This window comes from Modestobacter marinus (genome assembly GCF_011758655.1).
Lineage (GTDB): Bacteria > Actinomycetota > Actinomycetes > Mycobacteriales > Geodermatophilaceae > Modestobacter > Modestobacter marinus.
This window is the reverse complement of record NZ_JAAMPA010000001.1, coordinates 2,215,712-2,273,382: the sequence shown is the minus strand read 5'-3', so window position 1 is coordinate 2,273,382 and position 57,671 is coordinate 2,215,712. Positions and strand designations below refer to the sequence as shown.

The 57,671-nt window shown below is 73.8% G+C and carries 49 protein-coding genes (2 of these 49 running past the window's edge); 22 read left to right on the top strand and 27 right to left on the bottom strand.

Annotated features, from left to right (window positions below):
• Nucleotides 1-939 carry the 3' portion of a hypothetical protein gene (locus tag FB380_RS10810; protein WP_166755052.1) on the top strand. It extends 696 nt beyond the left edge of the window, so the window shows 939 of its 1,635 coding nt (coding positions 697-1,635); its start codon lies beyond the left edge, outside the window; it ends in the stop codon at nucleotides 937-939.
• A 32-nt stretch (nucleotides 940-971) separates the two neighbouring features.
• On the opposite strand, the gene FB380_RS10805 is transcribed toward FB380_RS10810, so the two are convergent.
• On the bottom strand, nucleotides 972-3,461 hold the full coding sequence (locus tag FB380_RS10805; RefSeq protein WP_166755051.1) for an N-acetylmuramoyl-L-alanine amidase: 2,490 nt from the start codon (nucleotides 3,459-3,461) through the stop codon (nucleotides 972-974).
• Between the two features lie 332 nt (nucleotides 3,462-3,793).
• Between FB380_RS10805 and FB380_RS10800 the strand changes: the two genes are divergently transcribed.
• The gene (locus tag FB380_RS10800; protein WP_166755050.1) at nucleotides 3,794-5,338 is read left to right on the top strand and encodes an LCP family protein; all 1,545 of its coding nucleotides are present in this window, start codon (nucleotides 3,794-3,796) and stop codon (nucleotides 5,336-5,338) included.
• Nucleotides 5,339-5,421: 83 nt separating this feature from the next.
• Here the strand turns inward: FB380_RS10800 and dprE2 are convergent, their stop codons facing one another.
• Genes dprE2 through FB380_RS10780 form a run of 4 tightly spaced genes read right to left on the bottom strand, consistent with a single transcriptional unit; the run spans nucleotide 5,422 to nucleotide 9,062 of the window.
• On the bottom strand, nucleotides 5,422-6,177 hold the full coding sequence (dprE2, locus tag FB380_RS10795; protein ID WP_166755049.1) for a decaprenylphospho-beta-D-erythro-pentofuranosid-2-ulose 2-reductase: 756 nt from the start codon (nucleotides 6,175-6,177) through the stop codon (nucleotides 5,422-5,424).
• On the bottom strand, nucleotides 6,174-7,532 hold the full coding sequence (dprE1, locus tag FB380_RS10790) for a decaprenylphosphoryl-beta-D-ribose oxidase (protein WP_166755048.1): 1,359 nt from the start codon (nucleotides 7,530-7,532) through the stop codon (nucleotides 6,174-6,176). Before dprE1 ends, dprE2 begins: the two co-directional genes overlap by 4 nt.
• The gene (locus FB380_RS10785; protein WP_229682126.1) at nucleotides 7,525-8,523 is read right to left on the bottom strand and encodes a decaprenyl-phosphate phosphoribosyltransferase; all 999 of its coding nucleotides are present in this window, start codon (nucleotides 8,521-8,523) and stop codon (nucleotides 7,525-7,527) included. Before FB380_RS10785 ends, dprE1 begins: the two co-directional genes overlap by 8 nt.
• Before the next feature lie 2 nt (nucleotides 8,524-8,525).
• A complete protein-coding gene (locus FB380_RS10780; protein ID WP_166755047.1) occupies nucleotides 8,526-9,062 on the bottom strand; it encodes a phosphatase PAP2 family protein in 537 nt (178 codons plus the stop codon).
• A gap of 82 nt (nucleotides 9,063-9,144) precedes the next feature.
• Between FB380_RS10780 and FB380_RS10775 the strand changes: the two genes are divergently transcribed.
• Genes FB380_RS10775 through FB380_RS10760 form a run of 4 tightly spaced genes read left to right on the top strand, consistent with a single transcriptional unit; the run spans nucleotide 9,145 to nucleotide 12,295 of the window.
• Nucleotides 9,145-9,948, top strand: coding sequence for a TIGR03089 family protein (locus tag FB380_RS10775; protein ID WP_166755046.1), 804 nt, complete (start codon nucleotides 9,145-9,147; stop codon nucleotides 9,946-9,948).
• A 41-nt stretch (nucleotides 9,949-9,989) separates the two neighbouring features.
• On the top strand, nucleotides 9,990-10,787 hold the full coding sequence (locus FB380_RS10770; RefSeq protein ID WP_166755045.1) for a CoA transferase subunit A: 798 nt from the start codon (nucleotides 9,990-9,992) through the stop codon (nucleotides 10,785-10,787).
• Between the two features lies 1 nt (nucleotide 10,788).
• Entirely contained in the window at nucleotides 10,789-11,457 is a 669-nt protein-coding gene (locus tag FB380_RS10765) for a CoA transferase subunit B (protein ID WP_166755044.1), read from the top strand.
• A 16-nt stretch (nucleotides 11,458-11,473) separates the two neighbouring features.
• Nucleotides 11,474-12,295 (top strand): DUF1028 domain-containing protein, encoded by an 822-nt coding sequence (locus tag FB380_RS10760; RefSeq protein WP_166755043.1) that lies wholly within the window; start codon nucleotides 11,474-11,476, stop codon nucleotides 12,293-12,295.
• 16 nt (nucleotides 12,296-12,311) lie between these two features.
• Here the strand turns inward: FB380_RS10760 and FB380_RS10755 are convergent, their stop codons facing one another.
• From FB380_RS10755 to FB380_RS10740, 4 genes are all read right to left on the bottom strand, one after another.
• Nucleotides 12,312-12,977 (bottom strand): SGNH/GDSL hydrolase family protein, encoded by a 666-nt coding sequence (locus FB380_RS10755; RefSeq protein WP_166755042.1) that lies wholly within the window; start codon nucleotides 12,975-12,977, stop codon nucleotides 12,312-12,314.
• 35 nt (nucleotides 12,978-13,012) lie between these two features.
• The gene (locus tag FB380_RS10750) at nucleotides 13,013-14,167 is read right to left on the bottom strand and encodes an acyl-CoA dehydrogenase family protein (protein ID WP_166755041.1); all 1,155 of its coding nucleotides are present in this window, start codon (nucleotides 14,165-14,167) and stop codon (nucleotides 13,013-13,015) included.
• A 64-nt stretch (nucleotides 14,168-14,231) separates the two neighbouring features.
• A complete protein-coding gene (gene purE / locus FB380_RS10745) occupies nucleotides 14,232-14,732 on the bottom strand; it encodes a 5-(carboxyamino)imidazole ribonucleotide mutase (protein WP_166755040.1) in 501 nt (166 codons plus the stop codon).
• Nucleotides 14,733-14,743: 11 nt separating this feature from the next.
• Complete coding sequence (locus FB380_RS10740; protein WP_229682127.1) at nucleotides 14,744-15,967, bottom strand: 5-(carboxyamino)imidazole ribonucleotide synthase; 1,224 nt, start codon at nucleotides 15,965-15,967, stop codon at nucleotides 14,744-14,746.
• 225 nt (nucleotides 15,968-16,192) lie between these two features.
• Between FB380_RS10740 and FB380_RS10735 the strand changes: the two genes are divergently transcribed.
• From FB380_RS10735 to FB380_RS10725, 3 genes are read left to right on the top strand one after another with little or no spacing between them, the layout of a single operon-like run.
• Nucleotides 16,193-16,780 carry a hypothetical protein gene (locus FB380_RS10735; RefSeq protein WP_166755039.1) on the top strand — a complete coding sequence of 196 codons (588 nt, stop codon included), beginning with the start codon at nucleotides 16,193-16,195 and terminating at the stop codon, nucleotides 16,778-16,780.
• Nucleotides 16,777-18,879, top strand: a complete 2,103-nt coding sequence (locus FB380_RS10730; RefSeq protein ID WP_166755038.1) for an LGFP repeat-containing protein — start codon at nucleotides 16,777-16,779, stop codon at nucleotides 18,877-18,879. The genes FB380_RS10735 and FB380_RS10730 overlap by 4 nt, the downstream gene beginning before the upstream one ends.
• Nucleotides 18,880-18,938: 59 nt before the next feature.
• Nucleotides 18,939-19,454 carry a GtrA family protein gene (locus tag FB380_RS10725; RefSeq protein ID WP_166755037.1) on the top strand — a complete coding sequence of 172 codons (516 nt, stop codon included), beginning with the start codon at nucleotides 18,939-18,941 and terminating at the stop codon, nucleotides 19,452-19,454.
• Nucleotides 19,455-19,547: 93 nt separating this feature from the next.
• Here the strand turns inward: FB380_RS10725 and FB380_RS25975 are convergent, their stop codons facing one another.
• The 5 genes from FB380_RS25975 to FB380_RS10700 form a co-directional block, all read right to left on the bottom strand.
• On the bottom strand, nucleotides 19,548-22,508 hold the full coding sequence (locus FB380_RS25975; protein WP_166755036.1) for an AAA family ATPase: 2,961 nt from the start codon (nucleotides 22,506-22,508) through the stop codon (nucleotides 19,548-19,550).
• Nucleotides 22,505-23,650: an exonuclease SbcCD subunit D gene (locus tag FB380_RS10715; protein WP_166755035.1), complete on the bottom strand. Its 1,146-nt coding sequence runs from the start codon at nucleotides 23,648-23,650 to the stop codon at nucleotides 22,505-22,507. Before FB380_RS10715 ends, FB380_RS25975 begins: the two co-directional genes overlap by 4 nt.
• Before the next feature lie 9 nt (nucleotides 23,651-23,659).
• Nucleotides 23,660-25,114 carry an acyltransferase family protein gene (locus tag FB380_RS10710; RefSeq protein ID WP_268237748.1) on the bottom strand — a complete coding sequence of 485 codons (1,455 nt, stop codon included), beginning with the start codon at nucleotides 25,112-25,114 and terminating at the stop codon, nucleotides 23,660-23,662.
• A gap of 152 nt (nucleotides 25,115-25,266) precedes the next feature.
• A complete protein-coding gene (locus tag FB380_RS10705) occupies nucleotides 25,267-25,818 on the bottom strand; it encodes a PH domain-containing protein (protein ID WP_166755033.1) in 552 nt (183 codons plus the stop codon).
• Between the two features lie 31 nt (nucleotides 25,819-25,849).
• Nucleotides 25,850-26,680, bottom strand: coding sequence for a biotin--[acetyl-CoA-carboxylase] ligase (locus FB380_RS10700; RefSeq protein WP_166755032.1), 831 nt, complete (start codon nucleotides 26,678-26,680; stop codon nucleotides 25,850-25,852).
• Nucleotides 26,681-26,700: 20 nt separating this feature from the next.
• Here FB380_RS10700 and FB380_RS10695 point away from each other — a divergent pair, with 20 nt between their 5' ends.
• Genes FB380_RS10695 through FB380_RS10680 form a run of 4 tightly spaced genes read left to right on the top strand, consistent with a single transcriptional unit; the run spans nucleotide 26,701 to nucleotide 30,945 of the window.
• Nucleotides 26,701-28,329: an acyl-CoA carboxylase subunit beta gene (locus tag FB380_RS10695; RefSeq protein WP_166755031.1), complete on the top strand. Its 1,629-nt coding sequence runs from the start codon at nucleotides 26,701-26,703 to the stop codon at nucleotides 28,327-28,329.
• Nucleotides 28,329-28,547, top strand: a complete 219-nt coding sequence (locus tag FB380_RS10690) for an acyl-CoA carboxylase subunit epsilon (RefSeq protein WP_166755030.1) — start codon at nucleotides 28,329-28,331, stop codon at nucleotides 28,545-28,547. The genes FB380_RS10695 and FB380_RS10690 overlap by 1 nt, the downstream gene beginning before the upstream one ends.
• Nucleotides 28,544-29,146 (top strand): Maf family protein, encoded by a 603-nt coding sequence (locus FB380_RS10685; RefSeq protein ID WP_166755029.1) that lies wholly within the window; start codon nucleotides 28,544-28,546, stop codon nucleotides 29,144-29,146. The genes FB380_RS10690 and FB380_RS10685 overlap by 4 nt, the downstream gene beginning before the upstream one ends.
• 47 nt (nucleotides 29,147-29,193) lie before the next feature.
• Nucleotides 29,194-30,945: an acetyl/propionyl/methylcrotonyl-CoA carboxylase subunit alpha gene (locus FB380_RS10680; RefSeq protein WP_188959609.1), complete on the top strand. Its 1,752-nt coding sequence runs from the start codon at nucleotides 29,194-29,196 to the stop codon at nucleotides 30,943-30,945.
• 67 nt (nucleotides 30,946-31,012) lie between these two features.
• Here FB380_RS10680 and FB380_RS25970 read toward each other — a convergent pair whose 3' ends face one another.
• Nucleotides 31,013-33,571, bottom strand: a complete 2,559-nt coding sequence (locus FB380_RS25970; protein WP_166755028.1) for a hypothetical protein — start codon at nucleotides 33,569-33,571, stop codon at nucleotides 31,013-31,015.
• A 103-nt stretch (nucleotides 33,572-33,674) separates the two neighbouring features.
• Nucleotides 33,675-35,084, bottom strand: a complete 1,410-nt coding sequence (locus FB380_RS10670; protein ID WP_166755027.1) for an NAD(P)H-quinone dehydrogenase — start codon at nucleotides 35,082-35,084, stop codon at nucleotides 33,675-33,677.
• Between the two features lie 167 nt (nucleotides 35,085-35,251).
• Between FB380_RS10670 and FB380_RS10665 the strand changes: the two genes are divergently transcribed.
• Nucleotides 35,252-35,656 carry a GtrA family protein gene (locus FB380_RS10665; RefSeq protein ID WP_166755026.1) on the top strand — a complete coding sequence of 135 codons (405 nt, stop codon included), beginning with the start codon at nucleotides 35,252-35,254 and terminating at the stop codon, nucleotides 35,654-35,656.
• 3 nt (nucleotides 35,657-35,659) lie between these two features.
• Here FB380_RS10665 and meaB read toward each other — a convergent pair whose 3' ends face one another.
• Genes meaB through FB380_RS10640 form a run of 5 tightly spaced genes read right to left on the bottom strand, consistent with a single transcriptional unit; the run spans nucleotide 35,660 to nucleotide 43,194 of the window.
• Nucleotides 35,660-36,637: a methylmalonyl Co-A mutase-associated GTPase MeaB gene (gene meaB / locus FB380_RS10660; RefSeq protein ID WP_166755025.1), complete on the bottom strand. Its 978-nt coding sequence runs from the start codon at nucleotides 36,635-36,637 to the stop codon at nucleotides 35,660-35,662.
• Nucleotides 36,637-38,844, bottom strand: coding sequence for a methylmalonyl-CoA mutase (gene scpA, locus FB380_RS10655; RefSeq protein WP_166755024.1), 2,208 nt, complete (start codon nucleotides 38,842-38,844; stop codon nucleotides 36,637-36,639). Before scpA ends, meaB begins: the two co-directional genes overlap by 1 nt.
• Nucleotides 38,841-40,754 carry a methylmalonyl-CoA mutase subunit beta gene (locus tag FB380_RS10650; protein ID WP_166755023.1) on the bottom strand — a complete coding sequence of 638 codons (1,914 nt, stop codon included), beginning with the start codon at nucleotides 40,752-40,754 and terminating at the stop codon, nucleotides 38,841-38,843. Before FB380_RS10650 ends, scpA begins: the two co-directional genes overlap by 4 nt.
• Before the next feature lie 50 nt (nucleotides 40,755-40,804).
• Nucleotides 40,805-42,049: an amidohydrolase gene (locus tag FB380_RS10645; RefSeq protein ID WP_229682129.1), complete on the bottom strand. Its 1,245-nt coding sequence runs from the start codon at nucleotides 42,047-42,049 to the stop codon at nucleotides 40,805-40,807.
• Complete coding sequence (locus FB380_RS10640; RefSeq protein WP_166755022.1) at nucleotides 42,046-43,194, bottom strand: glutamate--cysteine ligase; 1,149 nt, start codon at nucleotides 43,192-43,194, stop codon at nucleotides 42,046-42,048. The genes FB380_RS10645 and FB380_RS10640 overlap by 4 nt, the downstream gene beginning before the upstream one ends.
• A 79-nt stretch (nucleotides 43,195-43,273) precedes the next feature.
• Between FB380_RS10640 and FB380_RS10635 the strand changes: the two genes are divergently transcribed.
• From FB380_RS10635 to FB380_RS10620, 4 genes are all read left to right on the top strand, one after another.
• On the top strand, nucleotides 43,274-44,650 hold the full coding sequence (locus FB380_RS10635; RefSeq protein WP_166755021.1) for an FAD-dependent oxidoreductase: 1,377 nt from the start codon (nucleotides 43,274-43,276) through the stop codon (nucleotides 44,648-44,650).
• Nucleotides 44,651-44,734: 84 nt separating this feature from the next.
• Nucleotides 44,735-45,553 (top strand): purine-nucleoside phosphorylase, encoded by an 819-nt coding sequence (locus FB380_RS10630; RefSeq protein WP_229682130.1) that lies wholly within the window; start codon nucleotides 44,735-44,737, stop codon nucleotides 45,551-45,553.
• A 77-nt stretch (nucleotides 45,554-45,630) separates the two neighbouring features.
• Nucleotides 45,631-46,485: an NAD-dependent epimerase/dehydratase family protein gene (locus tag FB380_RS10625; RefSeq protein WP_166755020.1), complete on the top strand. Its 855-nt coding sequence runs from the start codon at nucleotides 45,631-45,633 to the stop codon at nucleotides 46,483-46,485.
• Nucleotides 46,482-48,110, top strand: coding sequence for a phospho-sugar mutase (locus tag FB380_RS10620; RefSeq protein ID WP_166755019.1), 1,629 nt, complete (start codon nucleotides 46,482-46,484; stop codon nucleotides 48,108-48,110). Before FB380_RS10625 ends, FB380_RS10620 begins: the two co-directional genes overlap by 4 nt.
• A gap of 10 nt (nucleotides 48,111-48,120) precedes the next feature.
• Here the strand turns inward: FB380_RS10620 and FB380_RS10615 are convergent, their stop codons facing one another.
• The 6 genes from FB380_RS10615 to FB380_RS10590 all read right to left on the bottom strand — a co-directional run bounded on the left by FB380_RS10615 (nucleotide 48,121) and on the right by FB380_RS10590 (nucleotide 52,731).
• Nucleotides 48,121-48,561, bottom strand: a complete 441-nt coding sequence (locus tag FB380_RS10615; protein WP_166755018.1) for a DUF805 domain-containing protein — start codon at nucleotides 48,559-48,561, stop codon at nucleotides 48,121-48,123.
• 28 nt (nucleotides 48,562-48,589) lie between these two features.
• Nucleotides 48,590-49,018: a DUF805 domain-containing protein gene (locus tag FB380_RS10610; RefSeq protein ID WP_166755017.1), complete on the bottom strand. Its 429-nt coding sequence runs from the start codon at nucleotides 49,016-49,018 to the stop codon at nucleotides 48,590-48,592.
• Nucleotides 49,015-49,902 (bottom strand): Gfo/Idh/MocA family protein, encoded by an 888-nt coding sequence (locus FB380_RS10605; protein WP_166755016.1) that lies wholly within the window; start codon nucleotides 49,900-49,902, stop codon nucleotides 49,015-49,017. The genes FB380_RS10610 and FB380_RS10605 overlap by 4 nt, the downstream gene beginning before the upstream one ends.
• A 62-nt stretch (nucleotides 49,903-49,964) precedes the next feature.
• A complete protein-coding gene (upp, locus tag FB380_RS10600) occupies nucleotides 49,965-50,588 on the bottom strand; it encodes a uracil phosphoribosyltransferase (protein ID WP_166755015.1) in 624 nt (207 codons plus the stop codon).
• A gap of 31 nt (nucleotides 50,589-50,619) precedes the next feature.
• Nucleotides 50,620-51,264 (bottom strand): maleylpyruvate isomerase family mycothiol-dependent enzyme, encoded by a 645-nt coding sequence (locus tag FB380_RS10595; RefSeq protein ID WP_229682131.1) that lies wholly within the window; start codon nucleotides 51,262-51,264, stop codon nucleotides 50,620-50,622.
• 264 nt (nucleotides 51,265-51,528) lie between these two features.
• Nucleotides 51,529-52,731, bottom strand: a complete 1,203-nt coding sequence (locus FB380_RS10590; protein WP_166755014.1) for an HNH endonuclease signature motif containing protein — start codon at nucleotides 52,729-52,731, stop codon at nucleotides 51,529-51,531.
• Between the two features lie 194 nt (nucleotides 52,732-52,925).
• Between FB380_RS10590 and deoC the strand changes: the two genes are divergently transcribed.
• The 4 genes from deoC to FB380_RS10570 form a co-directional block, all read left to right on the top strand.
• Nucleotides 52,926-53,921, top strand: coding sequence for a deoxyribose-phosphate aldolase (gene deoC / locus FB380_RS10585; RefSeq protein ID WP_188959611.1), 996 nt, complete (start codon nucleotides 52,926-52,928; stop codon nucleotides 53,919-53,921).
• A 1-nt stretch (nucleotide 53,922) separates the two neighbouring features.
• On the top strand, nucleotides 53,923-55,365 hold the full coding sequence (locus tag FB380_RS10580) for an aldehyde dehydrogenase family protein (protein WP_166755013.1): 1,443 nt from the start codon (nucleotides 53,923-53,925) through the stop codon (nucleotides 55,363-55,365).
• Nucleotides 55,365-56,231: an aldehyde dehydrogenase family protein gene (locus tag FB380_RS10575; protein WP_166755012.1), complete on the top strand. Its 867-nt coding sequence runs from the start codon at nucleotides 55,365-55,367 to the stop codon at nucleotides 56,229-56,231. Before FB380_RS10580 ends, FB380_RS10575 begins: the two co-directional genes overlap by 1 nt.
• A gap of 155 nt (nucleotides 56,232-56,386) precedes the next feature.
• A protein-coding gene (locus tag FB380_RS10570; protein ID WP_166755011.1) for a hypothetical protein crosses the window boundary here: on the top strand, nucleotides 56,387-57,671 show its 5' portion. It continues 155 nt past the right edge of the window; 1,285 of the gene's 1,440 nt are visible here — the first part of the coding sequence; it begins with the start codon at nucleotides 56,387-56,389; its stop codon lies off the right edge, out of view.

Below are 57,671 nucleotides of genomic sequence, written 5' to 3'. Positions count from 1 at the left end.
GTCCTGGTCGCACTGGCCGGGCTGGTGCCGGTGGTCGGCTACGGCGGCCTCTACCTGCTCGCGCCGACGGAGACCCGTTTCGGACTCTGGGGCTACCACCAGCTGACCGTCGAGTCCGGTGGCCTGCGCGCCCGGGTCGAGGAGCTGTTCGTCACCCGACTGCCGGACGTGGTGGCCACGTACACGATCCCGCTGGTCCTCGCCTGTGTCGCCGTGGCAGCCGCCGTGTCCACCGCCGACACGCGGTCGATGCTCCGCAGACGCCCCGGGTTGGTCGTCGCTGCGGCCGGTACTGCGGCCTTCATGGCGGGGAACTTCGCCGCCGGCGAGTGGCACAGCGACTACCTGCTCCCTGCGGTACCCGCGACGATGATGCTGTCGGTCGTCGCGGTCGGCCTGGCCTCGGCCAGCGCCGCACCGGCCCCCCCGTCCCCGACACTGCCGGTCGCTGCCGTGCTGGTCGGCGCGATGCTCGTCCTGCTCCCCGGCTGGGGCATCGGTGTCGACACCTTCCCCAGCGAGCGCACGGCACTGCAGCGGGCGAGCGACCTCGCCGCTCCACTGGAGGCCGTGACCGGACCTGACGACACCGTGCTGGCCCTGCACGGCGCAGCCGTGGCGGTCGAGGCCGGGCGGGAGACCGTCGAGGGCGACTCGCTGGGCCAGTTCAGCTACGTCGACACCCCCACCGAGAACGCCCGTCGCCTCGACGTGCTCAACGCCGAGCTGCTGGTCGCCCTGGTCCGGGACGCCGAGCCCGCAGCCGTGCTGCTGTCCGACTGGGACCGCGAGCTGCTCGATCGGCGTGGGACCGTCAGCACCGAGCCCGGCGACGCCGGCCCCTTCCTCGCGGCTCTGGAGGCGAACTACGTCGAGGTCGCCGTCCAGAGCGGGTTCAGTCAGACGGGCAGCGAGCTCAGCCTCTACGTCCGCCGGTGAGCGAACGGCCGGCCCCGTCCCGCCCGCCCCGGTCAGCGCCGGGCCACCACCATGCGGCCGGTGGCCAGGACGACCGTGACGGTGCCGCCCTGGAAGGCCTGCCGGATCCCGCCCTTGACGCGGTACTCGTCCGAGGTGGGCAGCCCGAGCCACGACGCCTCGGCACCCCGGCGCAGGTACTCGGCCCCGATCGCACCGAACACGGCCCGGGTGCCGGTCTTCGACGAGCGGTACACCCGCCCACCGGTGAACGCGGTGACGCGTGCGCCGGACACCGCCGACGCGGTCTCGCCGGTGGTCGGGTACCCAAGGACGCCACGCTCCCAGCCCAACGCCCCCCACACGTCCCGCACGGACCCACCGACGACGTGTGCGCCGGTGGCCGGGGTGAAGTAGATCGAGGCGCCCTTGGCGAGGTGGTTGTAGTAGCCGACCCCGTCCGGTGCCCGGAGTTCGTCGCTGATCGGGACACCCAGCGCCTTGTCGCCCCCCGCGGCCAGGTACGCCTGCCCGATGACGCCGTGCACCTCGTGGGCACCCGTGACCGGGGTCCAGTAGACGCCGCCGCCGTCGAACTGCTGCTGGGTCCCGTCACCTGCCGCCGTCAGGGCCTCGTCCGTCCGGGGGTACCCGAGCGGGCCGGACTCCCACCGGAGCCGCGCCCACACCTCCCGCACGCCTCCCCAGACGACGCGGACACCGGTGCTCGGGGCGTAGTAGATCGACGCCCCGTTGGCGAAGTGGTTGTACCGGCCCTGTCCGTCCGGGGTCTCCATCTCCCCGCTGGTCGGCAGGCCCAGCGGGGAGTCGACGCCTCCCCGGCTGCGCCACACCGCGGCGATCGACCCGTGCACCTCGTGCGCTCCCGTCGCCGGCGACCAGTACACGGTCCCCCGTTCGAACTGCTGGTACGTCCCACGCCGTCGGGAGATCACTTCCTCCCCGCCTGTCGGGTACCCCAGCGGGCCGGTCTCCCACCCGGTGCGCTGCCACTCCTCGCGCACCCCGCCCCAGACCACCTGGGCACCGTGCTGCGGCGTCCAGTAGACGGAAGCCGCCTTGGCGAAGAGGTTGTAGCGCCCGACGCCGTCCGGCGTGCCCAACTCGTCGCTCGTCGGCGCGCCCAGGGCGGGAGGGCCACCGGCAGCCAGGTAGCGCGCCAGCACCGCCCCCCACACGAGGTGCACGCCCGTGCCCGGGGAGGAGTACAGCCGGCCGTTCCGGTACACCTGCCAGACGACGCCGTCCTGCGACTGCTCGGCGCCGACGGGCGACCCGAGGGCCTGCTGGAGCGCTGGTTCGGAAGCGTACCGCGAGGAGATGGTCTGCACCGGGGCCGCCGCCTGCAGCCTCGCGGTGACCTTCGTCCGGATCGCGCCGAGCTGGACGTACCCGTACCGGCCGGGGCAGGCGGTGCTGCCCACGTCCCGGTGCCCGAAGATGGTCGGGAGGGTGACCTTGCTGCCGGCCTTGTACCTCGACGTCCCCCCTCCTGAGGAGGTCAGCACGGTCGTCCCCCGGGGGTCGACTCCGTACAGGGAGAACTTCCAGGCGATGATCGCGGCGACCGCGTCGACCATGGCCGGCGTGGTGGCCGCGGTGTCGTAGTTGCCGAGCATCGAGACGCCGAAGGTCGCCGTGTTGAAGCCACCGGCGTGCGCGCCGACCACGGTGCTCTGCAGGCCGCCGTACCGCCCCTCGAAGAGCCGGCCGAACTTGTCGACGATCACGTTGTAGCCGATGTCGCCCCAGCCCAGGCTCACCGTGTGGTACCGGTAGATCGAGCGCAGGATGGCCGGCACCTGGTCGGCCGTGTAGCTGTTCGAGTCCGCCGTGTGGTGCAACGTCGCCGCCTTGATCGTGGCGGCGTACTGCGGCTTCCACGTGCGGAGGGATTCGTCGGCCCCCCACTGGGCTCGTGAGTGGACGTCCGGCATCGACAGGGCCGCGTGGGCAGTGCCCTCCACCGCCGGAGCGGTGAGCGAGGCGTCCGCCGCGCTGGTGCCCGGGTCGATCAGGTCCAGCCGGACGTCCGTGGGCTGGGTGCCGGAACGGGTGACCAGTTCGACCTCGGCCCCGATGCTCGGCCCGGTCCAGAGGGGGGCGGTCCCACTGCGCAGCTCCGCGCCGGTGTCCACCGTCGCGCCCTGGTCGGCCGTCTCGGGCTCGACCTCCGTCCATGGACCCCAGGCGCCGGCCGCATCCTGCACCCGCACCTGCACGACGGTGTCGGCGACCGCGGGGTCGTGCGCCCAGGTGACACCGACGAGCGAGAACTCCGGGACCGGGGTCTTCCGGATGGTCAGCGTCGGCGCGTCCTCGGCGACGCCGACGACCGGGTCGGTCGTGCCCTCCTGCACGTCCGCGGCCGGCGCGGGCTCCTCGAGGGAGCCCATCGCCACCTCCGTGCTGGAGGTGCTGACCGGTTCGGCCTCCGGCAAGGGGGCTGCGTAGACCGGCAGGACGACGAGCGTGCCGCTGATGGCGAGGAAGGCGAGCAGGGCCGTCATGATGCGGCGCACGAGACGTCCTCCGGGGAGCTGGAGCGGGCGGGACGGCGAACCGCCCCCTTCTCCTCCTCCTTCGTCATCGGGTCGTGAGGTCTTGAGCCGAGCCCGGCAGAGCCGGCCCACACCGCCGCCCGCCATTCGCAGTCAGGCGTGCCGCCGGTCCGGGGGCGATCCGGGGAGGGCGTTGTGACTGGGCGGACGGCTGGGACCACGGGTGGGTCCCTGCGTGACGTCAATGCCCGCCGCGCACAGCCCTGCGTCGTATCGTCGGCCCCGACTCCGCCGCGGGTCCTGGGCTCTCCGACGCCGGGCCGAGCCCACCCGCCCGACGTGAGGAACGACTTGTGAGCGACACCGACGACCGCCGCGACGGGCCACGGCCCCTGCCGCCGCGACTGGACCCCCGGGCCGGCAGGCCTGCGCGGCACGGCGGCGGGGAGCCCGCCGCGCCCGGTCGCAGCGACTCCCGCCGGCACCGGCTGGCCGCCGGCGCACGCGTCGTGGCCGGGCTGCTGTCGCTGGTGCTGCTCGGTACCAGCGGCTGGGGCTGGTACCTCGGCCGCGTGGCCGACGCCAGCGTGAACCGGACCAACGCCATCCCCTCCTCGGGCAACGAGCAGACCGTGGACACCGGGGCCGCGATGAACCTGCTCCTGGTCGGGAGCGACAGCCGGGCCAGTGCGTCGGCGGAGGAGCGCGAACAGCTCACCACTGGGAGCAACGCCGGGATGAACACCGACACCATGATCTTGGTGCACGTGCCCGCCGATGGATCCAGGGCCTCGTTCGTCTCCTTCCCCCGGGACTCGTACGTGGAGATCCCCGGCCACGGCCAGGACAAGCTGAACGCCGCCTACGCCTACGGCACCCAGGAGGCGCCCGACGGCGCGTCCGAGGCCGAGGTGCAGGCGGCCGGGGCCCAGCTGTTGATCAAGACCATCAGCTCGCTGACCGGCCTGCGGATCGACCACTACGCCGAGGTCGACCTGCTCGGCTTCTTCAAGCTGTCGTCGGTGATCGGCGGCGTCGAGGTCAACCTCTGCAAGGCACAGCAGGACAAGTACTCCGGCGTCGACCTGCCCGCCGGGGTGTCGGTGATCAGCGGTGAGCAGGCCCTGGCGTTCGTACGCCAGCGGCACGGTCTCCCCCGTGGCGACTTCGACCGGATCATCCGCCAGCAGACGTTCATCGCCGGGATGATCCGGAAGATGCTCTCCGAGAACGTGCTGCTCGACCTGGGCAAGCAGCGCGAGCTGGTGGAGGCTGCTGCGGAGGCACTGACCGTCGACCAGTCACTGGACCTCTTCGACCTGGCCTCACAGATGCAGTCGGTGGAACCGGGCAGCATCGACTTTCAGACCGTGCCCTACGTCGGGGACGACGAGGACGACGCCGGTCGCTACATCCTCCGGCTCGAGGACGAGGAGACCCTGCAGAGCTTCTTCGCCGACCTCAACGCGGAGCCGGCGCCGGCGCCGGCCGAGACGAAGACCCCGGCGACGCAGCAGGCACCGGCCACGGCCGCTCCTGCCGACGTCTCGGTGGAGGTCTACAACGGCTCGGGCGCCTCGGGCCTGGCCGGCAGCGCCGGCAGCGCACTCACCGATGCCGGCTTCGCCGTCACACTGACCGCGAACGCCGACTCCTCGGACTACGCGGTGACCGAGGTCCGCTACGCCGCCGGAGACGAGGCGCTGGCCAAGGCCGTCCTCGCCCAGGTGCCGGGTGCGGTCGCCAAGGGCTCGGACGCCGTGACCAGCGGCACGGTCCAGCTCGTGCTCGGCTCCGACTTCAACGGCATCGGCCAGGCCGTGACCGCGCAGCCGGCGAAACCGAAGGCCGAGGGCGAGGACCAGCGCACCGCAGCCGACACCGGGTGCATCAACTGAGCCGGCACTGACGCTGCACCACGAACGCGAGCCCCTCCCGGTGGACCGGGAGGGGCTCGCGCGTTCGTGGCGCAGCGAACGGGTCAGATGGGCAGACGGCGGAACGCCGCGCGGGGCACGTGCCGCAGGCCGCTCATCACCCAGCGCATCGCCCCGGGCACCCAGACCGTGTGCCGGCCCTTGCGGACACCGGTGACGATGGCCTCGGCGACCGCCTCCGGGGTGGTCGCAAGGGGTGCGTCGTCCAGGCCCTCGGTCATCTTGGACCGGACGAAGCCCGGCCGGACGACGAGCACGGAGACCCCGGTGCCGACCAGCGAGTCGGCCAGCCCCGAGTAGAAGGCGTCCAGCCCGGCCTTGGTGGAGCCGTACACGAAGTTGGACGCTCGCGGCCGCTCACCTGCCACCGATGAGAGCGCCACGATCACGCCGTGCCCCTGCCGGCGCAGCTGGTTGGCCAGCTCCGTGCCGACCACCGCTGGGGCGACGTAGTTGACCTGGGCCAGCTGGGCCACGGCCGCCGCGTCGGTGCGCAGCTGGTCGGCCTCCCCCAGCAGCCCGAAGGCGACCACCGCGACGTCGATGTCACCGGTGGCGGCCGCCTCGGCGACCATCCGCCCCGGCGACGCCGGGTCGTCCGCGTTGAAGTCGACGACCTGCACCTGGGCGCCGGCAGCGGTGAGCTCCGCGGCGACGGTGCTGCGGCGCGGGGTGTCCCGCGCGGCGACGACCACCCGCAGGGGTCGCTCCGCCAGATACCGGTGGGCGGTGGCCACTGCGATGTCCGAGGTGCCGCCGACGAGCAGCAGCGAACTGGGCGAACCGAGCGCGTCGATCACAGCGCGAGCCTCCTGGCCAGGTCGGACGTGAAGACGCCGTCCGGGTCGACCTGCTTGCGCACGGCCCGGAAGTCGTCGAGGCGGTCGTACATCTTCTCGAAAGTCTCCGGACGCACCCGGGAGTCCTTCGCCAGGTAGGTGCGCCCCTGGGCGGCGATGACGACCTCGTCCAGGGAGTCCAGCAGGCCGGCCAGCCCCTTCATGACCGGGATGTCCAGCGCCAGCGTCCAGCCGGGCGAGGGGTAGGACAGCATGCCTGGGTTGCCCGGGCCGAACCGCTTGAGGACGGCGAGGAAGGACGCCGTCCCGAACGAGCTGAGCCGGTCCAGCACCTCGCGCATGGCCTCCTCCTCCCCGAAGGGGACGGTGACCTGGTACTGCACGAAACCCCGGGGGCCGTAGATGCGGTTCCAGCCCCCGACGGCGTCCAGCGGGTGGAAGAAGGTCGGGATGCTCTGCAGCTGGTCGCGCTTCCGCTTGGGCGCCTTGCGGTACCAGAGCTCGTTGAAGGCCGCGACCGTGGCCAGGTTCAGCAGTCCGGGCGGGAAGACGTCGGGCACGGAGGCCTTGACGGAGCCGTGGTACGCCAGCGGGTCGGTGCGGCGCTTGGCCGGCATCTCGTCCAGCTTCGCGAAGCGACCCCGGGTCACCACCGAGCGCCCCATCCGCTTGCCCTTGGCCAGGGTGTCGATCCAGGCCACCGAGTACTCGTACAGGTGGTCGGTCTCGGCCAGCAGGGTCATCAGCGAGTCGAGGTCGGGCGTGCGGTCGGTGTCGACCAGGCACCGGGAGGACTCGATCGCCTTGAGCTGCACCTGCGCGCGCAGGATGACGCCGGTCAGGCCCATGCCGCCGACGGTCGCCCAGAAGAGGTCGGCGTCGGACTCCGGGCTGATCCGCCGAACCTGCCCGTCGGCGGTGAGCAGGTCGATCCACCGGACGTGCTGGCCGAAGCTCCCGGCGACGTGGTGGTTCTTGCCGTGGATGTCGGCCGCGATGGCCCCGCCCACGGTCACCAGCCGGGTGCCGGGCGTCACCGGGACGAAGAAGCCCTGCGGCACGAACTGGTTCATCAGCTCGTCGAGGGAGATGCCGGCCTCGACGTCGACCAGGCCGGTTCCCAGGTCAGCGTGCAGGACCCGGGCTGCGGTGGTCATGTCGAGCACGGTGCCGCCGGCGTTCTGCGCGGCGTCGCCGTAGCTGCGGGCCAGGCCACGGGCCACGACACCGCGGCCCGTCGCGGCGAGCACTGCGGCGCGGACGTCGTCGTCGCCGCGCACCGGGAGGAGCGCAGCACGCGTGGGCGCGGTGCGGCCCCACCCGACCAGCGGGACGACCGGGGCGGCCTCAGGCACCGAAGACCCCCAGGCCGACGGTCAGCACCCACAGGGCACCGAGGACGAGCAGGACACGGTCGTGCATGACGATCTCCTCCGGGGCGCCGGCGGCGCCCTTGTCGACGTCCCGCGCGTACCGCAGGATCGCCATCACGAACGGCGCGATGGAGATGGTGGCCCACGGCACGCCGTCCTGGGTCTCGGCCATCTCGAAGGCCCACAGGCTGTAGAACGTGACCGCCACGCCGGCCGACAGGCTCCACACGAAGCGCAGGTAGCTGGCCGAGTACTCCTGCAGCGTCTTGCGCGTGGCCGCTTCGTCGCCCACGAGGACGAGCTCGGAGTAGCGCTTGCCGGCCACCATGAACAGCGACCCGAAGGCGGCCACCAGGAGGAACCACTGCGAGAGGAGCAGGCCTGCGGCGACACCGCCGGCGATGCCACGCAGCAGGAAGCCGGACGCCACCACGGCCAGGTCGATCACCGGCTGGTTCTTCAGGAAGACGCAGTAGGCGAGCTGGATGACGACGTAGCTGCCCAGCACCCCGGCCAGCGCAGGCCGGGTCAACAGGACGGCGGCGGTCAGGGCGACGGCGAAGAGCACCACGGCCAGGGCGACCGCGAGGGGACGGGGTACCAGTCCGGCGGCGATCGGGCGGTACCGCTTCTTCGGGTGCCGGCGGTCCTCCTCGACGTCGATCGAGTCGTTGACGAGGTAGACCCCGGACGCGGACAGGCAGAACAAGAGGAAGGCCACGGCCGTCGGACCCATGACGTCGGGGTTGAAGACCTCACCGGCAGCCAGGGGTGCGGCGAGCACCAGCCCGTTCTTCACCCACTGGCGTGGGCGCAAGGCGCGGACGACGCCCCAGGGCCGGGAGCCCCGGAAGCCAGGAGTGCGTGGTGGCGGCGGCACCCTCGCGGGCCCGGCGGCGTCCACCGCGGTCAGCGGGACCGGCGCAGTGGTCGGCGGGTCGGTCACCGGGGTGGGCTCGGAGTGCACGCTCACGGTCACGCCTTCCAGCCGGCGGTCGAGGTCATGCGGCGCCGGACGACGGTGGCCACGCCGGCGCCGAGGGCGGCGCCGCAGAGGACGTCGGAGGGGTAGTGGACGCCCAGCAACACCCGGGAGACCAGCATGGCGCCGGTCACGATGGCCATCGCCGGTCGACCCACCATCGGGGCGAAGCCGACCGCCGCCGCGGCGGTGGAGCAGCTGTGCGCGCTGGGGAAGGACAGCCGGCTGGGCGTGGCCACCAGCGCCGGGACGTCGTCCAGGGCGGGACGTACCCGGCGGACCACCCGCTTCACCACGACGCCGGCCCCGTGGGCGGCGACGACGCCGGTCACCGCCGCGGCCCAGTCGGCCCGGTCCCGGCCACGCAGCCAGCCGGCCGCGCCGAGGGCGATCCAGCCGATCGCGTGCTCGCCGAAGTGGGACATCCCCCGGGCGACCGGGACGGCGGGCGTGCCACCCAGCGCCCGCCGCGTGGTCCGGAGCAGGGTGTGGTCGAACCGGAGCAACGTCGTGCCGGGGGTTGCGCTCATCGAGGAGTGACTGTAGCTGCGTCACGCCGCCCGCACCCGGACGTGAAGGAGAGGTTCGTCGCGCACCTGTCACTCTGGTCGCGTGCCTCCCGCCTCCCCTCACACCCCTGCGGACCTGCTCGCCGCCGCCCTCCGCCGGGACGCCGCCGCCCCGCTGATCACCTTCTACGACGACGTCTCAGGTGAGCGGACCGAGCTGTCGGCCACCACCCTGGCCAACTGGGTGGCCAAGAGCGCCAACCTGCTCCAGGAGGAGTTCGACGTCGGCCCGGGCAGCACCGTCGGCCTCGCCCTACCGGTCCACTGGCAGACCGCCGCGGTGCTGCTCGGGGTGTGGAGCTGCGGGGCCGCGGTGTGGGAGACCGCCGCCGAGGACGACGACCGGCTCACCGACGCCGACGTCGTCCTGGCCGACGCCGACCGGCTGCCCGCACTGGAGGAACTGGGCCTGGCGGAGCTGCTGGGGCTGTCCCTGCACCCGCTGGGCATGGGCATGACCGGCTACACCGGCCCGGCCCGGGACTTCGCGCTCGAGGTGCGCGGCCAGGGCGACGTCTTCTCGCCCTGGCAGCCGGTCGACCCCGCCGGGGTCGGGCTGGTCCTCGGCGGAGGCCAGCTCAGCCTGGCCGCCCTGGTCGAGACGGCGACCGAGCTGGCCGGCCGGCTCGGTCTCGTCGCCGGTGACCGGGTGCTGGTGGACCAGCAGGCGGCAACGGAGGCCGGGCCGGTCGCCTGGATGCTGGCACCGCTGGCGGCCGGGGCCTCGCTGGTGCTCTGCCGTGCGGCCGCACCGTCCGGCCTGCTCCGTCGCGCAGAGACCGAACGGGTCACCGCTACGCTCGGCCTGAAGCTCGACGGGATCCGCGAGCTGGGCCGCCCCGCCTGACGCACCACCTGCCCAGCCCTCGAACGGACGGTGGTCAGCGCATGGACAAGGTCGTCGCGAGCGCACGGGAGGCCGTGGCCGACATCCCCGACGGGGCGACGCTCTCGGTCGGTGGGTTCGGGTTGTGCGGTGTGCCCGTCGCGTTGATCGACGCACTGCTGGAGCAGGGCGCCCAGGGCCTGACGACGATCTCCAACAACTGCGGGGTCGACGACCAGGCGCTCGGGGTGCTGCTCTACGCCGGGCGGATCGCGAAGACGATCAGCTCCTTCGTGGGCGGCAACAAGGAGCTGGCCAGGCTGTACCTGTCCGGGGAGCTGGAGGTCGAGCTGACCCCGCAGGGTTCGATGGCCGAGCGGCTGCGCGCCGGGGGCACCGGCATCCCGGCGTTCTACACCCCCACCGGGGTGGGCACCCTGGTCGCCGACGGCGGCATCCCGGTGCGCTACGACGCCGAGGGCAACGTGGTGGCCACCAGCGAGCCCAAGGAGGTCCGCCGGTTCGGCGACCAGGACTTCGTGCTGGAGACCGCGCTGACCGCCGACTTCGGCCTGGTCCGCGCCGCGGTCGGTGACCGGCACGGCAACCTGGTGTTCCACGAGTCGGCGCGCAACTTCAACCCGCTGTGCGGGATGGCCGCGACCGTCACCATCGCCGAGGTGGAGGAGCTGGTCGAGCCCGGGGAGATCCTGCCCGAGTCGGTGCACCTGCCCGGGGTGTTCGTCCAGCGCGTCGTCGTGGTGGGCCCGGAGGGCAAGCGGATCGAGAAGCGCACCACCCGTCCCCGCCCCGGCGCGGCGGCACCCGCAGCCGCCGGCACCGAGACCACGGAGGCCTGAGATGGCACTGTCCCGCGACCAGCTCGCCGCCCGGGTGGCCCTGGACCTGCACGACGGCCAGTACGTCAACCTCGGCATCGGCATGCCCACCCTGGTGCCCAACCACATCCCCGACGGGGTGCACGTGGTGCTGCAGAGCGAGAACGGCGTGCTCGGGGTCGGCCCCTACCCCTTCGAGGGCGAGGAGGACGCCGACCTGATCAACGCCGGCAAGGAGACGATCACGATCCTCCCCGGGGCCAGCTTCTTCGACTCCTCGCTGTCCTTCGGCATGATCCGCGGCCACCACATCGACGTCGCCGTCCTCGGCGCGATGCAGGTCAACACCCGTGGCGACCTGGCCAACTGGCTGATCCCCGGGAAGATGGTCAACGGGATGGGCGGGGCGATGGACCTCGTCCACGGCGCCCGCGAGGTGATCGTGATGATGGAGCACGTCGCCCGCGACGGCTCCCCCAAGATCGTCGAGGAGTGCTCCCTGCCGCTGACCGGCAAGGGCTGCGTCGACCGGGTCATCACCGACCTGGCGGTCATCGACGTCACCGGCGCCGGGCTGGTGCTCCGCGAGACCGCCCCGGGCGTCAGCGTCGCCGACGTCGTCGCCGCCACCGGCGCACCCCTGCAGGTCGACGGCGAGGTGCCCACCATGGCCCTGCCGGCCACCGTCTGATCGAGCCCCGGGGCCGATGACCTTCTCCGTCATCGCCCGGGACGCCGCGACGGGTGACCTGGGCATCGCGGTCTCCTCCTGCATCCTGGCCGTGGGCCGGGCCGTGCCCACGGTCCGGCCCGGGGTCGGGGTGGTCGCGGTGCAGGCCCGCAGCCGGCGGGGCCTGGGCACCACCCTGCTGGCCGGCCTGACCACCGGCACCTCGCCGCAGGACCTGGTCCGCCGGGCCGCGCACGCCGCCGAGGACGCCGACCGGCAGATCGCCGTCCTGGACGCGACCGGCCGGGTGGCCGCCGACACCGGGCCGGGATCCCTGCCCACCAGCGGCCACGTGCTGGGCGAGGGGTTCAGCGTGCAGGGCAACATGCTGGCCTCCCCCGACGTCCTGCCGGCGATGGCGCAGGCCCTGACCGCGACCAGCGGGGCGCTGGCCGACCGGCTGATCGCGGCGCTGACCGCCGGTCAGGACGCCGGCGGCGACCTGCGCGGCCGGCAGTCCGCCGCGCTGCACGTGGTCAGCGGCGCCCCCGCCAGCGAGGACGACGACGGTGTCCGGGTGGACCTGCGGGTCGACGACTCCGGTGACCCGGTCGCCCAGCTGCGGATGCTGCGCAACCTGCAGCGCGCCTACGACGAGCGCGACTACGAGACGCTCGCGGTCTTCGCCCCGGAGGGTGCCCGCGACCTGTACGCGGCACTGGCCGCGTCCCGCCGCGGGGACCGGGCGGCGGCCCGGAGTGCACTGGAGGCGGTGCGCACCCGGCCGGGCTGGTCGACCTGGCTGGCCGCGATGGCCGGCGACGCCCGGCTCTCCGCGGTCTCCCAGCTGCTCGACTGAGGGTGCGACCGGAGGGTCAGTGGCCCTGGGCGCGCAACGCTGACACCAGGTCGGCGCTGAACGCGTCGTATCCCGTCTGGTTGGGGTGGATCGGGTCGGCGAACAAGCCGTCGGACGGGTGCAGCCATCCCTCCGCGAGCGGGTCGACGAACGGCAGGCCCGCCGCGCCCGCGGCCTCGGCCAGGGCCGTACGCACCCCGGCAACCGCCACCGGGTCGCTACCCGGCGGGATCAGCGGACCGACCACGACGACCTGCGCCTCGGGCAACTGCGCCTGCAGGTCCGCGTAAAGAGTCTCGGCCGCGGCATGCACCTCCGCGGTCGGCAGGCCCGCGTCGTTCGTGCTGCCCTGGACGACGACGACGTCGGGGGCAGCGGCGACGACCTCGTCCACCCGCTCTTGATAGGGCGCCGCCCCCGGCTCGGCACCGACGGCGACGTAGCCGGTGCCGCTCACCGCCTCCAGCACCGGCTCCCAGCCCAGCGCATCGGCCGTCGGCGGCACATACCCCGCCCCGTCGTGCGAGGCCGCGGTGTACGAGTCACCCAGGAAGACCGCGCGGAGAGGCTCCGACGCTTCTGACTGCTCGGGCTCCGAGGCCTGCCCGACCGTCTCGGCGCTGCAACAGGTCAGCGGGAGCACGGACACGACGGCCAGTAGCGCCAGGACGGGTCTCCGCACGTACCCCAGGTTACGGCGGGCGGCCGCTGCCCTGGTCAGCGCAGCAGGCTGCGGGCGATCACCATGCGCTGCACCTGGTTGGTGCCCTCGTAGATCTGGGTGATCTTGGCGTCGCGCATCATCCGCTCGACCGGGAAGTCCTGCGTGTAGCCGGCCCCACCGAACAGCTGGACGGCGTCGGTGGTGACCTGCATGGCGGTGTCAGAGGCGAAGGCCTTGGCCGCCGCGGAGACCCGGGTGACGTCCGGGCTCCCCTGCTCACCAGCGGCCGCGGCCACGTACACCAGGTGCCGGGCGGCCTGGATCTTCATGTCCATGTCGGCGAGCATGAACTGCACGCCCTGGAAGTCGCTGACCGCGGAGCCGAACTGACGGCGCTCCTTGGTGTAGGCGATCGCGGCGTCCAGCGCGCCCTGGGCGACGCCGACGGCCTGGGCCCCGATCGTCGGCCGGGTGAAGTCCAGGGTCCGCAGGGCCGTCTTGAACCCGGTGCCCGGCTCGCCGACGACCCGGTCGGCGGGGATGGTGCAGTCGGTGAAGTACAGCTCGCAGGTCGGCGAGCCCTTGATGCCCATCTTCTTCTCCTTGGGCCCCACGGCGAAGCCCGGGTCGTCGCGGTGCACGACGAACGCGGAGATGCCGTTCGCACCCTTCTCCGGGTCGGTGACGGCCATGACCGTGAACCACTCGGAGACGCTGGCGTTGGTGATCCAGGCCTTGGTGCCGTTGAGCACCCAGCTGTCGCCCTCGAGCCGCGCCCGGGTCCGCATCGCCGCCGCGTCGGAGCCGGCCTCCCGCTCGGAGAGCCCGTAGCTGATCATCGCGTCGCCGGCGGCGATCGAGGGCAGCACCCGCTGCTTGAGGTCCTCCGACGCCGAGAGCATCACCGGCACCGAGCCCAGCTTGTTGACCGCCGGGATCAGCGAGGCGCTGACGTCGACCCGGGCGACCTCCTCGATGACGATGCAGGTGGCGATCGCGTCGGCACCCTCGCCGCCGTAGGCCTCCGGCAGGTGCGTGGCGTGGAACCCGGCCGCGGTGAGCGCCTTCTGGGCCTCCACCGGGTAGCGGGACTCGGCGTCCACCTCCGCGGCGAAGGGGGCGATCTCCCGTTCGGCGATCTCGCGGACCGCCTCCCGGATCGCCTCGTGCTCCTCGGTCAGCGCGTACGGCGCAGCGTTGTTACCCACCAGTAGATGCTAAGCCCGGCCAGGCTCCCCGCGGAAGCGACGCACCCCACCGCCGGGGGATCGATCAGGGGGCGATCCGCTGCTGCAGCGCGTCGTCACGGGCGACGACCGACGCCGCCAGGTCGGCCTGGAACCGCTCCACGGCAGCGCGCAGCCGGTGGTCGCCGGCGGCCAGGATGCGCACCGCGAGCAGGCCGGCGTTGCGCCCGCCGCCGATCGACACCGTTGCCACCGGCACCCCGGCCGGCATCTGCACGATGGACAGCAGGCTGTCCAGCCCGTCGAGGCAATCCAGCGGCCGGGGCACCCCGATCACCGGCAGCGGTGTCGCGGCGGCGACCATCCCGGGCAGGTGCGCTGCTCCCCCGGCTCCGGCGATCAGCACCCGCAGGCCCCGCCCGGCGGCTGCCTCGGCGTAGTCGAGCATGCGCCGCGGCGTGCGGTGCGCGGAGAGGACGTGCGCCTCCCACGGGACGTCGAACTCGGTCAGCGCCTGGGCGGCGGGCTCCATCGTCGGCCAGTCGGAGTCGCTGCCCATGACGATGCCGACGATCGGGTCACTCACCGGGTGGCTCCTCAGTGCTCGGTGTCGAAGGCGAACGCGGGGTCGACCACGCCGTCGGCCAGGTAGCGGGCGGCGGCCACCGCGCGGGCGCGCACCTCGGCCAGTTCCTCCCCGAGCGCGGTGACGTGCCCGAGCTTGCGGCCCCGCCGCTGGCCCTTGCCGTACCAGTGCAGCTTCACGTCGGGCCAGTGCGCCATCAGGTGGTGCACCCGCTCGTCCAGCCCCGGCCCGGCCCAGTCGTCGTCCGCGGTGGCGCCGCCGAGCACGTTGGCCATGACGACCACCGGCGCGGTCATCGCCGTCGCGCCGAGCGGGTAGTCCAGGACGGCGCGCAGGTGCTGCTCGAACTGGCTGGTCCGGGCGCCTTCGATGGTCCAGTGCCCGGAGTTGTGCGGGCGCATGGCCAGCTCGTTGACCAGCACGCCGTCCGCGGTCTCGAACAGCTCCACCGCCAGCATGCCGACCACGCCCAGCCGGTCCGCGATCCGGACGGCGAGCTCTTGGGCGGCGGTGGCCCGCTCCTCGGATAGGCCGGGCGCCGGGGCGAGCACCTCGTTGCAGACGCCGTCCCGTTGGATCGTCTCGACCACCGGCCAGGCCGCGACCTGGCCGAACGGGGACCGGGCGACCTGCGCCGACAGCTCGCGGACCATGGCCACCCGCTCCTCGGCGAGCAGCGTGCCGTGCTGCTCGAGGAGATCGGCGACCTGGTCGGGGCCGGAGACCACGAACACGCCCTTGCCGTCGTAGCCGCCGCGGGGGGTCTTCAGCACGACCGGCCAGCCGACGCCGTCGGCGAAGGCGGTCACCTCGTGCACCGTGCGGACCTCGGCCCAGGCCGGCTGCGGCTCCCCGGCGTCGGCGAGTGCCCGGCGGAGCACCAGCTTGTCCTGCGCGTGCACCAGGGCGGCGGGGCCGGGGGCGACCCGGTGACCGTCGTCCTCCAGCGCCCGCAGGTGCTCGGTGGGCACGTGCTCGTGGTCGAAGGTGACCACGGTGGCGCCCTCGGCGAAGCGCCGGAGATCGGCGAGCTGGTTGTGGTCGCCGAGCTGGACGTCGGCGGCCACGAGGGCGGCGGACTCGGCCGGGTCGGCGGCCAGCACCCGCAGCGACTGGCCCAGCGCGATCGCCGCCTGGTGGGTCATCCGGGAGAGCTGCCCGCCACCGACCATCGCCACGACGGGGAGTCCGGTGGCAGGGTGCAGCGACGCGTGCGGGGGCAGGGAGGTGGCCATCGAGTCCAGCCTAGTGATCACCCAAGGCCGGACGTCCCGCCTCTCGTGGCCCATCGACACCTCCCGCGTCACACGCGCGTCCTCCCGCCCCACGGGTGACGGCCGCCGTGTCGAGTTCCCGGTTACGGATTGTGCGCGTGCCACCCTCCTGCGTGGCCACGGCTTGAGCTGGGGGGCCCGACCGGCTCCTGTCGCCGGGCCTCCAGGCAGACGCGAGGGATGTAGATGCGACACGGATGGCGGGCGATCGCGCTCGGCGCAGCACTGCTCACGACGACGGCCGGGTGCAGCTCCGCATCCGGTGCCGGTGGGACCCAGAGGACCGCCCCGGAGGCGGCGGCCTCGGCTGCGGCGACGGCGGCGCCGGGGACCTACGGCACCCCGGTCGACCCCTCACTGCCCGACCCGACCGACGTCGCCACGGATGCACCGGTCACCGCAGTGCCCGACGAGCCCCGGACACCCCTCGACACCCAGGGCCCTGACAGCGCATCGCCCGGCACGGAGGACGCGGACCCCGCGACGGTGGTCGTCACCTACTCCGGCTGGGTCGACGACACTGCCGCGGTCGAGCTGGGGGCCTACGTGGCCGGCGTGGTCGAGTCCGGCGGCAGGTGCACGCTCACCCTGACCTCGGGCTCGGCCACGGCCACGACCGAGGTGACGGCTGAGCCGGATGCCTCGTCGACCAGCTGCCCGACCATGGCCGTCCCCGGCGCCGAGCTGGCCCCGGGCAGCTGGCAGGCCGTGGTCGCCTACGAGTCCGCGAGCGCGTCGGGCCGGTCCACCCCGGTGACGGTGGCCGTCCCGTGAGCCGCGCCGTCGTACGGCTGCTGACCGTCTTCGCACTGGTCGCCACCGCGCTCGCCCTGCCCGGCGCCGGGACCACCCCGGCCAGCACTGCGCAGGCGGCCGACCTCCGGTACTTCGACGCCGGCAACATCATCTCCGACGCGGTGTTCTTCGACGGGCTCGCGATGGACCGTGGCGCGGTGCAGACGTTCCTCTCCACCAAGGGCGCCGCGTGCGTCGCCGGTGAGATGCCGTGCCTGAAGGACTACCGGCAGAACACCGCCGACCAGTCCGGCGACGCCTACTGTTCCACCTACCGGGGTGCGGCCAACGAGACCGCCGCCTCGATCCTCGTCAAGATCGGCGCTGCCTGCCGCGTCAACCCGCGCGTGCTCCTCGTCCTCCTCCAGAAGGAGCAGGGGCTGGTCACCGGCACGAGGCCCAGCGCGACGAGGTACACGAAGGCGACCGGCTTCGCCTGCCCGGACACCTCCGCCTGCAACCCGGCCTTCTCCGGCTTCGTCAGTCAGGTCTACTTCGCGGCGCGCCAGTTCCAGCGGTACGCGGCCGGGGTGGCCGGCAGCTACCGGGCCGGCCGGGACAACAAGGTCCACTACCACCCTGACCTCACTCGGTGCGGGTCGTCGATGGTGTACATCTCGAACAAGGCGACCGCCGGCCTGTACAGCTACACCCCATACCAGCCCAACGCCGCCGCACTGGCCGCCGGGTACCGCGAGGGCGACAGCTGCTCCTCCTACGGCAACCGCAACTTCTGGAACTACTTCACCGACTGGTTCGGGTCCACGCAGTCCCAGGGCGGGGGTGCGATCTATCTCAGGTACCAGGAGGCCGGTGGCGCCGACGGCCCGCTCGGTGCGCCCGCCACGACGTTCGTCTGCGGCCTGACGGGTGGGGGGTGCTTCCAGCAGTTTGCGCGTGGCGCCATCTACTGGTCACCCCGCACCGGTGCCCATGTCGTCACCGACAGCATCCGGCACCGCTGGGGCCTGCTCCGGTGGGAGACCGGCACCCTCGGGTACCCGACCTCGGACACCTGGTGCGGACTGGCCGGAGGCGCTTGCTTCCAGCAGTTCCAGGGCGGCTCCCTGTACGCCACGAGCCCCACGGCCACGGCGTACCTCGTGCGCGGCGGGATCCGCGACCGCTGGGCCGCCGAGGGCTACGAGAACGGGACACTCGGTTTCCCGACCAGCGACGAGAACTGCGGTCTGCCCGGCGGTGGCTGCTTCAGCGAGTTCCAGAAGGGCTCGATCTACTGGAGTCCGCGCACCGAGGCGCAGGTCGTCCTGCCGGACATCCGTACCGGCTGGGCGACCGTCGGGTACGAGGGCGGGGCCCTCGGCTACCCGACGAACTCCACCCGGTGCGGTCTGGCGGAGTCCGGGTGCTTCCAGCGGTTCCAGGGCGGGATGGTCCACCACACCCCGGCAACGGGTTCGCAGGTCACCCGGGGGGTCTTCCGCACCCGCTGGTCGGACCTGGGCTCGGCCAACGGCATCCTCGGGTACCCGACCGATGCCGAGTACTGCGGCCTCCGCTCGGGCGGTTGTTTCCAGACGTTCGAGAACGGTTCGCTGTACCGCAGTTCCTCCACCGGTCCGCACGCGGTCACCGGTGAGGTCCTGGAGGGCTGGGCCGCACGCCGCTACGAAGCCGGTCCGCTGGGATACCCAGTGGGCGACACCTACTGCGGGCTCACCGGCGGCGGCTGCTTCCAGCCCTTCCAGGGTGGATACCTCTACTGGACGGCGGACACCGGCGCGCACCTGGTGCGGGGCGGCATCTTCGAACGGTGGGGAGCGCACGGCTGGGAGGGCGGGCGCCTGGGGTACCCGACCAGCGACGAGTACTGCGGCCTCGCCCGCGGTGGGTGCTTCGAGACCTTCACCGGCGGTTCGATCTACTACACCCCGGCGACCGGCGCCCACTCCGTCAGCGGTGTGATCATGGACGCCTGGGCCTCCCAGGGGTACGAGACCGGGCGCTGGGGCTACCCGAAGTCGGAGCCGAGGAAGACCGCCACAGGTCTGGCGCAGGTTTTCACCGGGGGCACCGCGACGTACACCGCGGCCACCGGGGAGGTGACCTTCCGCTGACTGGACGGGTGCCGCCCCTCGGACGGCGGCACCCGTCCAGCGGTACCTACACTCGGCAGGTGCCCTCCTTCCGCTCGCTGGTGGCCCGGCTCGGGACCCGCGGACGACTGGTGGTCAAGGAGCTCAGCGCCTTCGGAGTCGTCGGTGCGGTGTGCTTCCTGATCCAGATCGGCTGTTTCCAGCTGCTCTACGCCCACCTGGGAGTCGGGGCGGTCACGTCGAACCTGCTCGCCACCCTGGTGTCCATGACCGCGGCCTACCTGGGTCACCGGCACTGGTCGTTCGCGCACCGCCGGCGCTCGGGCGTCGCCCGTGAGTACGTGGTGTTCGCCGCGATCAACGGGGTGACCCTGCTGCTCGGACTCGCTGTCGTGGCGGTGGTCCGTTACCCGCTGGGTCAGGACGGCGCCCTGGTGCTCCAGGTGGCCAACGTCGGGTCGATCGTGCTCGGCACCGTCGTCCGCTACCTGGGGTATCGCCGGTGGGTGTTCCTCGCGCCCACGGACGAGCGCGCTGACACCGACCCAGGCGGCGAGGTCGGCCTCGACGCTGCCGCGGCGCCCGTCGCCAGCTGAGCCCCGGGACCGCCTCTGCGCCTCGCCGACCGACGGTGTGCCGGCCGGCGCCGAACCACCGCAGCGGCCGCCCACCCCATCGTCGGCCCTGCCTCAGCTGGCCAGCCGCGAGCCGTCCCGGCCGGAGAGCACTTCCAGTCGACTCGGGATGCGGGTCCGCAGCTCCTCCACGTGGCTGATCACCCCGACGATCCGGCCGCCGCGGCGCAGCTCGTCGAGGACGGCCATCACCGCGTCCAGGGCACGGGGGTCGAGGGTGCCGAACCCCTCGTCGACGAAGAGGGTGTCGATCTGGACTCCTCCGCTCTCGGCGGTCACCACGTCGGCGAGCCCCAGCGCCAGCGCCAGGGACGCCATGAAGCTCTCCCCGCCCGACAGCGTCTTGGTCGGGCGGCGTACACCGGTGTACTCGTCCAGGACGTCGAGCCCCAGGCCGCCCCGGGCCCCGTGCCGGCCCTGGGCGTCGCTGTGGAGGAACGTGTAGCGCCCGCCGGACATGTCGCGCAACCGCCGGCTGGCCACCTCGGCGACCTGTTCCAGCCGCGCTGCCAGGACGAAGGACTGCAGCCGCATCCGCAGGGTGTTGGCGCCACGGCCGTTCACCAGATCGGCCAGGGTGGACACCTGCTCCGCCACAGCTCGTCGCTGGTCCAGCTCCACCTCCACCTCCGTGAGGTCGGCGCTGAGCTCGTCGAGCGCGGTGACCCGCCGTCGCGCCTCCGCGAGGGCGGCCACCGCCTGCTCGCGCACCGTCGTGGCCGACCGGCACGAGTCGGTCAGCGTCGAGAGGTCCGGCCGGGGGGCGAGGTCGGCGAGCTCCGGCCCGGCCAGGGTCGCCGTGACCACCGACCACTGCAGGTCGTGCTCGGTGACCCGTCGCCGGATCGCGGCCGCCCGGCCGTGGTCCAGCAGCGCGTCGGCCGCATCCAGCAGGTCGTCGAACCCTGCGCTGACCACTCTCTCCTCGGCGTGCCGACGGGCAGCATCGGCGGAGGTCCGGGTGCGCAGCTCCTCGACCTGGGCCCCCACCAGCGCCTCGCAGCGCTCGGCCTCGATGGTGAGCCGCCGGATCCGCGCGGGCAGGTCCGCGTCCTCACCGAGGGCCGCGGCCAGACGTTGCCGCACATCCGCCAGCGCCTCCTCGGCAGCGCTGAGCTCGGCGCGCCGCCGGACCATCTCCTCACGGGCGGCGGCCTGGGCGTCGGCGGCGGCGTCGCGGGCCGCCACGAGGGCGCCCAGCTCCCGCCGGGCGTTCGGCAGCTCGCGCGCCGCCGCACGCACCGCCTGCTCGGCCGTGGTCGCCTCGGCGGCGGCCTGGTCGAGCTCCGGGAGCGGCGCCAGCCCCGCCTGGGCACGGAGCACAGCCAGCTCGCGTTCGGTGTCCTCGAGGGCACGCTGGGCTGTCACCGACCGGGCCTCCTCCCGGTCGACCACCGCCCGAGCAGCGTCCTCGTCCGCCTGCGTGACCAGCGGCCCCTCATCCCGGGCCGGCCGGGGGTGCTCCACAGAACCGCAGACCGGGCAGTCCGCACCGCTGATCAGCCCGGCCGCCAGTTCGGCGGCCATCCCGTCCAGCCGCCGTCCGCGCACGTCACCCCAGAGCTCACGGGCGTCCAGCCAGGCCTCGCGCGCCTCGGCGCTCGCCACCCGCTGATCCGCGGCCCGGGCGCCCAGCTCCTCGGCGCCCCGGGCGGCGGCGAGCGCGGCCCGAGCCGCCTCGAGGGTGGCAGTCACGCCCGGGAGCCGTGCCTCGGCCTCTGCCGCGGCAGCGACCACGGCCTCCTGCCGGGCCACGCGGGAAGGCCACTGCCCAGCCGCGGCATCGTCGGCGGCGCAGCGCTCGGCGAGTGACTCGACCTGCACGGCGGCACCCGCCACGACCCGGGCGAGTTCCGTGGCGCGGTCGACCTCCGGGAGCAGGGCACGCAGCGCAGCCATGTCGTCCCGCAGTGAGCGGGCCAGCAGCGTGTCCGCCGTCCGCCCGTGGGAGATCTCCGACCACGCCTCGCGGACCGACTCCAGGGCCGCGTGCGCGGCTTCGGCCGTCAGGGCAGCGCGGCCAGCGGTCTCCAGGACGTCCCGGACCGGCTCCGCCCGGTCGCCGGCGTCCAACGTGGCGCGCAGGGGCACCAGCGCCTGCGCCTCGGCCTCCAGCTTCGCCAGCTCTGTCCGCGCTCGGTCCCGTCGGGCGTGCCGCTCCTCCTCGACGCGGGCGGCGGCGAGGGCGGCGTCGACACGGACCACCTCGTCGGCGGCGGTCGCCGCCTCCTCCTCCCGATGGGCCAGCTGATCTCCGGCCCCGGCGCGCACCCGACGCACCCAGGCACCGGCGTGCGACGGTGCGGCCGCGCCGACGAGCTCGGGGGCGAGCTCCTCGGGGACCTCGACGTCAGCGACCTGGGCGACCCTGGCCAGCATCGTGCTGGCCCGCATCCTCGCCTCGTCCAGGTCGGCGCGCGCGGCCCGACGTCGGTCGTCCAGCCAGGCCTCCACCCGGGCGAAACGGCCGACGTCGAAGAGCGAGCGCAGGAGCCGCCCCCGGTCCTCGGGCTCGGCCCGCAGGAAACGGGCGAAGTCGCCCTGCGGCAGCAGCACCACTTGGCAGAACTGCTCGGCGGAGAGCCCGAGCCGGTTCCGCAGGTGCTCGGATCCCTCGTCGATGCGGGTGCTGACCGGCTCCCACCCCCCGTCGGTGAGGCGTTGCACGATGAGGCGCGCCTGCTCGGTGGTCGAGCCGGCGCCCCTCTTCTTGGGACGCTGCTGCTCCGGCCGCCGGGTGACCAGCAGGCGCTCACCTCCGAGGGTGACCTCGCACTCCACCTCGGTCCGGATGTCGTGGGCAGCGTGGTCGCTGCGCAGCCGTCTCTCCTCTCCGCGTGCACCGGGGACGGTGCCGTAGAGCGCGTAGACGACGGCGTCGAGCAGCGTCGTCTTGCCTGCCCCGGTCGGCCCCCACAGCAGGAACAGCCCGTCCCGGCCCAGGCCGTCGAGGTCGACCGCCACCCGTTCGACAAAGGGACCGAAGGCCGTGAGGGCGAGCCGGTGCACTCTCACGACGCCTCCTCACGCGCCGCGGCGGCCAGCGCCCGACCGAGCAGTTCGCGCTCGTCGGCGGTCGCCGCGACGCCGCGGACGTGGTCGACGAACTCCCCCACGATCTCCAGGTCGCCGCGGCCGGAGAGCCGCTCGGTGTAGCTGCGGACGTCGGCCGCTGGACCGCCGCCAGCCCACTCCAGGTGCACGCAGTGGGGGAACCGGCCTCGCAGCCGGCGCATGGGGTCGACCGGGCGGACGGCGTCGGTGAGCTGGACGGAGACGAAGTGCTCCTCGACGGGGCCGTGGCGCGGGTCCGCGAGCAGCTCGGCCAGCTCTCCGCGCAGCACGGTCAGCTGCCGGGGGGCCGGCAGTTGCACGGCACGGACGCCGGCGAGCCCGGCGGCGTCCAGGTCGACCAGCCAGGCCTGCTTGCGCTGGCCGGCCTCGCCGAAGGAGTAGGCCAGCGGGGAGCCGCTGTACCGGACCCGGTCGCTGAGCGACTGTGGCCGGTGGAGGTGCCCCAGCGCCACGTAGTCGACCCCGTCGAAGACCGCGGCCGGTACCAGGTCGACGCCGCCCACGCAGATGTCCCGCTCGCTGTCGCTGGGGACACCGCCGCCGACGAAGGCGTGCGCCAGCACGACGGACCGGACACCGGGACGCAGCAAGAGGTCGGCACGGACACGGTCCATCGCTGCGCCGAGCACTGCCGCGTGGCTGCGGCCCTCGGTCAGCCCCAACTCGTGCCGGGCCACCTCCGGCTCCAGGTAGGGCAGCCCGTAGACCGCGACGTCGCCGTGCTGGTCGGACAGCAGCACCGGCTCGTCGAGGGCCGGCGTCAGCGCTCGCACGTGCACCCCGGACCGGGCCATCAGCCCCGCCCCGAACGCCAGCCGCCGGGCCGAGTCGTGGTTGCCGGGGGTCAGCACGACGTCGGCTCCCGCACGGCGCAGTCGCATGAGCACCCGGTCCAGGACGCCGGTGGCGTCTGCGGCGGGCACGGCCCGGTCGTAGACGTCCCCGGCGACGACCACCACGTCGACGGACTCGGCGACCACCACGTCGGCCAGCCCGCTGAGCACCGCCTCCTGCTCGGCCAGCAGGTCGGTGCCGTGCAAGGACCGGCCGATGTGCCAGTCGGAGGTGTGCAGCAGCCGCATGGGACCAAGCTAGAGGGGGGTCCGGACGGTTTCTCGCGTGCGCCCCGTCGCTCGGGCGTGCCGACCGGTGGAGGGGTGCACCGGCAGGGCCGCCCGGTGGCCCGGGTGGGCGGTGCGGTCGGGCGTCAGCGGGGCAGGGGACGGTCCCGGGCCGGTGCCCGGGCCGGCGGGTCGCCGGGCAGCAAGGGCGGGCGTGCCCGGCTCACGCACGCCGGCGCGGGGCACCGGCAGCAGCGCGTGCGGCGACCGTGGCACCTCGGCGGTGGTGGGCGCCGACACCCGCCGCGGGGCGGGTGCGAGGCGCTCCTGCAGCTGCAGGACCAGGCGCCGGCCGGGCTCCTCGACACCGTGGTGCAGAGCGGCACTGGCGAGGAGCGATACCAGGACGAGGCCAGGGACGGCGAGCACGAGACCCGGGTTGACGACCCCGCGGGCGGCCGGGTCCTGCCACCAGACGGTGAGCGCGACGTCGAGCACGAGGAAGTGGACCAGGTAGAGGCAGTAGGAGAGCTTGCCGCCGTAGACCATCGGGGCACTGCCCAGCCAGCGCGCCGGACCACGGCCGGTCAACGACAGACCGACGACCAGGAGGGGGAAGAGCACGACGATGACGCCGTAGTGGTCGATCGACACACCGGCACCGCGTTCCCAGACGGCCCACGCCGCCCAGGACGTCCCCGCGAGGGCGAGCGCCACGCAGGTCCAGACCGTTGCCAGCGCCGCCGAGTCCGTCCGCGCGGTACGGGGCACGCGGCGGTACGCCAGGGCGGAGAACATCCCCGCGGTGAAGCCGCACGCGATGCGCAGCACCCAGCTCTGCTCGAGGTCCGGCGTCCCGTGGACGAAGGCGGTCACCGCCAGCGGCGACATGACGGCCACGGCGGCTGCCATCAGCAGCCAGGCGGGCAGCCGGCGCAGAGGCCGGATGAGCCAGACGGCGAGCGGGAACAGCAGGTAGGCCGTCCACTCGGCGCTGATCGACCAGCCCGGCGGGACGAAGCTCGACCCACCGAGCTCGGAGTAGCCCCACATCTGCGTCATGCTGAGCTGCCGGAGCAGGGCCCCGAGCCCGGCGTCCGGGTGCGGGCTGACCACGTCGGCGTCCCAGCCGGCCGACCGGACGCTCCACACCCAGGCCCCACCGACCACGGTCACCACGGCCCAGGCCGGCCAGACCCGGGCGAACCGGTTCACGAGGAACCGCCCCACCACCGGGGCCGTCGGCCGGGCACCGACCCGGTCCAGGTAGCCCAGCGTGATCACGAAACCGCTGAGCACGAAGAAGAGCTCCACCCCGGTCCAGCCGGCGCCGATCAGCGGACGGACGAGGGGCAGCTGGTCGAGATAGGGGCCGGAGATGGTCTGCAGGTGCAGCAGCATCACCCAGCACGCGGCCACGGCACGAAGCCCGGTCAGGGACCGGATGTCCCCCGACCGACCGGCCCGTTCTCCGGTTGTCGCCACTGAGCTCCCCCACCACGGACGGGCGGACCATGTCGTCCTGCCTCGCTCGTGACGCTAATAGGGCTGTGTGCTCACGTTCAGTCGACGGCGCACGAATTACACCGTTGTCATTGGCAGGTGCCGACAGTGCAGCCACAGGCGTCCCACTGGCCTCACCCTGCCGCCCCGCGGCCGAAGTGGTCCCCCAGGTGACCAACACCGGCCCGCGCCCGCCGGTCGGCGTCCTCCTCGACGAGCTGGTTGAGCAGCTGCTGCACCCCCTCGCTGTCCGGGACGGCCCGGAACACGGTCGGGCCGCCCTCCCCCGCCGTCTCGATCGAGACGGTGCCGGAGTTGACCAGCCGCTCCCACAGGGTCTGCCGGAAGGAGACGTCGGTGATCCGGGACAGGCCGATGTCCCGGCCGTGTCGGGACAGGATGCCGACCCGGTACAGCAACCGGTGGGTGGTCAGCACGTAGTGCGTGGTGCGCCAGCGCAGCAGGGGCGCGACGACCAGGAACACCGCGAGGACGACGGCGACCCCCACGACGACCAGCCGGTACAGCCCCTGCTGGTCCCCCGCGGGCACGATCGCGGCACCGAACGAGGCCAGGCCGACGAGGACCAGGAACGCCACGATCGGCCAGAAGACGGTCAGCCAGTGCGGGTGCAGGTGGCGCTCGACCTCTTCATCGGCACCGAGCACCTTGTCGGGGTAGGCCACCCCGCCAGGATGACCTACCCGGCTGGGCGCGTCACCGGCTCGGCCGCACGTGTCGCACGTCGCCGGAGGCGAGCTCCAGGAGCCCGGCGTCGGTGCGGACGACGAGCCGGCCGTCCCAGTCGACCGCCTCGGCGACCCCGTCGAGCACCGAGCCGTCGGGCATCGTCACGGTGACGGCGGAGCCGACCGTGCTGCACCAGGCGAGGTAGTCCTGGGCGAGCCCGGAGGAGACCGGGTCGCCGAGCACCTCCACCCAGCGGGCGTAGCGCTGCTCCAGCGCGCGGAGGAAGGTCAGCAGCACCGCCGGCCGGTCGACCGGCTCGCCACGCACCAGCTCCAGCGAGGTGCCGGTGTCGGGCAGCTCGTCGGGGCGGGTGGAGACGTTGAGCCCGACGCCCACCACCACGGCGTTGCCCGAGCTCTCGGCCAGGATGCCCGCCAGTTTCCGGCCGTCGGCGGCGAGCAGGTCGTTCGGCCACTTCAACGAGGCGCGGACGCCCGCGACCTCCCCGACCGCCTCGGCCAGCGCCACCCCGGTCAGCAGCGACAGCCAGGCCCGCCGGGCCGCGGGGACGTCGGGGCGCAGCAGCACCGAGACCGTCAGCCCCGCCCGCGGCGGCGACGTCCAGGTGCGGTCCAACCGGCCCCGCCCGGCCACCTGGTGCTCGGCCACCAGCACCAGCCCCTCGGCGGCGCCGTCGGCCGCCCGGGCGACCAGCTCGGCGTTCGTCGACCCGATCGCCTCGACGACCTCGACCGCCCGCCACAGGCCGCCGCCGGAGGTGAGGGCGGCGGTCAGCGCGGCGGCGTCGAGGGCCGGCCGGTCGGCGGGCGGAGCTGCGGTGCGGGAGTTGTCGGGCACGTCACCTACGCTACGGCGCTGTGAGTGCCGCCGAACTGGAGAGCGCGGGAGGACCCGTCCCCGCCGACCTCGACCTGCACACCACCGCCGGCAAGCTGGCCGACTTCGAGCGGCGGGTGGAGGAAGCCACGCACGCCGGGTCGCAGCGCGCCGTGGAGAAGCAGCACGCCGCGGGCAAGATGACCGCCCGGGAGCGGATCGAGGCGCTGCTGGACCCGGGCTCGTTCACCGAGCTCGACGAGTTCGCCCGGCACCGGTCGGCCAACTTCGGCATGGACGCCAAGCGGCCCTTCGGGGACGGCGTCGTCACCGGGTACGGCACGGTCGACGGCCGGCCGGTCTGCGTCTTCTCGCAGGACGTCACCGTGTTCGGCGGCAGCCTCGGCGAGGTCTACGGCGAGAAGATCGTCAAGGTGCTCGACCTGGCCATGCGCAACGGCTGCCCCATCATCGGCATCAACGAGGGCGGTGGCGCCCGGATCCAGGAGGGCGTGGTCTCCCTCGGTCTCTACGCCGAGATCTTCCGGCGCAACGTGCACGCCTCCGGGGTCATCCCGCAGATCTCGCTGGTGATGGGGGCCGCCGCCGGCGGCCACGTCTACTCCCCCGCGCTGACGGACTTCATCGTCATGGTCGACGGGACCAGCCAGATGTTCATCACCGGCCCCGACGTGGTGAAGACGGTGACCGGCGAGGACGTGACGCTGGAGGAGCTGGGCGGCGCCCGCACCCACAACACCAAGTCCGGCGTCGCGCACTACCTCGCCGAGGACGAGGCCGACGCGCTGGACTACGTGAAGGCCCTGCTGTCGCACCTGCCGAGCAACAACCTCGACCCGCTGCCGGCCGTCGAGGTCCCCCCGGTCGACATCGCCCTCCCCGAGGCGCTCACCGACGACGACCGCGAGCTGGACACCTTCATCCCGGACTCGCCGAACACGCCCTACGACATGCACACCGTCATCGAGCACGTCCTCGACGACGGCGAGTTCCTCGAGGTCCAGGCGCTGTGGGGTCCCAACATCCTCACCGGTTTCGGCCGGGTCGAGGGCCGCCCGGTCGGCGTGGTGGCCAACCAGCCCACCCAGCTCGCCGGCACCCTGGACATCGACGCCAGCGAGAAGGCCGCGCGGTTCGTGCGCACCTGCGACGCCTTCAACATCCCGGTGCTCACCTTCGTCGACGTCCCCGGCTTCCTGCCCGGCACCTCGCAGGAGTGGGACGGGATCATCCGCCGGGGCGCCAAGCTGATCTACGCCTACGCCGAGGCGACGGTCCCCAAGATCACGGTCATCACCCGCAAGGCCTACGGCGGCGCGTACGACGTGATGGGCTCCAAGCACCTGGGCGCCGACGTCAACCTCGCCTGGCCGACCGCGCAGATCGCGGTGATCGGGGCCCAGGGAGCCGTCGGCATCCTCTACCGCAAGGAGCTGGCTGCGGCCGAGGACCCGGAGCAGCTGCGCGCCGAGCTGGTCACCGAGTACGAGGACACGCTGGCCAACCCCTACATCGCCGCCGACCGCGGGTACGTCGACGCGGTGATCCCCCCGTCGCACACCCGCGTCCACGTCGTCCGGGCACTGCGGCTGCTGGCCAACAAGCGCCAGACGCTGCCCGCCAAGAAGCACGGGAACATCCCACTGTGATGACCGAACAGACCACGCCCTCACTGCTGCAGGTGGTCCGCGGGAAGCCCAGCGCCGAGGAGCTGGCGGCGCTGACCGTCGTCGTCGCGGCCCTGTCCCAGCGCCGCCCCCGTCGGCGTCCCACCCCGGTCGGGGCCTGGGCCGAGCGGGCCGACGTGCTGCGCCGGCCGCTGCTGGCCGGCCCGGGTGGCTGGCGCGCCTCGGGGCGGGCGTCATGACCCGGCGGCTCGTGCTCGCCTCGCAGTCCCCCGCCCGCCTGCAGCTGATGCGCCAGGCGGGGCTGAACCCGGAGGTGGTGGTCAGCGGCGTCGACGAGACGGCGGTGACCGCACCCCGGGTCGGCGAGCTGGTCGCCCTGCTCGCCGCCGCCAAGGCCGCCGCGGTCGCCAAGGACCAGACCGACGCGCTGGTGATCGGCGCCGACTCGGTACTGGAGTTCCGCGGCCAGGCGCTCGGCAAGCCGTCCGACACCGCCGACGCGCGGGGCCGCTGGCAGCGGATGGGCGGGCGCAGCGGCGTCCTGCACACCGGTCAGGCGGTCTTCGACGTACGGGACGGCGGCGTGGCCCAGCGGGACGTCGGCGTCTCCTCCACCGTCGTCCACTTCGCCACGCCGACGCCGGAGGAGCTGGAGGCCTACCTGGCCACCGGTGAACCGCTCGGCGTGGCCGGCGCCTTCACCCTCGACGGGCTGGGTGCGCCGTTCGTCCGCCGGATCGAGGGCGACCCGTCCGCGGTGCTCGGCCTCTCGATGCCGCTGCTGCGCACCCAGCTCGCCAAGCTCGGCCTGGCGATCACCGATCTCTGGCGACGCTGACCGTCCGGCGCCCCTCAGCCCGCCCCGCCTCTCAAGGGAGAACCAACGTGCAGAAGGTCCTGATCGCCAACCGCGGTGAGATCGCGGTGCGGGTGGCGCGCGCCTGCCGGGACGCCGGGCTGACCAGCGTCGCGGTGTACGCCGACCCCGACCGGGACGCCCTGCACGTGCGCACTGCCGACGAGGCCTTCGCCCTCGGCGGGACGACGCCTGGTGACTCCTACCTGGTGATCGACAAGGTCATCGACGCCGCCCGCCGGTCCGGCGCCGACGCCGTGCACCCCGGCTACGGCTTCCTGTCCGAGAACGCCGACTTCGCCCGGGCGGTCATCGACGCCGGGCTGACCTGGATCGGCCCCTCCCCGCAGGCGATCATCGACCTCGGCGACAAGGTCGCCGCCCGGCACATCGCCACCCGCGCGGGCGCTCCCCTGGTGCCCGGCACCAAGGACCCGGTCGCGGACGCCGACGAGGTGGTCGCCTTCGCCCGCGAGCACGGCCTGCCGGTGGCGATCAAGGCCGCCTTCGGTGGCGGCGGGCGCGGCCTGAAGGTCGCCCGCACCCTCGAGGAGATCCCCGAGCTGTTCGACTCCGCCGTGCGCGAGGCCGTCTCCGCGTTCGGCCGCGGCGAGTGCTTCGTGGAGCGGTTCCTGGACAAGCCCCGGCACGTCGAGGCCCAGGTGCTCGCCGACACGCACGGCAACGTGATCGTCGTCGGCACCCGGGACTGCTCGCTGCAGCGGCGCAACCAGAAGCTGGTGGAGGAGGCCCCCGCGCCGTTCCTCACCGACGAGCAGCGGGGGCGGATCCACTCCTCGGCCAAGGCCATCTGCGCCGAGGCCGGCTACGTCGGGGCGGGGACCGTCGAGTACCTGGTCGGCACCGACGGCTCGATCTCCTTCCTGGAGGTCAACACCCGGCTGCAGGTCGAGCACCCGGTCAGCGAGGAGACCTCCGGGATCGACCTGGTCCGCCAGCAGTTCCGGATCGCCGAGGGACTGCCCCTGGAGATCACTGAGGACCCCACGCCACGGGGGCACAGCCTCGAGTTTCGGATCAACGCCGAGGACGCCGGCCGCAACTTCATGCCCGCCCCGGGACCGGTGACGAAGCTGGAGATCCCGCAGGGCCCGGGCGTGCGTTGGGACTCCGGGGTCGAGACCGGCGGCGAGGTGGCCGGCGCGTTCGACTCGATGCTGGCCAAGCTGATCGTCACCGGCGCGACCCGCGACGAGGCCCTCCAGCGGGCCCGCCGCGCGCTGGCGGAGCTGGTCGTGGAGGGCATGCCGACCGTCGTGCCGTTCCACCGTGCGGTGGTCGCCGACCCGGCCTTCACCAGCGCACCCTTCACGGTGCACACCCGCTGGATCGAGACCGAGTGGGACAACCAGGTGCAGCCCCACGGCCCCGCCGCGGAGACCGACGAGGCCGAGCCGCGGCAGACCGTCGTGGTGGAGGTCGGTGGCCGCCGGCTGGAGGTGTCGCTGCCCGCCGGGCTGGCCGCCGGCGGGCCCGCCCCGGCCGGTGGTGCCGCGAAGCCGCGCAAGCGCAGCGGCGGTGGCGGGTCGGCCGCTTCCGGGGACTCCCTGACCGCGCCGATGCAGGGCACCATCGTGAAGGTGGCCGTCTCCGACGGTGCGACCGTCGCGGCCGGTGACCTGGTCGTCGTGCTGGAGGCGATGAAGATGGAGCAGCCGATCGTCGCCCACAAGGCCGGCACCGTCTCCGGGCTCGCGGCCGAGGTCGGCGCCAGCGTCACCAGCGGCGCCGTCCTCTGCACGATCGCCGACACGGACTAGTACCGGGACGGAGGTGCGCCGCCACCCCTGAGTGACGGCGCTACTGACGGGGCGTTCGCCGAGCACGTCAGCCGAGCACGACGACGGCCCCGCGGCTGGGCGTCCACGTGATCCGGCCGCGCTGGAACCGCTGCACGCTACCGCCACGCACACTCTGCTCGTCGGCCACCGGGTATCCCAGCGCACCGACCTCCCACCCACTGGCACCCCACCGGTCCCGGATCGCCCCGAACACCACATGAGCCGACCCACCGGCCGTCGCGCTGTACAATGACCCGCCCTGGAACCACTGGAAGCAGCCACCACCCACCAGCCCACAGAACGTGTCCGACACCGGATAGCCCAGCGCACCCTTGTACGCCCCCGACGCCCGCCACCTGGCCTGCACCGAGCCGTTGAGCACCACCCGGGCGCCGGTGGCCGGTGACCAGTACACGGCCCCGCGCTGGAACCGCTGCACGCTCCCGCCACGGGTCCCGTGCTCGTCGGCCACCGGGTACCCCAGCGCACCGACCTCCCACCCACTGGCACCCCACCGGTCCCGGATCGCCCCGAACACCACATGAGCCGACCCACCGGCCGTCGCGCTGTACAACGACCCGCCCTGGAACCACTGGAAGCAGCCACCACCCACCAGCCCACAGAACGTGTCCGACACCGGATAGCCCAGCGCACCCTTGTACGCCCCCGACGCCCGCCACCTGGCCTGCACCGAGCCGTTGAGCACCACCCGGGCGCCGGTGGCCGGTGACCAGTACACGGCCCCGCGCTGGAACCGCTGCACGCTCCCGCCACGGGTCCCGTGCTCGTCGGCCACCGGGTACCCCAGCGCACCGACCTCCCACCCACTGGCACCCCACCGGTCCCGGATCGCCCCGAACACCACATGAGCCGACCCACCGGCCGTCGCGCTGTACAACGACCCGCCCTGGAACCACTGGAAGCAGCCACCACCCACCAGCCCACAGAACGTGTCCGACACCGGATAGCCCAGGCCGCGCTCCGAGCCGCCGGCGGCCCAGCGGTCCCGGACGACACCGGTCACCGTGCGCGCGCCGGTGCCCGGCGACCAGTAGATCGACCCGCCCACGAAGTGCTGGGAGCACCCGCGGGCGACCAGCCCACAGGTCAGTGCGCTGGTCCGGGCGCCGAGGGCGCCTCCAGCGCCACCGAGCTCGTTCCATCGAACGGTCACCGGATGGGTGCGCGTCGCCACCTCCACCGTGGCGCCGGACGGGGTCACGCTGGTCACGGTGATCGTGAAGTCGCCACCGGAGATGGGAACCGGCACACCGCGGACCAGGGCCGTCGCCCGATCGACGGACCACTGCGCCCTGCGGGAGGGAGTGGCGTCGAGCAGCAGTGAGGTGTCCCGCCCTCCGGCGCTGCGCCGCATCGTCACCCCGGCCTGCACGCCCGGCCAGTTCGCCGTCGCGGAGGCGAGCCAGGCGTCTCGCCCAGAGGCCTGGCGGTACTCCAGCCAGTAGACGGCCCCCTCCGCATCGGTGAGCCGGAGCGTGCGGGTACCCGATCCTGCAGAGACCGGCACGAGGGTGCGGGTCACGGTCGCGCCCGACGCAGCCAGCGCCACGGTCTCCTCTGCCGGCAGGAAGCCGAGCCGAGCAGCCTGGGGGGCGTTGAGCGTGCCCACTTCGTCCCAGGAGATGCCCATGACGTCGTACCAGTCGTTGTAGGCCGTGACCTGGCAGCTGTCGGTCTCGGTCGCCCCGTCGCACTGCAGTTCGGACGAGTGACCGAGGCCCATGTTGTGACCCAGCTCGTGGGCGAGGAGTGAGGTGGCGACCTCACGCACGTACAGCCGTCCACCGGCCGTGGGCGAGGAGCCGACCTCGGCCAGGCCGTAAGGGCAGGAACCGGCACCCTCCGGGAGGTGCACCAGCAAGTGCTTGCCGGGTCCGGCGGTCCAGCCGACCATCCGAGCGGCCTCGTCCCAGAGCCCCTGAGGATCGGCGCAGGAAGCTGTCGTCGGTGTGCTGCGCAGATCACGGGAGGCCGTCACCTTGATGGTCGCCGCACCGTTGCTCTGCTCCGACCAGAACGCCGCCACCGGCCCATCGACCGCCGACACCACGTCCGAGAGGGTTCGCCTGTCAGCCGCCGTCCCCTGCGGGACGACCATGACGACGGTGACGGCGTTGGTCACGGTGCCGGCCGCGCTGACCGGTGGCGGGGTGGCGAGCGGCGCCGTGGTCACCACGGTGGCCTCGACGACCTCTCGCGCCGGGTCGAGCCCTTGCTCCACCGCCTGGTCGACGACCTCGTCGCCCACCGTGACCGCGACGGTCGCGCCCACCTCGGCGCTGACGACCTCCTCGATGTCCTCGGTGGACACGCGGACGGCGCCGCCGGTAGCGGTCTCGATCCAGGAGAGCGGGCCTTCCTCCGCATGTTCGGCGGCGTCGGCCGGCTCCTGGTACTCCGGCCAGGCCTGGACCAACTCCCCTACGACCGTGTCCCCGGCCTCGACCGTGGTGGGGCCGACCTGCTCGGCCAGCGCGGACGGAGGGACGACCAGACCGGTGCCGGCGACCACCGCAGCACCCAGCACGAACGCCCCAGCGCGGGTCCACCGCACACGACGCTGCTTCAAGGCGGTGTGGAACACGAGCACTCCAGGGCGTCGAGGGACCGGCCCCCCTTCCATCGGCGCCCCGGACCGCGATCGTGAGGTCTCCGCACCGATCGGGTGACCGGTGGGGACGGCTCCCTCAGCTGTGCTCGTCCTCGATTCCCATCAGCCGGCGGCCGGCCTCGGTGATCGAACCGGACAGCGACGGGTAGATCGCGAAGGTCTGCGCCAGGTCTCCGGCGGTCAGCCCCTTGGTGACGGCCAGCGCGATCGGCAGGATCAGCTCCGAGGCCCCGGGCGCCACGACCACACCGCCGATGACGACGTCGGTCGAGCGGCGGGCGTACAGCTTGACGAAACCGCTGTGCAGGTCGCCCATCTTCGCCCGGGCGTTGGTGACCAGCGGCAGCCGGATGACCTCGACGTCGGCGTCCTCGGTGAGCGACTTCTCCTGCACGCCGACGGTGGCGATCTCCGGGTGGGTGAAGACGTTGGCCGAGACGGTCTTCAGCCGGATCGGCGCGACCGCCTCGCCGAGGGCGTGCCACATGGCGATCCGGCCCTGCATGGCGGCGACGGAGGCGAGCTGGAACACCCCGGTGACGTCGCCCGCGGCGTAGACGCCGGCGACGGTGGTGCGGGAGACGCGGTCGACGACGACGTGCCCGGCCGGCGTGAGCTCGACCCCGCAGGCCTCCAGGTTCATCCCGCCGCTGTTCGGCACGGTGCCCACGGTCATCAACGCGTGCGAGCCCTCGACGACCCGGCCGTCGGTCAGCTCGACCCGGACGCCCTTCTCGGTGCGCACGACCTTGTCGGCGCGGCTGCGCTCGGCGATCTTGCCGCCCCGGGACTGAAAGACCTCCTCGACGACTGCCGCGGCGTCGGCGTCCTCCCCGGGCAGCACCTGGTCGCGCGAGGAGACGAGGGTGACCGGTACGCCGGCCTCCAGGTAGCCGGAGGCGAACTCCGCACCGGTGACACCGGAACCGATCACGATCAGGTGCTCGGGCATCTCGTCGAGCTCGTAGACGTCGCGCCAGGACAGGATCCGCTCGCCGTCCGGCTCGGCGCCCGGCAGCACGCGCGGGTCGGCGCCGGTGGCGATGAGGACGACGTCGCCCTCCAGCGTCTCGGTGACCTGCCCGTCGGCGTCGACGACCTCGACCCGGTGCACGGTCAGGCCACGCGCCTCGTCGGCCAGCCGGGCCGAGGCGCGGATGATCCGCACCCCCTCGGACTCCAGGCGGTGGTGGATGTCGGAGGACTGGGCGACGGCCAGCCCCTTGATCCGGCTGTTCACCGTCGCCAGGTCCAGCGCCGCCCGGCCCAGCTCCGTCCCGGTGACCCCGAGGGCGACGGAGTCGCGCACCCAGGTCATCGCACCGGCGGAGGCGATGAACGTCTTGGACGGCACGCAGTCGGTCAGCACGCTGGCGCCGCCGATGCCGTCGCGCTCCACGACCGTGACGTCCGCACCGAGCTGGGCGGCGACGAGCGCGGCCTCGTACCCGGCCGGGCCGCCGCCGATGATGACGATGCGGGTCATGGGTGCTGCTCCCAGTGCTGGACCGATGTGTGCACCCGCCATTGTCCCTGTTGCGACAGGCGCTGTCGGCCACCGACGCGACCGCACCGCGCACCGAGCGCCTCGCTAGGCTGCCCGGGTCGGGTTGTGCTCCCGCGACTGCCGTTCGATCGCGATCAGAAGGACACGTGACCACCGACCCACGAGGACCCGGCGACCTGTGGGGCCAGCTGGTCCGCTTCGTCGTCGTCGGGCTGTTCAGCGCCGTCGTCGACCTCACCGTGTACACCCTCGCGCTGCACCTGGGCCTGTGGGTGCACGCCGCCCGCGCGCTGAGCTTCGTCTGCGGCACGAGCACTGCCTACGCGTTGAACCGGCGGTGGGCGTTCCGGGTGGCGGGCGGCCGGAACCGGGTCCTCGGCTTCACGCTGCTCTACAGCACGACCTTCTTCGTCATCCTCGGCGTGAACGCGCTGGCCCTCGCCGTCCTCCCGGACCGCTCGTGGACCATCACGCTGGCCTGGGCGATCTCCCAGGGGTTCGGCACGGCGGTCAACTTCGTCATGCTGCGGACCGTCGTCTTCCGCAGCTGAGGTTCAAGCCGGCGCGGTCCCGAAGGCGTCCAGCAGCTGCCGGGCGGCGAGCGCCGGGGTGAGCTCGCCGGCCAGCACCGCCGCCTCGAGCTCCGGCGCCGCCGACCGCACCGCGGGGTGTTCGCGCAGCTGGTGCTCCAGCCCGTCGCGGACCAGCTGCCACGTCCAGCGCACCTGCTGGGCCCGGCGCCGCTCCGCCAGCTGCCCCGAGGCCCGCAGCCGGTCCTGGTGTGCGACGACCTGGGCCCACACCTCGGCCAGCCCGGCACCGCTGAGCCCGGCGCAGGTGAGCACGGGGACGGGTTCGCCCCGCAGCATCCGGAGCGCCCCGGCCAGCTCCCGGGCGGCGCGGCGGGCGTCGACCTCGCCCGGGCCGTCGGCCTTGTTCACCGCGATGACGTCGGCGATCTCCAGGATCCCGCGCTTGATCCCCTGCAACTGGTCACCGGTGCGGGCCAGGGTGAGGAACAGGAAGGTGTCGACCATCTCGGCGACGGCGACCTCGGACTGACCGACGCCGACGGTCTCCACCAGGACGACGTCGTACCCAGCCGCCTCGACGACGACCATCGACTCCCGGGTCGCCTGGGCCACCCCGCCCAAGGTGCCGGCGGTGGGCGCGGGCCGGATGAACGCGGCCGGGTCGACGGCGAGGCGGGCCATCCGGGTCTTGTCGCCCAGGATCGAGCCGCCGGAGCGGGCCGACGACGGGTCGACGGCGAGCACCGCCACCTTCGACCCGGCCGCGGTCAGGTCGACGCCGAGGGAGTCGATGAACGTGGACTTGCCGACCCCGGGCACCCCGCTGATCCCCACCCGCCGGGCCGCCCCGGCGTGCGGCAGGAGCTGGACCAGCAGCTCCTGGGCCGCCTGCCGGTGGTCGGCCCGCCGCGACTCGACCAGCGTGATCGCCCGCGCCACCGCCCGCCGTTCCCCGGCCAGCACCCCCTCGGCCAGCGCGGGGACGTCCGGTACCGCCATCAGTGGCCGAGACGCTGGGCCAGCGTGCGGAGCAGGTCCTGCGCGGCGTCGGCGATGACGGTGCCGGGCGGGAAGACCGCCGCCGCGCCCATCTCCCGCAAGGTCGGGACGTCGTCGGGCGGGATCACGCCACCCACCACGACCAGCACGTCCTCGGCACCCAGCTCGGCGAGGGCGTCGCGCAGCGCCGGGACCAGGGTGAGGTGGCCGGCGGCGAGGGAGGAGACGCCGACGACGTGCACGTCGGCCTCCACGGCCTGGCGGGCGACCTCGTCGGGCGTCTGGAACAGCGGGCCGACGTCGACGTCGAAGCCGAGGTCGGCGAAGGCGGTGGCGATCACCTTCTGCCCGCGGTCGTGCCCGTCCTGGCCCATCTTGGCCACCAGGATCCGCGGCCGGCGCCCCTCCGCATCGGCGAACGCCGACGCCAGCGCCCGGGTCTCCTCCACCGGACCCGCTCCCCCAGCCTCGTCGCGGTACACCCCGGAGATGGTGCGCACCTGCCCGGAGTGCCGGCCGTAGACCGCCTCGAGGGCGTCGGAGATCTCCCCCACCGTCGCCTTCGCCCGTGCGGCGTCCACCGCCAGCTTCAGCAGGTTGGAGTCCAGGTCGCTGCCCCGCCGCCCGTCAGCGGCGGCGCGGGCGGCGTCGGTCAGCCGGCCGAGCGCCTCGGTCACCGCACCGGCGTCCCGGGAGGCACGCAGCTCGGCCAGCTTCGCCTTCTGCTGGGCGAGCACGTCGGCGTTGTCCACCCGCAGGACCTCGACGGCCTCGTCGGCCTCGACCCGGTACTTGTTCACCCCGATCACCGGCTGGCGGCCGGAGTCGATCCGCGCCTGGGTGCGGGCCGCCGCCTCCTCGATCCGCAGCTTCGGGATGCCGTCGTCGATCGCCTGCGCCATGCCCCCGTGCTCGGCGACCTCCTGGATGTGCGCCCACGCCCGGCGGGCCAGGTCGTAGGTCAGCTTCTCCACGTACGCCGACCCGCCCCAGGGGTCGATGACCCGCGTCGTCCCGGACTCCTGCTGCAGCAGCAGCTGGGTGTTGCGGGCGATCCGGGCGGAGAAGTCCGTGGGCAGCGCGAGCGCCTCGTCCAGGGCGTTGGTGTGCAGCGACTGGGTGTGCCCCTGGGTGGCGGCCATCGCCTCCAGGCAGGTCCGGACGACGTTGTTGTAGACGTCCTGCGCGGTCAGCGACCAGCCCGAGGTCTGGCAGTGGGTGCGCAGCGACATCGACTTCGGGTTCTGCGCGCCGGCCTCGCGCACCAGCTTCGCCCACAGCAGCCGCCCGGCCCGCAGCTTGGCGACCTCCATGAAGAAGTTCATGCCGATGCCCCAGAAGAAGCTCAGGCGGGGCGCGAAGACGTCGACGTCCAGGCCCGCCGCCTTGCCCGCCTGCAGGTACTCCACCCCGTCGGCGAGGGTGTAGGCCAGCTCCAGGTCGGCCGTAGCCCCGGCCTCCTGGATGTGGTAGCCGGAGATGGAGATCGAGTTGAACCGCGGCATCTGCGTGGAGGTGAACCGGAAGATGTCGCTGATGATCTGCATCGAGGGCTTCGGCGGGTAGATGTAGGTGTTGCGGACCATGAACTCCTTGAGGATGTCGTTCTGGATCGTCCCCGTGAGCTGGTCCGGGCTCACCCCCTGCTCCTCGGCAGCGAGCACGTAGAGCGCCAGCACCGGCAGGACGGCGCCGTTCATCGTCATCGACACGCTCATCCGGTCCAGCGGGATGCCGTCGAACAGCTGCCGCATGTCCAGGATCGAGTCGATCGCCACCCCGGCCATCCCGACGTCGCCGACCACGCGCGGGTGGTCGGAGTCGTAGCCGCGGTGGGTGGGCAGGTCGAAGGCGACCGAGAGCCCCTTCTGCCCGGCGGCCAGGTTGCGCCGGTAGAAGGCGTTGGACTCAGCAGCCGTGGAGAACCCGGCGTACTGGCGCACCGTCCACGGCTGGGTCGTGTACATCGTCGGGTAGGGCCCGCGCAGGTAGGGCGCGATCCCCGGGAGGGTGTCCAGGAAGTCGACGTCGGCGAGGTCGGCGGCGCTGAGCAGCGGCGGGACGGCGATCCCCTCCGGTGTCTGCCAGGTCGCCTCGCCGACGTCCCGGCCGGTGGCGTCGGCGTAGGCCTTCGCCCAGTCGTCCACCGTCGCCGTCGGCTGCGGGCGGCCCAGCTCCAGCCCGCCGAAGTCGGGGATCGCGCTCATGCCCTTCCCTCCCCTCGGGCAAAAATGACCATTTCTGCCCCCAGCAGTCCATCGAGGACGGTCCTCAGGACCTCCAGGGCGTCGCACCCAGCGTGCACGTACCCGTCGACCCCGTCCACCGCCAGGGACGGCGGTCCGGCCAGCCACACCTGGGTGGCCCCGGCCGCCCGCAGCTCGGCGGCGAGGGAGGCAGCGGAGGCGTAGTCGCGGTCGGTGCCGCAGATGCAGGCCACCGTCGTCCCGGCGAGGCCGTCGACCCCGTCGCCGGCGGGCGCCGCCAGCCCGCCGGCGCCGAACAGGTTGGCCGCGAAGGTGGCCCGGGCGGTGTGCCGGGCGACCGGGCCGATCGTGGCCAGGTGCACCCGCGGGCGGGGGTCGACCGCATCGACCCGGTCGCGCAGCTGCTCGAATGCCTGCGACGCCCGGACCCGTGGCAGCCCGCCCGGTGCCGCGGGCAGCGCCTCGGCCGCCGGACGGCGGACCGGCAGCACCTCGGCCGGGTTCGGGAACTCGGTGACGCCGGTGATCGCGTCGGTGCGGTGCGCGATCCGCTCCTGCCGCTCCGCCCACGCAGCACCGATGCGCTCGGCGACCAGCCCGGAGGAGAGCGCGGCGGCCAGCCCACCGGCGCGCTCGACCTCGGTGAACCAGGACCAGGCGGCCTGGGCGAGGGACTCGGTCAGCGACTCGACGTACCAGGAGCCACCGGCCGGGTCGAGCACCCGGGCCAGGTGCGCCTCCTCGACCAGCAGGGCCTGGGTGTTGCGGGCGATCCGCCGGGCGAAGGCGTCAGGCAGCCCGAGCGCGGCGTCGAAGGGCTGCACCGTCACCACGTCGGCACCGCCGACCCCGGCGGCGAAGCAGGCGACCGTGGTGCGCAGCATGTTCACCCACGGGTCGTGCCGGGTGACCATCACGTTCGAGGTGACCGCGTGCTGGCGCATCGCCCGCGCCTCGGCCGGCACCCCGCTCGCCTCCCCCACCCGGTCCCACAGCCGGCGCGCCGCGCGCAGCGCGGCGATGGTGGTGAACTGGTCCGCGCTCGCCGACAGCCGGAACTCCACCTGGCCGAAGGCGTCGGCGACGTCCAGCCCGCCCGCGGTGAGCGCCCGGAGGTAGGCCACCCCCGCGGCAACCGCGCAGCCGAGCTCCTCCACCACCGAACCACCGGCGTCGGCGACGACCGTCCCGTCGGCGACGACGGTGCGCCAGCCCGCCGGCGCCCGGCGGGCCAGGTCGGCCAGGCCGGTGAGGTCCTGCGGCTCCCCGGTCGCCGCCTGCACGCTCAGCGGGTCCAGCCCCAGGCACCCGCCCGGCGCCAGGTCGGCGCGTCCGTCGACCAGCGCCAGGAACGCCTCCGCCGCGGGCACCCCGCCCTGCAGGGTCACCGGTGCCAGGTCCAGCAGGACGTCGGCCAGCACCTCGCCCAGCGCACCGGCCGGCACGGCGCCGTCGCCGACCACCAGCCACAGCGAGGAGACGCCGTTCTCCAGGTCCGCGGCGATCGCCTCCCGGGTGCGCGCCACGTCGGGGTCGGCGTGCCGCTGCCGCACGTCCCAGCCCCCGGGCACGTCCGGGTCGGCGCCGCCGGCGGCCGTCACCCCGGCCGCCCCGGCCCGGGCACCGCGGACGAACGGCGGCAGCCCCGGCGCCCCGGCCAGCGCGGGCAGGTCCCCGGCGTCCTCGGCGGTGTACAGCGGAGCCACCGACACCCCGGTGGCGACCGGCACCCGCAGCGCCTCCTCGACCGGGTCGGGCAGCTCCTCCCGGCCGGCCTTGCGCAGCACCCCGGCCACCAGCTCACGCCACTGGTCCCGGGTCGCCGCGGGGAACTCCCCGGCCAGGGGCAGGACGTCGGGCGCGGCCGGCTCGGCCGGGGGGCCTGCGGATCGCTGGTCGGAGGAGCTCATCGTCGGGTCCCCGCTTCTCAGGTGCCTGAGGGAAGTGCGTCGGAAGAGGTCTACAGGGCCGGACCGACGGGAGTGCCAGCGGGTACGGCATCCGCCGCCAGCGCGTGCAGCGCCGTGCGGGCCAGCAACCGCACCCCGACCCCGATCGCCCGCTCGTCGACGTCGAAGGTGCCGCGGTGCAGGTCCAACGTCTCGCCGCTGCCGTGGGTGCCCAGCCGCGCGAGCGCGATCGGCAGCACCTCGGCGAACCAGCCGAAGTCCTCCCCGCCCATGCTCTGCGGGGACAGCGCCACGCCCTCGCTGCCCACCGTCTCCAGCGCCGCGGACCGGAGCAGGGCCACGCTGCGCGGGTCGTTGACCACCGGCGGCACCCCGCGCACGTACTCGATCGCCACCCGGGCGCCCGAGGTGGTCGCGACGTCGGTGACCAGCCGGCGCACCAGCTCCTCGGCCTCGCTCCACACCGCGCGGTCGAGCACCCGCAGCGTGCCGCGCAGCTGCCCGGTCTCCGGGATGGTGTTGGCCGCCACCCCCGCGCTGACCGCTCCCCACACCAGGGACACACCGGCCCGCGGGTCGACCAGCCGGGACAGCAGGCCGGGCACCTCGGTGACCACCTGGCCCATGGCGTGCACGAGGTCGACGGTCAACTGCGGCCGGGCGGTGTGCCCGCCGGGCCCGGTGAGCGTCACCTCCACCCGGTCACAGGCCGCGGTGATCGCCCCGGTGCGCAGCCCGACCGACCCGGCCGTCAGCGAGGGGTCGCAGTGCAGCGCGAACGCACGGGTCGCCCCGGCCAGCACGCCCTCGTCGAGGACCTCCAGGCCACCGCCGGGCACCTGCTCCTCGGCGGGCTGGAAGACGCACCGGACGGTGCCGGGCAGCTCGTCCAGCGAGGCCAGCGCCAGCGCCACCCCGAGCAGCACGGTGGTGTGCACGTCGTGGCCGCAGGCGTGGCAGAGCCCCTCCCGGGTGGAGGCGTACGGGACGTCCTTGAGGTCGGCCAGCGGCAGCGCGTCGATGTCGGCGCGCAGCACGACGACCGGCCCGGCGTCCGGGTCGCCCCCGACGTCACAGACCAGGCCGGTGCCGGACTTCAGCCGGCGGGGCGCGAGGCCCGCCGCGGTGAGCCTCTCCTCCAGGAAGGCCGTCGTCTCGTGCTCGACGAAACCCAGCTCCGGGTGGGCGTGCAGGTGCCGGCGGACGGCGACCAGCTCGGCGTGGTGTGCCTCCGACCAGGCATCGACGGCAGAGCCCAGGGCGCTCCCCGCGCCGGTCGTCTCCTGCCCGCTCACGCCGCCCCCGCCGCCGGCAGCCCGTCGCGGAGCTCGGCGAGCAGGCTGTCGACCACCGGTGCCAGCTCCCCGTCGTTCGCCGCGGCGACGGCGCGCTGCCGCTGGTAGGAGGCGCCGGCGTCCAGCACCCGCCGCACGTCGGCGAGCTCGGCCTCGCAGCCGAGCTTGCGGGCGGTCGGCAGCAGCTCCTCGACCACGTCGGCGATCGCCTCGCGCACCGGGCGCACCGTGCCCTGCTCGTCGACGACGATCTCGGCGTCCAGGCCGTAGCGCACCGCGCGCCACTTGTTCTCCCGCACGATCCAGTCCGCCGGCGAGGGCAGGGTGTAGCCGCGGTCGAGCTGGGTGTCGAACTGCTCGACCAGGCACTGGGCGAGCGCGGCCACCGCACCGATCTCGTCGAGGGTGGGCAGGCCGTCGCAGATCCGCAGCTCGACGGTGCCGAAGTCCGGGTGCGGGCGGATGTCCCACCACACCTCGCGGACGCTCTCGATGGCGCCGGCGTCGATCAGCGTGCCCATGTACGCCTCGAACTGGCCCCAGTCGGCCAGCTGGTAGGGCAGCCCGGCGGTCGGCATGCCCTCGAACACCTTCGTGCGGGACGACGCCAGGCCGGTGTCGCAGCCGGCCCAGAAGGGCGAGGACGCCGACAGCGCCAGGAAGTGCGGCACGTACTGGGTCAGCGCGTTCACGATCGGGATGATCTTCTCGGGCGAGCGGACGCCGACGTGCACGTGCACCCCGAAGATCTGCAGCCGCCGGGCCGGCCACTGCATCCGCTCGACCAGCTCGGCGTAGCGCTCCTTGGGGGAGATCTCCTGGGTGTCCCACCGGGTGAACGGGTGGGTGCCGGCGCACATGACGCCGAGGCCGCGCCGCTCGGCGGAGGCGACCACCTCGGCCAGGGTGCCGGCCAGGTCGGCCTTGGCCTCGGCGACGGTGGTGCAGACCCCGGTGATGATCTCGACCGTCGACTGCAGCAGCTCGTGCTTGGCCTTGGGGTGCTCGTCGAGGCCGTCGGGGGTGATCTCGGCGAGGATCTCGGTGGCGCCGGAGGTCAGCTCGCGGGTCTGCGGGTCGATGAGCTGCAGCTCCCACTCCACTCCCAGGCTGGCGCGCTCGGACGAGTGGAAGGGGATCTGCACCCCGCGAGTCTAGGAGGGACGCCGGACGGCCGCCGGTCCACGGCAGCGCGGCCGTGTGACGGCCCCTACAGTCCGCAGTGTGCGACGGCGACTGGTGGTCATCGGTGGGGACGCCGCGGGTGGCAGCGCCGCCTCGCAGGCCAGGAAGCGCTGCGCCGACCTGGACGTGGTGATGTTCGAGCGCGGCCGGGCGACCTCCTACTCCGCCTGCGGGATCCCCTACTGGATCAGCGGCACGGTGGAGAGCGAGGCCGCGCTGATCGCCCGCACCCCCGACCAGCACCGCGCGATGGGCCTCGACGTGCGGATGCGCACCGAGGTGACCGGCATCGACCTGGACCGCCGCACGGTCACCTGGCGCGACCTCGACGGCGGTGGACAGGGCAGCGAGCCCTTCGACGAGCTGGTCTACGCCACCGGCAGCGTGCCGATGCGCCCGCCGGTGCCCGGGATCGACGCCGACGGGGTGTACGGCGTCCAGGTCCTGGACGACGGCGTGGCCCTGCGCGCGGAGCTCGACAGCGGGCGGGTGCGCCGGGTCGTGGTGGTGGGCGGGGGCTACATCGGGCTGGAGATCGCCGAGGCCTGCCGGGTCCGCGGCCTGGACGTGACCGTGGTGGACCGCTCGGCCACCCCCGTCGGCACCTTCGACCCCGACGTCGGGCAGTTCATCGCCGACGCCGTGCGGGCCGAGGGCATCGAGCTGGTGATGGGCGAGGAGGTCGTCGCCGTCGACGTCGGCACCGACGGACGGGCCCGGGCGGTGCTGACCGCGGGCGGGCGGGAGCTGCCGGCCGACCTGGTCGTGCTCGGCCTCGGGGTGCGGCCGAACGTCGGGCTGGCCCGGGAGGCGGGGATCCCGCTGGGCATCTCCGGCGGCATCGCCGTCGACGCCCGGATGCACACCGAGGCCGAGGGGGTCTGGGCGGCCGGGGACTGCGTGGAGTCGCGGCACCGGCTGTCCGGCCAGCGGATGGTGGTGGCGCTGGGCACCCACGCCAACAAGCAGGGCCGGGTGGCCGGGATCAACATCGGCGGGGGCTACGCCACCTTCCCCGGCGTGATCGGCACCGCGATCACCAAGGTGTGCGACCTGGAGGTCGCCCGCACCGGCCTGTCCAGCGAGGAGGCCCAGCAGGCCGGCTACGCGTTCGTGACCGCGTCGGTCGACTCGACCACCACGGCCGGCTACTTCCCCGGCGCCCAGCCCATCCGGATCAAGATGATCGCCGAGCGGCGCAGCGGACGGCTGCTGGGCGCCCAGGTGGTCGGCTGCCCCGGGTCCGCCAAGCGGATCGACGCCCTGGCCGTCTGCATCTGGAACGAGATGACGGTCGACGAGGTCCTGTCCCTGGACCTGGCCTACGCACCCCCGTTCGCCCCGGTCTGGGACCCGGTCCTCATCGCCGCCCGCAAGGCCTTCGAGGCCGTGGAGGCCGACGTCCGGGACCTCTGACCGGCTCGCCGGGCCGGGCGACCGGACGACGGGCCTCGGTCGCTCGCCCGCGAGGGCCGGCGGCCGCTGGGCTAGTTTCGGCCCGTGAGCACGCCGACCGCCCCCGCCGTCCCCGACCCCGCGGCACTGGCCGCCCGTGCCGCCGAGGAGCTGACCGCCGTCGTCGGCGGCGGTCACGACGTCGCGGTGGTGATGGGCTCGGGCTGGGCCCCGGCCGCCGACGCCTTCGGCGAGACGCTGGCCAGCGTGGCCATCGGCGACCTGCCCGGGTTCGCCGCCCCGACCGTCACCGGGCACGGCGGGGAGATCCGCTCGGTCCAGGTCGGCGAGCGCAAGGCGCTGCTCTTCCTCGGCCGCACCCACCTCTACGAGGGCCGGGGGGTCGAGCCGGTGGTGCACGGCATCCGCACCGCCGCCGCGGCCGGGGTGCGCACCGTCGTCCTCACCAACGCCGCCGGCGGGCTGCGCCCCGACCACCGGGTCGGGCAGGCCGTGCTGATCAGCGACCACCTGAACATGACCGCCCGGTCCCCGCTGGTGGGCGCCACCTTCGTCGACCTCACCGACCTCTACTCCGCCCGGCTGCGCACGCTGGCCAAGGAGATCGACCCGTCGCTGGCCGAGGGCGTCTACGCCGCGCTGCCCGGCCCGCACTTCGAGACCCCTGCCGAGATCCGGATGCTCACCACGCTGGGTGCGGACCTGGTCGGCATGTCCACCGCGCTGGAGGCGATCGCCGCCCGGGCGGCCGGGATGGAGGTGTTCGGCCTGTCGATGGTCACCAACGCCGCGGCCGGCATCACCGGTGAGGCGCTGGACCACCTGGAGGTGCTGGAGGCGGGCAAGGCCGCGGCCGGCCGGCTCGGCAGCTTCCTGGTCGAGCTGATCGGGCGGATGCCGTGAGCGGAGCGGGGCGTGAGCATCGCAGCGAGGAACGAGCGAGGAGCGGAGCGTCCCGCGGGAGCGAACCGTCCAGCACCGTGACCGGTCCGGTCCTGGTCACCGGCGCCGCCGGCGGGCTCGGGACGGCGCTGCGCGGCGGGCTGCCCGAGCGCGGCTGGGCGCTGCGCAGCCTGGACGTGGTGCCGATCGAGGACCCGCGCCCGGGCGAGGAGCACCTGGTCGCCGACGCCGCCGACCTGTCCGCGATGACCGACGCGGCGCAGGGGGCAGCCGCCGTGGTGCACCTGGCCGGCATCCTCGGCGAGGCGACCTGGCCGGCGATCGTCCACTCGCACATCGAGACGACCCGCTCCGCCCTGGAGGCCGCCCGGCGCGCCGGCGTCCCCCGCGTGGTGCTGGCCAGCAGCAACCACGCCAGCGGCTTCACCCCCCGGCCCGCGTCCGGCCTGCTCACCGAGGCCGACGCGCCACCGCGCCCGGACACCTACTACGGGGTGGCCAAGGTGACGATGGAGGCGCTGGGCTCGCTGTACGCCGACCGGTACGGGCTGGACGTCGTCTGCCTGCGGATCGGCAGCGCGTTCCCCCGGCCGACGACGGTCCGCCAGCTGGCCACCTGGCTGTCCCCCGGAGACACCGTGCGACTGGTCGACGCCGCGCTGCGCGCGCCGTCCCCCGGCTTCCGCGTCGTCTGGGGCGTCTCGGCCAACACCCGCGGCTGGTGGGACCTCACCGCCGCCCGCGCGCTGGGCTACGAGCCGGCCGACGACGCCGAGGCCTACGCCGCCGAGCTGATCGCCGCCCAGGGCGAGGCGGACCCGGCCGACCCGGTGCACGCCCGGGTCGGCGGGGAGTACACGCTGCCCGGTGTGGACGTCGACGTGGTCGAGGCAGCGCAGGGGCCGGTCCAGCCGAGCGGGGGCCCGCGATGACCGACCTGCTGGCCACCGCCCGCGCCTGGGCCGCCGCCGACCCGCACGCCGGTGACCGGGCCGAGATCGAGGCGCTGGTCGAGGCCGGCGACGCCGCCGAGCTGGAGCGCCGGTTCACCGGCCCGCTGACCTTCGGCACCGCCGGGCTGCGCGGCCCGCTGCGCGCCGGCCCGGCCGGGATGAACGCCGCCGTGGTCGGCCGCGCCGCCGCCGGGCTGGCCCGGTACCTCACCGACGCAGGCCAGGGCGGCCGCGGCGTGGTGATCGGCTACGACGCCCGGCACCGCTCCGACGAGTTCGCGCACGTCTCGGCCGCCGTGCTGTCCGGCGCCGGGTTCGCCGTCTCCGTGCTGCCCCGCCCGCTGCCCACGCCGGTGCTGTCCTACGCCGTCCGGCACCTGGGCGCGGTCGCCGGGGTGATGGTGACCGCCAGCCACAACCCGCCGCAGGACAACGGCTACAAGGTCTACCTGGCCGACGGTGCACAGCTGGTGCCGCCGGCCGACCGGGAGATCGAGGCCGCGATCGCCGCGGCCGGCCCGGCCCGCGAGCTGCCGCTCTCCGACGACTGGAACACCCTCGGGGACGACGTCGAGGCCGACTACGTCGCCGCGGTGGTGCGCGCCCTCGAGCCCGACCGGGTGGACGCCGCGGCCCGGCGGCGTCTCGAGGTGGCCTACACCGCGATGCACGGCGTGGGCTCGGCGACCACCCGGCAGGTGTTCGAGGCCGCCGGCTTCGCCGCGCTGCACTGCGTCGCGGAGCAGGACCGGCCCGACCCGGCGTTCCCGACGGTCGCCTTCCCCAACCCGGAGGAACCGGGTGCGGTCGACCTGCTGACCGCACTGGCCGGCAGCACCGGCGCCGACGTCGCCATCGCCGAGGACCCCGACGCCGACCGCTGCTCGGTGGTCGTGGGTGGGCGCCAGCTGACCGGCGACGAGGTCGGCGTGCTGCTGGGCGACTGGCTGCTCCGCCGCGGGGTGCGGGGCACCTACGCGAACTCCCTGGTCAGCGGCTCACTGCTGGGCACGATCGCCCGCGCGCACGGGGTGCCGTTCGAGCAGACCCCGACCGGCTTCAAGTGGATCATCCGGGCCGGCTCGGCGTCGGCGCCGCTGGTCTTCGGCTACGAGGAGGCGCTGGGCTACGCGGTGTCGCCGTCGGTCGCGCACGACAAGGACGGCGTCTCCGCCGCACTCGCCGTGGCGCTGCTGGCCGCCGAGCTCGCCGTCGACGGCCGCACGCTGACCGACCGGCTGGACGAGCTGGCGGTCGAGCACGGCCTGTACGCCACCGGCCAGTACTCGGTGCGGGTCGAGGACCTGACGCTCATCTCCGGCGCGATGACCCGGCTGCGCGCGCAGCCACCGGCCCAGCTGCTCGGCCGGCCGGTCGAGGTGGTCGACCTGCTGCACGCCGAACCCCCGCTGGACGCGGTCCGGCTGACCGGCGAGGGCGTGCGGGTGATCGTCCGGCCCAGCGGCACCGAGCCGAAGCTCAAGGCCTACCTGGAGACCGTCGTCCCGGTGCCCGACGTCGCCGGACTGCCGGCGGCCCGCGGCCAGGGCGCGGACCAGCTGGACCGGCTGCGCACCGAGATGGCCGCCGCGCTCGGGCTGTGACCCCTGGGCGTCAGCCCCAGTAGGGCGGGCGATCCGGCTCGGGCGCCGGCTCCGGCTGCAGGTACGGGCCGGCCGTCGGCGCCGCGGACGGCGGCGGGCCGTACCGGTTGGGCCCGCCGTCGCCGCGGAGGAAGCCGGTGAGCACCAGCAGCGTGATCTGACCGAACAGCGGCACCAGCCCGATCAGCAGCCACCACGCGGACATGCCGCGGTCGTGCAGCCGGGTCGCGCCGCTGGACACGGACGCCGGGAGGGCCAGCAGCCCGACCAGCGTCACGATCGGTCCGTAGCCGGTCTCGCCGGTGGCGATGCTCTCCAGCGAACTGTTGCCGAGCGCGACGTCGGCCATCAGGGCGAGCACGCTGAGCACCCCGATGGGCAGGGCGTACTGCAGCCACCAGGTGCGCCGGTCGATGCGCCCGCGGCGCACGTACCACTGCCAGAAGTCCACGGGTCCAGTCTGCCTCGCCGGGCGCGGGTCAGCGAGGAGGTGGGCCGTACCGGTTGGGGTGCGGCCGGGTGCCGAGGAAGCCGCAGGTGATCACCAGGACCAGCCAGCCGATGCCCGGGAGCAGGCTCCACAGCAGCCACCAGGCGGAGTGGTCGCGGTCGTGCAGCCGGGTCACGGTCGCCGCGATGTTCGGCACGATGAGCGCCAGGGCGACGAGCGCGGTCACCGGCCCGCCCTGGTCGGGGAAGAACCAGAGGACGTCGGCGACGTCGACGACGCCCTCCCGGTCCTCGAACCGCGGGTAGCTGTCCGGGAACCACTGGGCGTCGATCACCGAGGCCATCAGCCCGAGCAGGGCGATGAGCAGCACGTACCGCAGCCACCACTCGCTGCGCCGGATGCGGCCGGTGGGCAGGTACCAGCCGAGCAGGCCTCCGCGGCCGTCGTCCCCGGTCATCCCCCGACGGTCTCGCGGCAGCCGGTCGCCAGCGACCGCTGCGCGGCCTCGAGCACCCGGACGACGTCCCGCCCGAAGGTGACGTCGCAGGGGTGCACCCCACCGGTCAGCGCAGCGGCCTGCAGCTCGTCGACGGCGACCGCGTGGGCCTCGACCGCGGCACCGGACTCGGGCAGCAGCACCAGCCGGCCGGCGTCGCCGTGCACCCAGGTGTCGATGCCGGTGGCCAGCTCGGCCACGGTCGCCGAGACGGTCACCGTGCTCGCGCGGCCCTCGGGGTGGGTGAGCACCAGGTGGACGGTGTCGCCCTGCCCGGCGCCGGCCTGCACCGCGCTGACCGGCCCCAGGGTCGGGACGAGGAGGGAGAGCGCGTGCGGCCCGATGTCCCACAGCGCACCGTGCTCCAGCCGCCAGGGCGTCTCGAACGGCGAACCGGCCAGCCGGCCCAGCCAGGTGACCGCGCCGCCGGCCAGGGTGGTGCGGGACGCCTGCTCGAGCCAGGTGGACGTCGCCGTCCGGAAGCGGTTGGTGAAGAAGACCACCGAGGCGACCCCGGCGTCCTCGACCGCGGCGACCACCCGGTCGGCGGCGGCTACCGACAGCGCCACCGGCTTCTCCAGCAGCAGGTGCTTGCCCGCGGCGGCCGCGCGCTCGGCGAGCGGGGCCTGCACGTCCGGCGGGAGCGCGAAGCTGACCGCGTCGACGTCGGCGAGCAGGGCGTCGAGGTGGTCGGTGCCCGGGACGTCGAACTGCGCCCCGGCCGCCTTCGCCTTGGCCAGGTCCCGGCCCCACACGCCGACCAGCTCGGCGTCCGGGTGCCCGGCCAGGGACTTCGCGTGCACCTCGGTCGCCCAGAAGCCGGTGCCGAGCACCCCGAACCGCATGCTCAGACCACTCCCCCACGGCTGCCCACGGTCACTCCGCTCCTCGCTGCCACGTCCACGGGTCAGACGGCACCGAACTGGCGGTCACCGGCGTCACCGAGGCCGGGGACGATGTAGGCGTTCTCGTTGAGCCGCTCGTCGATGCTGGCGGTGAAGACGCGCAGCGGCAGGCCGCTGGCCTCCAGCCGCTCCAGCCCCTCGGGTGCGGCCAGCGCGCAGAGCACGGTGATGTCGGTGCAGCCTCGGTCGGTGAGCAGCGAGCAGCAGTGCACCAGCGAGCCGCCGGTGGCCAGCATCGGGTCGAGCACGAAGACCTGGCGGCCGACGAGTGACTCCGGCAGCGAGGCCATGTAGGCCTCCGGCTGGAAGGTCACCTCGTTGCGGGCCAGCCCGACGAAGCCCATCTGCGACTCCGGCAGCATCCCGTGCGCGGTGTCGGCCATGCCCAGGCCGGCGCGCAGCACCGGCACGATCAGCGGCGGTGCGGCCAGCCGGTAGCCGGTGGTGTCGGTGACCGGCGTGGTGATCGGCTCCTCAGCGACCGCCAGGTCGCGGCTGGCCTCGTACACCAGGATCTGGGTGAGCTCCCGCAGCGCGGCCCGGAAGGCGGCGTTGTCGGTGCGCTCGTCGCGCATCCGCGACAGTCGGGCGCGGGCGATCGGGTGGTCGACGACGGTCAGCTGCACGGCGCACACCGTATCGGCCGGCGACGACGGGTCAGGTGCGGAGCCGGGCAGCGGCCTCTGGGACTCCCGGCCCGGTGACCGCGGAGGCCGAGACCGACCGGCCCGTGGCCAGCAGCAGGAGGTCGCCGGCGGTGCCACGCACCTCCGGTCCTGCGCCCTCCGCCCAGGCGGTGTCGGTGGCCACCAACCGCACTCCGCACAGCCGCCGGACCGGGCGGCCGTAGAACGCGTTGGACCAGACGTGCTCCAGTGCCGGGACGGCGAGGTCCTGTGGCGTGGGCAGCCGGCGGCGGAGTGGGCGGACGATGTCCTGGCTGTGCACCAGGACGTCGACCAGCGGGTCCCAGGGGCTGGACAGCCCGACCCGGCGGTCGAGGGCGGCGGTCGCGCGCAGCTGCGCGGTGAGCACGCCCGGCGGGTGGGCTGCGGCGCGTTCCCGGGCGGCGCGGGCCTCGGCCCGGTCGAAGTCGCCGCGGGCCCGCAGGATGCCCAGCACCATCCCGGCGGTGGACTGCCGGGTGGAGAGGGTGAGGTGCGCCAGCACGTCGTGCACCGTCCAGCCGTGGCAGAGCGAGGGTGTCGTCCACTCGTCGCGGTGCACGGTGTCGAGCAGGTCGGCGAGCGCCCGCCGCTGCGCGGCGACCTCGGGGAGCATGGCGACACGGGGTACGGGCACGGGGTCCTCCGGGAACGGTCGACGTCGGTACCGGGTCAGGACCGCCGGACCCAGCCAGACTCATCGGCGAGCCGGCCCACGTGAGCGAGACGCAGCGGTGAGACGACGTTCGACCACCGGGCGAGACCGACGCCGGCGCCAGGCAGGACGACGAGACCAACGCCGGAAGACCAACGCCGGCGCCAGGCAGGACGACGAGACCAGCGCCGGCGCCAGGCAGGACGACGAGACGAACGCCGGGGCAGGGCACGACGATTGCGCGTGTCAGCGGACCAGTGGGCCGATGAGGATCTCGGTGTCGTCGGGGCGCCAGGTCCGCCATCGACCGTCGGGATCTCGTGCCACGCGGAAGCCGTGGTGGACCTTGGTGTGGTGCCGTTCGCACAACAACGCCGAGTTGCTCAACGACGTCTCACCGCCGTGCAGCCAGTGGATCAGGTGGTGCACATCGCACCAGTGGGTCGGTGCACCACAGCCGGCGAACACGCAGGACCTGTCCCGGCGTTCGACCGCCTTGCGCAACCCGGGAGTGACCACCCGGTGGTCCCGGCCCAGGTCCAGCGGGGTGCCGTCGGGACCCATCACGATCCGGGAGATGCTGCCGTCACAGGCCAGGTGGCGGGCCCGCGCGGCGGAGATCGTCGCCCCGAACCCCAGCTCCCCCGCACCGGCGCCGGTGGCCGGGTCGACCAGGTCGTCCAGGTCGATGCCCACCACGACGTGGGGCTTGACCGTGCGAAGGGTCGGCAGATTGCCAGAGGCGAGCTGGTTGTCAGCCAACTGGACCAGGGCGTCGGCGTTCTGCTGCGCCCGGGTCCGCACGTCACCCTGCGTGCGGTCCGCCTGCACGATCGACTCGATCGCCGCCTTCACCTTCTCGCCGCCGGTCGCATCCAGGTCGAACCGGCCGGTCACCGAACCATCAGCGTGCGTGGCGATCGTCAACCGCCGCCCCTCGGTCGGGTCCGGCTCCGGCCCGTCCGGGTCCAAGGCGTCCTCAAAGGCCTGGACCGCGGCGAGCAGCGACTGGTGCGGTGACGCAACGGCCACCCGCGCCCACACCTCATCGGAGGCCCCGAGGTCGATGCCCTGCTCCCCGGCGCGGGCGACCTCGACCGGACCGACCTTCCTGGCCACCACGTCGACCTGCTCCGCGGTCACCGACCCCTCGGCGAACCCGGCCGCCAGCACCGGGAAGTGCTCCAGGGCCCGCCCGGATCGCAGGATCCGCGAGGCCTCGGCCGGCGCGAGCCGCGCGTGCCCGATCAGCCACGACCGCATCGACTTCAGCCCGTCCCACTCCGCGGCCTGCACGATGTCGGACTGACGCACCGTGCGGGTCAACTCCGCCGCGACCCGATTGCCCAGCTGCACCAACATGGCCGTCCGGTCCAGCACCTGCCCGTCGGTGAGGGCGTGCAGGTCATCGGCGGCCAGGGCGTCCAGCGCGGAGATCAACTCGCTCACCGAACACCTCCTGACCCGTTCGAACGTGTGTGCGAAGAATACCGGCCGAACGGCCCACCGACCACTCGAATCCGCAGGTCAGAGGCTCATCCACAGATGTCAGCGAGCTCTTGACAGACCGACCCGGAGCTGACCGGGATCGCCGGCTGTGGACGGTGCCCTGCCGCCCGGCGCAGCAGTGGAGAATGCGGCGCATGACCCACGTGCTGGACCCGAACGCGCTGGCCGACCCCAGCGGCGGGACGGGCGCCCCGCCCGATCCGTTCGCCGACGTCACCCGCTCGAACGACGCCTTCCGCGCGTTCCTGCACGGCCTGCCCGGCGTCGACCAGGTCGGCGCCGAGGCACGGGCGAAGGTGCTGGGCACACGATCGATCAAGACGACCGCCAAGGCGTGGGCGATCGACACGGCGATCTCCATGGTCGACCTGACCACGCTCGAGGGCGCCGACACCCCGGGCAAGGTCCGCAGCCTGGCCGCCAAGGCCCGCCGCCCGGACCCGACGGACCCGGCCTGCCCGGCCGTCGCCGCGGTCTGCGTCTACGGCGACCTGGCCGGTGTGGCCAAGGAGGCGCTGGCCGGCACCGGCATCAACGTCGCCGCCGTCGCCACCGCCTTCCCCAGCGGCCGGGCCAGCCGCGAGGTCAAGCTCGCCGACGTCCGGGACGCCGTCGCCAACGGCGCCGACGAGATCGACATGGTCATCGACCGCGGCGCCTTCCTGACCGGCCGGTACCTCGACGTCTTCGAGGAGATCGTCGCCGTCAAGGAGGCCTGCGGGCCGGCACACCTCAAGGTGATCCTGGAGACCGGCGAGCTGGTCACCCTGGACGCCGTCCGCCGCGCCTCGTGGCTGGCGATGCTGGCCGGCGGCGACTTCATCAAGACCTCCACCGGCAAGGTCTCCCCCGCGGCCACCCTGCCGGTCTGCCTGGTGATGCTCGAGGCCGTGCGCGACTTCCGCGCCGCCACCGGCCGCCAGGTCGGGGTCAAGCCCGCCGGCGGCATCCGGACGACGAAGGACGCCGTCAAGCACCTGGTGCTGATCAACGAGACCGTCGGCGCGGACTGGCTGTCCCCCGACTGGTTCCGCTTCGGCGCCTCCAGCCTGCTCAACGACCTGCTCCTGCAGCGCCAGAAGCTCCGCACCGGCCACTACAGCGGCCCCGACCACGTGAGCGTGGACTGAGATGACCAGCCTGTTCGAGTACGCGCCCGCACCCGAGTCGCGGTCCATCGTCGACATCCGGCCCAGCTACGGGCTGTTCGTCGACGGGGAGTTCACCGACGGCACCGGCACGCCGCTGAAGACGGTCAACCCGGCCACCGAGGAGGTGCTCAGCGAGGTCGCCACCGGCAGCGATGCCGACGTCGACCGCGCCGTGCGGGCCGCCCGCCGGGCGTTCGTCAAGGTCTGGGGGCCGATGCGCCCGGCCGACCGCGGCAAGTACCTGTTCCGCATCGCCCGGCTGCTGCAGGAGCGGGCCCGGGAGTTCGCCGTCCTGGAGACGCTGGACAACGGCAAGCCGATCCGGGAGTCCCGGGACGTCGACGTGCCCCTGGCCGCGGCGCACTTCTTCTACCACGCGGGCTGGGCGGACAAGCTCGAGCACGCGGGCCTCGGGCCGGCTCCGCGACCGCTCGGCGTGGCCGGGCAGGTCATCCCGTGGAACTTCCCGCTGCTGATGCTGGCGTGGAAGATCGCGCCGGCGCTGGCAACCGGCAACACCGTCGTCCTCAAGCCGGCCGAGACCACTCCGCTGACCGCGCTGCTGTTCGCCGAGATCTGCCAGCAGGCCGACCTGCCGCCGGGCGTGGTGAACATCGTGACCGGTGCCGGGGAGACCGGCCGGGCGGTGATCAGCCACCCGGACGTCGACAAGGTGGCCTTCACCGGCTCGACCGAGGTGGGCCGCGCCATCGCCCGCGCGGTCGCCGGCACCGAGAAGCGGCTCACCCTGGAGCTGGGCGGCAAGGCGGCGAACATCGTCTTCGACGACGCGCCGATCGACCAGGCGGTCGAGGGCATCGTCCGCGGCATCTTCTTCAACCAGGGCCACGTCTGCTGCGCCGGCTCCCGGCTGCTGGTGCAGGAGTCGGTGCACGACGACGTCGTCGCCGCACTGCAGCGGCGGATCGGCACCCTGCGCGTCGGTGACCCGATGGACAAGAACACCGACCTGGGCGCGATCAACTCCGCGGAGCAGCTGGCCCGCATCCGCGAGCTGACCGCCTTCGGGGAGACCGAGGGCGCGACCTGCTGGCAGCCCGACGGCGACCTGCCCGACCGCGGCTTCTGGTTCAAGCCGACCGTCTTCACCGACGTCTCCCCCGCCCACCGGATCGCCCGCGACGAGGTCTTCGGCCCGGTGCTCTCGGTATTGACGTTCCGCACCCCGGACGAGGCTGTCGCCAAGGCCAACAACACCACCTACGGGCTCTCGGCCGGCATCTGGTCGGAGAAGGGCTCGCGGATCCTGAAGGTCACCGACCAGCTGCGCGCCGGCGTGGTGTGGGCGAACACGTTCAACGAGTTCGACCCCACCTCGCCGTTCGGCGGTTACAAGCAGTCCGGCTACGGCCGCGAGGGCGGCCGGCAGGGGCTGGCCGCCTACCTGAGGAGCGACTCCTGATGTCCGACCGGCTCACCGTGCGCAAGACCTACAAGCTCTACCTGGGCGGGGCCTTCCCGCGCTCCGAGTCCGGCCGCACCTACGAGGTCCTCGACTCCCGGGGGCACTTCCTGGCCAACGCGGCCTGGGCCTCCCGCAAGGACGGCCGGGACGCCGTGGTCGCCGCCCGGGGCGCGTTCCCGAAGTGGTCCGGCGCGACCGCCTACAACCGCGGCCAGGTGCTCTACCGGGTCGCCGAGGTGATGGAGGGCCGCGCCGCCCAGTTCGCCGAGGAGGTCGCCGCGGGCGAGGGACTGTCGGCCGCCAAGGCCCGCGCCGCGGTGGACGCCGCGATCGACCGCTGGGTCTGGTACGCCGGGTGGACCGACAAGCTCGCCGCCGTGCTGGGCAGCACCAACCCGGTCGCGGGGCCGTACTTCGGCTTCTCCGTACCCGAGCCCACCGGCGTCGTCGCCGTCCTGGCCCCGCAGCGGTCGAGTCTGCTCGGGCTGGTCAGCGTGCTGGCCCCGGTGCTGGCCGCCGGCAACACCGCCGTGGTGGTGAGCTCCAAGGAGCGCCCGCTGCCCGCGATCACCCTCGGCGAGGTGCTGGCCACCTCCGACGTCCCCGGCGGGGTGGTCAACCTGCTCACCGGGGACGCCGCGGAGATCGGTCCGTGGCTGGCCGAGCACGCCGACGTCGACGCGGTCGACCTGGCCGGCGCCCCGGCGCCGCTGGCGATGGAGCTGGAACGCTCCGCCGCCGGGACGATCAAGCGGGTGCTGCGGGCGCCGGCCGAGGAGCCTGACTGGTCGGCCGACCCCGGCCTCTCCCGGCTCCGCCCCTTCCTGGAGACCAAGAGCGTCTGGCACCCGATCGGCGTGTGACGTCCCCTCCTGCCCACCCTGAGCAGGCGGCAGGAGGGCCCTCCCGCCCTCCACCACCCGCAGGCTCGACGCGAGACCCTGCCGGAAGGCCGGGGCGCGCGTCCGGACCGGCTACCCCAGTGCGCGAGCACAGGATCACCGGGCAGGATGGGCGGGTGCCCAGGTCCAGCATCGTCCCCATCGCCCTGACCCTCGACGACCGCACGGGCTACACGCTCTGGGCGCCGCCGTGGGAAGAGGACGGCGAGGAGTGGCAGGCGTTCCTCGGCAGCACGATCGACGTGCCGGCCGACATCAACGACGACGACCCCGAGGCCCCCGGCCCCACCGCCGTCGTCCACCTGTTCCCCTCGCCGGCGGCGCTGGCCGCGTTCTGCCGGGTGAGCACCGACCACGACCTGGCCGACCACCCGGTCTGGCCCGTGGTGTCGACGCTGGGCGCCGCCGACCTCACCCCCGACGAGGACCACCGCTACGACCTCGACGGCGTCTACGACGTCGTCGCGGAGAACCCCGACCGCTGGGCCGTCGAGGAACTGGCCGCCGACGTCGACATCGTCGGCCGGCTCGCCGAGTGCTGTGACACCACCGGCGACGAGGACGACGAGGACCTGGACGACGACGAGACCAGCTTCGAGGCCGTTGCCGAACTGGTCGCCCGCCCCGAGGTCGCCGCGCTCTCCCTGGGCGTCGGGGCGTTCCTCGGCCGCAGCGGCGAGGAGAGCTGGGCGCGGCTGGGCACCGCCGTCGACGAGCTGTGGGAGGACGTCCTCGAGGAGCTCGACGAGCACCTGGACTGGACCGGCGCCGGCACCGTCCGGCCAGAGGACTACCCCTCCGCCGCCGAGGAGGCGGAGGCCCGCGCCGCCGACCCGGACGACGACGAGGACGACGACGTCGACGCCACCCCGGCGGCCCGCCCCGCCGCCGGGTCGACCGCGGCCAGCCCGGCCCAGGCCTCCACCGCCGGGGTCCGGACCGTCCGCAGCGGCAGCGGGCTGACCGCCAGCCCTGCGGCCGTCGCCGCCGCCCAGGAGTTCTGGGAGGCGGTCGGCATCCTGCCCGTGGAGCTGGTCCACCCGCAGGGGGCCGGGCTGACCCTGCGCTGCTACGTCGACGACCGGGCGCGCTTCCTCGGCCGGGACGGTCAGGTGTTCGTCTTCCCCAGCCCGGTGGAACTCGCGCGGTTCTGCGCCGGCGACGAGGAGCACGACCTCACCGAGATCGCCTCCTGGCCCGAGGTGGCCGACACCGACACGATGCCGCTGCCGGCCGACGAGGACCGCTACGACCTGGCTGCGCTGTCCGAGGTGCTGGCCGAGGTGGCCGGCGGCGCCGGCGGGCTGGTGACCCACCAGGCGCTGGCCCAGCCGGCCGAGGGCGCGCTGGACCTGGCCGAGTACGCCGGGCTCCCGCGGGTGCAGCAGCAGCTCAGCCCGG

Coding starts and splice junctions, on each gene's coding strand:
- FB380_RS10760 (WP_166755043.1), top strand. CDS start 11,474: ATGACCTTCTCCGTCATCGCCCGGGACGCCGCGACGGGTGACCTGGGC.
- FB380_RS10770 (WP_166755045.1), top strand. CDS start 9,990: ATGGACAAGGTCGTCGCGAGCGCACGGGAGGCCGTGGCCGACATCCCC.
- FB380_RS10685 (WP_166755029.1), top strand. CDS start 28,544: ATGACCCGGCGGCTCGTGCTCGCCTCGCAGTCCCCCGCCCGCCTGCAG.
- FB380_RS10765 (WP_166755044.1), top strand. CDS start 10,789: ATGGCACTGTCCCGCGACCAGCTCGCCGCCCGGGTGGCCCTGGACCTG.
- FB380_RS10610 (WP_166755017.1), bottom strand. CDS start 49,018: ATGACCGGGGACGACGGCCGCGGAGGCCTGCTCGGCTGGTACCTGCCC.
- scpA (WP_166755024.1), bottom strand. CDS start 38,844: ATGAGCGCGATCCCCGACTTCGGCGGGCTGGAGCTGGGCCGCCCGCAG.
- deoC (WP_188959611.1), top strand. CDS start 52,926: ATGACCCACGTGCTGGACCCGAACGCGCTGGCCGACCCCAGCGGCGGG.
- FB380_RS10690 (WP_166755030.1), top strand. CDS start 28,329: ATGACCGAACAGACCACGCCCTCACTGCTGCAGGTGGTCCGCGGGAAG.
- FB380_RS10780 (WP_166755047.1), bottom strand. CDS start 9,062: ATGAGCGCAACCCCCGGCACGACGTTGCTCCGGTTCGACCACACCCTG.
- FB380_RS10650 (WP_166755023.1), bottom strand. CDS start 40,754: ATGAGCTCCTCCGACCAGCGATCCGCAGGCCCCCCGGCCGAGCCGGCC.
- FB380_RS10670 (WP_166755027.1), bottom strand. CDS start 35,084: ATGACCCGCATCGTCATCATCGGCGGCGGCCCGGCCGGGTACGAGGCC.
- FB380_RS10580 (WP_166755013.1), top strand. CDS start 53,923: ATGACCAGCCTGTTCGAGTACGCGCCCGCACCCGAGTCGCGGTCCATC.
- meaB (WP_166755025.1), bottom strand. CDS start 36,637: ATGGCGGTACCGGACGTCCCCGCGCTGGCCGAGGGGGTGCTGGCCGGG.
- FB380_RS10715 (WP_166755035.1), bottom strand. CDS start 23,650: ATGCGGCTGCTGCACACCTCCGACTGGCACATCGGCCGGTCCTTGCAC.
- FB380_RS10605 (WP_166755016.1), bottom strand. CDS start 49,902: ATGCGGTTCGGGGTGCTCGGCACCGGCTTCTGGGCGACCGAGGTGCAC.
- FB380_RS10735 (WP_166755039.1), top strand. CDS start 16,193: ATGCGACACGGATGGCGGGCGATCGCGCTCGGCGCAGCACTGCTCACG.
- FB380_RS10575 (WP_166755012.1), top strand. CDS start 55,365: ATGTCCGACCGGCTCACCGTGCGCAAGACCTACAAGCTCTACCTGGGC.
- FB380_RS10620 (WP_166755019.1), top strand. CDS start 46,482: ATGACCGACCTGCTGGCCACCGCCCGCGCCTGGGCCGCCGCCGACCCG.
- FB380_RS10740 (WP_229682127.1), bottom strand. CDS start 15,967: ATGGCCACCTCCCTGCCCCCGCACGCGTCGCTGCACCCTGCCACCGGA.